Genomic DNA, 53786 nt, shown 5'->3' on the forward strand with positions numbered 1-53786 from the left:
TTCACCGCCAGGCCCACATAGACGCCCACCCAGCTCAGCGCGTACCGCAGCACGATCATCAGCAGGAACGCCTGGGCCGTGGGGATCAGGCCGCGGTGCGGCTGCCAGCCCACCAGCAGGCCCGCGCCCACCATGATGGCCAGCATCAGCAGGCCGGTCAGCAGGTCGGCGCCGGTCTGCCCGAACGGCACCGCCAAGCGCGCCATCGGCATGGAGCGGAACCGGTCCATCACACCGCGGGAGGCGTCGGAGGCCATCCGGGTCATGACCCCCAACCACGCGGAGAAGGTCACCATCGCGAACAGGCCGGGCATGAGGTACGCGCGGTAGTCGCCGCCGTCCGGCACCTGGATCGCGCTGCCGAAGACGTACCCGAACAGCACCACCATGATGACCGGGAAGACCAGCGCGGCGATGATCTGCCCAGGTTCCTGCCGTAGCCGTCCGAGTTCGCGGCCGACCAGGGTCAGCCCGTCGGCGAACGTCCAGCGCAGGCGGCCCAGTGGTGAGGCGAGGTCGGTCATCGGACGGGCTCCTTGCGGTCGGTGAGGCGCAGGAACACCTCGTCGAGGGTGGGCCGGCGCAGCCGCACGTCGGCGGCGGCGACTCCGGCGCGGTCGAGTTCGCGCACGACGCCGGCGAGCCGGAGCCCGCCGTCGGGCAGGACGACGCTGAGCCCGTCGGCGCCCGCCGGTGTGGGGTCGGTGCCGGTAAGGGTGTTCAGGACGGTCATCGCCGCAGGCAGCGCGGCAGGGTCTTCGAGGGTGACGTCGAGGCGGTCGCCGATCGTGGCCTTCAGCTCGTCGGGTGTGCCCGTGGCGATCACCTGTCCGTGGTCGACGACGGCGATGTCGTCGGCCAGTTGGTCGGCCTCGTCCAGGTACTGCGTGGTGAGCAGCACGGTGGTGCCGTCCGCCACCAGCTCGCGGACGTTGTCCCAGATCTCGCCGCGGCTGCGCGGGTCCAGGCCGGTGGTCGGCTCGTCCAGGAAGAGCACCTCGGGGCGCAGGATGAGGCTGGTGATCAGGTCGAGGCGGCGCCGCATGCCGCCGGAGTAGCCGGTGACCTGCCGGTCGGCGGCGTCCATCAGACCGAAGCGTTCGAGCAGCTCGTCGGCCCGCCGGTACGCCTCGCGCCGGGACAGGTGGGACAGGCGCCCGAACATGCGCAGGTTGCCACGGCCGGTGAGCTTCTCGTCCACGGCGGCGTACTGGCCCGCGAGCCCGATCCGCTCGCGCACCTTGCCGGCCTCGCGGACGACGTCGTGTCCGGCGATGCGGGCGTGCCCGGCGTCGGGGTCGGACAAGGTCGCCAGGATGCGCACCGCGGTCGTCTTGCCCGCGCCGTTGGGGCCCAGCAGGCCGCAGACCGTTCCTCTCGGGACACTCAGGTCCAGCCCTCGTAGTGCATGGGTGTCGCCGAAGGACTTGTGCAGCCCTTCGGCGATCACGATCGGATCAGGCATGACTCCTCCACTGGGTACGTTGTACGCGGTTGCGGGTCAGGTTAAATTACTGGGTACCATGTACGCAACTGGGAGGAGGCGACGGTGGCCGACGCCGAGTACGTCAACATCTGGATGCGGCCCGAGCGCCCCGCCCGCGGCCCGAAGCCGGTCTACAGCCGCGCGCAGATCACCGAGGCGGCGATCCGGATCGCCGACGCCGAGGGGCTGGAGGCCGCCACCATGCGGCGGATCGCCGCCGAGATCGGCGCCGGCGCGATGTCCCTCTACCGGTACGTCCCGAGCCGCGACGACCTGGTCGAGCTCATGGCCGACCGGCTGATGGGCGAGATCGACGTCACGGGCATGCCCTCGGGCGACTGGCGCGCCGACCTGAGCCGCTACGCCGACGGGCTGCGGGCCATGTGGCTGAGGCACCCGTGGATCGCCGCCGTGCAGCGGTCACTCCCCAGCTTCGGCCCCAACCAGTTGCTCCTGATCGAACGGCTGATGGGAGTGCTCGACGCCTTCGTCTCCATCGACGAGAACCTCGGCCTCACGACCCTGCTGAACAGCTACGTCGAGGGCACCGTCCGCGAGGAGATCAGCTCGGCCGAGGAGTTCCGCCGCAGCGGGCTCAGCGAGCCGGAGTGGATGGCGCGGAGCCATCCGTACATCGACCGGCTGGTGAGGAGCGGGGACTACCCGATCTTCACCAAGATCGTGATGGAGGCTCGCCAGCCGCACCTGAGCCGCCACGACCAGTTCCGGTACGGGCTCCAGCGCGTCCTCGACTGCATCGCCGCGGCCCTCCCACCGGCGGCCGAGCCGCCGATGCCGGCGCGCTGAGACGGGCGGGCCAGGGCAGGCTCGTGATCGACCATCCGAGCGGGCAGGTCACCTGGCCGCCGGGGCGGCCGGCTCTCGCGGCCTTCGCGTCTCGCTCGGCGAGGGCCGCCGGCATGTCGCGTTCGTGATCTACGTTGGGCATCCTGGGCCGATGACCGAACCGGATCGGGAGGAACGCCTGCGCCCGCGCGCCGTGGTTCTGGCGGCGTTGGCCCTGGTCGCGGTTCCGACCGTTCATGCGGCGGCGCCGATCGGGGTGTCCTGCCTGCTTTCGCCGTCGTACGCGGCCGCCGTGGTCGACAAGTGGATCGCCGAGAACGCGGTGGCGGAGCCGGAGCCCGCTCCCAAGGTCAGTCCGTCGTTTCCGCCGTGGATGGACGTCAAAGTGCTCGACGAGCCTGCGATGGGAGTGGAGAACGTCACGACCGAGGAGCTGGCCCGTCATCTGGTGACGTTGTACGGGTGCGACGGCGACACGCGCTGAGCCACCCGGCTGGCAAGCCACAGAAGCCCCGCTACCAGCATGAACCCTGGGAACGGGCCGCGGCGTTGGTCAGGAGGGTCCGGAGATCCTGCCCAGGTGCTCACCCACCCGAGGGCCGGCCGGTCGAGGTGAGTCTCTCGGCGATCTTCTTCAGCTCGGCGCTGACGGCCTGCTCGCCGGAGAACTCCTTGGCGTACACGGGGCTGAACATGATCTCGGCCCACTGCTTGTCGCCCATTTTCAGGAAGATCGTCGGGGTGCCCTTCATGCCGTCCTCGCCGACGTTCTGGACGACCAGGTAGGCGGTCCGGTCGCCGACGGCCACCTCCTCCCCGTCGTCCTCGTCGCGGTACTGCTGGATGCGGGTGTCGACCTCCTCGACGGTCGCCTCCTCGTACATGTAGATCTGTACGCGGTAGGTGCCGTCCGTGTCGCTCTCGTAGTTGTACGAGGTCGAGTATTTGTCGCCGAAGTCCACCGACCAACGAGACCACTTCAGCCGCTCGGGCAGGTAACCCACCCTGACATGCCCGAACGCCATTCCGTCGCCCAGGTCTCCGAGGTCCGGCGGGTCGGACGGCACGGGCGGGGTGTCGTCGATGGCGGGCGGCTCCAGCGTCGTGGAGATCGTGGGCTGCTCCTGCTGCTGCGCGGTCGTGGTCATGGAGCCGACGGTCAGGTATCCGAGGGGCGCGGCGGCGACCACGGCCGCCGACGTGGCCAGCGCCGCGACCTTGGTCCTTCTCCGCTTCGCCCGCGAGGAGCGGATGACCCGCTCCACCAGGTCGGGCGCGGCGTGGAGCCGTGCGGTCTCGTCCGTCATGAGCCGGCGGATCTCGTCCTCAAGCGCGGGCATTCCTGACCACTCCTTCCACTGTTTCCCGGCCGAGCGCCGAACGGAGCTTGGCCATGGCCTTCGACGTCTGACTCTTGACCGTGCCGACCGTGCATCCGAGCACCTCAGCGGTCTGCGTCTCGCTGAAGTCCTCCCAGTACCGCAGGACGACCACCGCGCGCTGCCGGGGCGGCAGGGCGCGCAGCGCTTCCATGAGCACATGGCGCAGGTCGAGATCGGTCGCCCGCGCCGACGTCTCCGGCGGGCTGTACATCGGGATGATCTTGAGGATGGCCCGGCGGCGGGCGCGGCTGATGGCCGCGTTGATGATGACGCGACGCACATAGGGCTCGGGGCTGCTGTGGCGCACCCGGTCCCAGTTCTTGTACGTCCGCTCCAACGCCGTCTGCAGCAGGTCCTCGGCCTCCGTCTCGTCGCCACAGGCGAGATAGGCCACCCGCAGCAGACTCGTGGCACGTGCGGCCACGAAGGCGCCGAAGTCGTGCTCCACGCCGCTCACGGCTGTCTGTCCGATTTCACGCCTCCTAATACGCCTCAGCCCCTCCCGGCCGTTGCCCGCCTGGAAAAAACATCTTGAGGCAACGGTTCGCCGGGGCCCAGACGTATTGGAGGTCGTCAGTTCGTATCCGTGGAGGAGACCTATGAAGTTCGCGACCGCGCCGATTCGGCCGCTGACCGCCATCGGCGTCGGCCTGGCCGTGGGTGCCACCACTCTTCTGGGTGTGCCGGCGCCCGCCGCGGCGGATCAGCCACAGGGCGCCTATTGGCACACCAGAGTGGTGTACACGAAGCCTCACCCCTGGCGGTTCGGCAGCCGCTCACACCCCTACGCGCTGCTCGAGCAGCAGGTCATGGAGCGGTGGACCAGGCCCGACGGCAAGTCGTGGGTCGGGTTCAGGGATCTCGGGACACTGCCGAAGAGCGCGGCGGACAGGAAGGCGTGGCAGCGTGACGGCTCCCCCGCCAAGTGGAGTGAGTCGATCGACGGCAAGACCGTGAAGCTGTCCGCCGAACCCTCCAAGGGCAGCGTCGCCCCCGTACCGAACGTGAGCTCGTTCCGGCTCGCCGGGCAGTCGCTGACGTACGACGAGGTCCAGAGGCTGCCCGCCGACCCGAAGGTCCTGAAGGACTGGCTCACGAGGGCGGCCCGGGTGGGCAGGGTCCCGGAATCGTCCATCGGCAGGTGGGTCACGGGCACCCTGCCGCAGATCCTCCACGACCTTCCCGCCCCCAAGGCGGCCCGCGCCGCGGCGTACCAGGCGTTGCTGACGACTCCGGGCGTCCGGTCCGAGGGCGTCGTGAAGGACCCGCTCGGCAGATCCGGCACCGCGCTCCTGCTCGAGGAGCCGATGAACCAGAAGAAGAGCGTGGCCTCGGTCAAGACCAGGCTGATCATCGACACCGGCGCGATGGTGCTGCTGTCGCAGCACCGGACGCTCTCGACCGACGGCAGGCCGACCGCGGGCAAGGACTCCCACGAGACGATGATCGAGGTCGGCTGGACCGACTCCCCGCCGGTCGTACCGGCTCTGCCCTGACCCGGCGGCGTCGGGCTCGAGATCCCGCGAGCTCTCACGACGTGCCTCCGCCCCTTCGCGGATACGAGCAGAGGGGCGGAGACGGCTCCCTTACGCCACCAGGCTCTGCTCGGCCAGCTCCGTCAGCGTCACCGTGCACAGGCCACCGCGCTCGGCCCGCACGTCGGTCACCTTGAGCTGCGTGCCGGGGGTGAGGATGAACTCCTCCTCGCCGGTGAACGCCGAGAAGCTGCGAATCCCGACCGCCCGAGCGGGATGCACCTCGAAGAGCGTCCGCTTGCCGCGGCGGCCGAGGAAGGCCTGGGCGACGCTCAGCTTCGACGTACACGACGACACGCCCCACCACGTCACCGTCCGGCCGAGCGGATACTGGGCGCGCAGGTCCAGCGACACCCCGCGCCACAGCGGCTCCTTGCGGGCCGGCAGGTGGGAGACGGCCGAGAACAGCAGGCGCAGGTACGGCAGGTACGGGACGATCCGGCTGCGGTCGGGGTTGCGCAGGGTGGCGTTGATCTGCCGGTAGAACGCCGACTCGCAGGTGTAGAGGTAAAGGGCCGCGATCTCGTCGGCGGACAGGGCGGCGCCGTCGCCCGACTGCTTCTCACCGAACCGGTACGACTGCTCCATGTGCCAGTCGAGACCCGACAGCAGCCTGGCCACCGGGCCGACGGCCTCGCGGAAGTCCATGAGCGGGGTCGTGAACACCCCGGTGATCGCCGGAAGCTCGAGCCCCTCGTCCTTGACGCTGGCGAGCCGTTCCAGGTAGAGCTTGTGCAGCTCCATCGTGGAGGCGATGAACGCCCCCATGCGGTCGGCGGTGTCCGCGTCGGGGCCGCCGGTCTGCGCGGCGAGCCGGTTCCATCCCTTGCTGGGCAGCCAGTCGATCTCGTCGGCCCCGAGCGCGTCGAGTGCCGCGTTGACGTCGGCGAAGTGGGTCCCGTCGCAGAAGATGTCGCCCTGCGCCGCGGGGTTGGGGTGGTCGATGTGGCGTACCTCCACCCCGGGGTACTTCTTCTGCAGCCTGAGCACGACCTCCTTCAGGCTGCGCGCGTGCACCCCCCACCAGGCGAACACCACGCCCCGATCCTGCTCGTCCTCGGCGTCCTGCTTGGCCCGCAGGATCTCTTCGACCAGCTTCTCCACGACCGGCCGCCAGAACGTGGTGTGCTGGTCGGTGGCCATCGCGCCGTCGGCGCTGGCGGTGAGGGAGGCGTTCAGGAGCAGCACGCCCTGCGTGAGCATCGCCTGGAACCACTCCGGCGGCTGTACGGTGTCGTGCTCCTTCAGCAGCGCGCGGATATCGGCGATCGGCGTCTTCTTGGGGATCCCGTGCTTCCACATCGCCGCCGCCTTGATGATGCAGCGGATGCTGATGACCTTGCCGAACTGGCTGTCGGCCCAGTCGTGGAAGGTGTTGTCGAACATCGCGATGCCGGTGGCGCTCTCGGCCCGCGGGTACGGGTTCTGCCCGAAGACGACGACCTTCCACTTGTGCGGCGGGTTCGGCTTGAGCGCCTGGAAGGTCAGCTCCCGTACGGGCACCACCTGCGGGCCGCGCCCCGGGCCGATGAACGTGGCCCCGGCCGGCTGCGCCTCGATGACCGGCTTCAGCAGCGGCAGCCACGGCTCACCACCGCCCGTGAAGAGCTCGGCCAGGGCCAGCGGGTCGTTCGGGTCGGGCGGAGTGGAGGCGTCGCTCATCGTGGGCTCCTGGGTCGGCGAGGGATGAAGGTGGGGGAATTGTGCCGTGTGAAGATCCCGAGTGCGATGTCAACGCGGAAACCATGATCTGTTTTGTCGGTGTGGCGCGATACCTTCTTCTCCACCGGCACCGTCCCCCCTTCGCATGGAGTGAGCCATGACCGTCAAACCCGTGAAACCCCAGCTCAAGGTGGTCCTGGTCGACACCAACGCGAAGGTGGTGCACGAATGGCTGGCGGCGTTCGCCGACACCCCCGAGGTCGAGATCCACAAGGGGTCGATCCTCGACCAGCAGGTCGACGCCTGGGTCAGCCCGACCAACTCCCGCGGCCGGATGGACGGCGGCGTCGACGGGGTCATCAAACGGCACCTCGGGGCGGGCATCCAGCTCCGCGTCCAGCGGGCGATCCGCGACCGGTTCGAGGGGTCGCTGCCGGTGGGCAGCGCGGTGTGCGTGCCGTCCGGGGCGACCAACCCGAAGTTCCTGATCTCGACGCCGACGATGGTCCACTCGGTGCAGAACGTGAGCGAGACCCTCAACGTGGCCCTGGCCTGCGCGGCGGCGTTCCAGGCGATCCACATGCAGAACGCTCTGGAGCCGGGCGGCATCCGGTCGGTGGCGCTGGTCGGCATGGGCGCGGCCACGGGCAAGGTGCCGGCGCAGGTGTGCGCCAACCTGATGTGGACGGGCTACACCCTGTTCAACGACTACTCCTTCGAAGACTACGACGACCTGCGGACGACGATCGTCGACCAGCTCGACGACCTCGACAGCCGCCCTGAGCAGGAGCGCGTGCGCATCCAGCCGCCCACCGGCCGGTCCCGCGGCTGAGGGGTCACCGCCTCGGCCGGAAATAGTGCGTCACCACGTGCCGGGTGACCTGCTTGCCGATCTTCGCGCCCTGCACGTCGGCCGTGCGCGTGTGGATGCCGCCCCAGACCCGCGCGTTGACCACCTCGGCCAGCGCCTGCGAGAAGCCGTGGAAATACCTCCTCGTCCCCGAGGCAGGGCTGAACCCGCTGAACGACAGGTCGTCCCGGCCGAAGAAGTACGCCAGCGCCGACATGCTCGCCCCGGTGAAGCAGGTGTGGCCGGAGGTGTAGTCGGGGTGCGGCGGGGTGACGAGGAGCGGCATCCAGGCGGGGTCGGCCGTCGTCTTCGGGTTGCCGTCGGTGTCGGCCTGCTGGATCGCGGTGACCGGCCGCCAGAAGTGCCACGCCGCCTTCTCGTTGAAGCAGGCGGTGGTGGCGTCGGCCTCGGCCAGGTCGACCATCGCGAACATCCGCGCCGCCTGCAGCGCGTTCAGCCGCTGGGTGGTCGCGAGTTGCCGCTTGATCTCCCATTCGGCCAGGTGCCGGTCATGCCACCAGATCGCGGCCTGCGTCTGGTCGGCCGTCCTGGTCGTGCTGGCCGCCGAGCCGATCTCCTTGATCTCGTTGATGTCCCTGGCGTAACGGTCGCTGGTGAGCGAGGGCGGCCCGGACGTGCGGAACATGGAGGCGCTCGGGATGAGGAACGGTTTGAGGTGACCGACCCAGGCTCCGTCGGAGGCGAACGTCGGAGGGGTCGGGCGCCATTGACCGGGCCCGCTGCCGATGGTCCAGGTCTGATCGCCGAAGGCGCCGTCGTCGCGCCGGGCGGTGATCATCGCGGCGGCGGTCCTCGCGCCGACGGCGATTCCGCGCCGCTTGGCCTCACCGTCGGGGATCTCGGCCAGCGAGTCGTCGTACTGGGCCGTCAGCCTCGCCTGCTGATCGGGGAACAGCGAGCTCAGCACGCGGAAGGCCGCGGTCGCGACGGCCGCGCCGGTCGACTCGGTGCCTCTGGCGGCGGGTGCGATCAGGTACGGCTGGTACGGCGTGCCGGCGATCGCGTTCACCGCGTCGTAGACGGCCCCGTGCACCATCGCGAAGCTACGCGCTTGGACCTGCGGTTGCTGGCCGGCGACGTCCCAGATCGCCGTCTGCGCGTTCCTGTCCCAGACGACGACGGGATTGGCCGACGTGGACGAATCCGATGCGTACGCGACCGACGTGCCAGGTGTCCCGGCAATGCACAACCCCACGACGGCCGACCGTAGGAGGGCGGTTGCCCAGCCCGCGTTCCGAGGTCTCGGCATGCGAGCAACGTACTATGGCGGCCGCATGCCACCAAGAGAGGCGCCGGCAGCCCGAGCACCGCCTCGTGGGCCGCGCATCGCGCCACTGGCGTGAGGTCGTGGGCTCGCGCCTATGACATCGATGCCACCCGCTGCTGATCCTCCAGCAGGTCGACGACCGTGGCGATGTCGTTCGCGCTCACCGTTTGGTGAAGCCCCTTGTGGATCTCGGCGTCCTTGAGCCGGACGCCGCGCCTGGTCGCGTAGAGCACGCCTTCGTCACTGAAGAAGAACGACCAGTCCGGGTAGGCCGTACGGAGCGTGTCGACGTCGTAGCTCACAGTAGTCATGTCGTCACTCTAACGAGCTGGTCCCAGACCGGTCCAGGCCGCGACGCCATCCTGTCCGGAGACACCCGACTCCGCATGGGAACGATGCCACAACACTCCGGACGAGGCGATCAAGATCTTTCCCTGAATTCCCGTCCGAGAATCGCGATCTCCTCTCAAAAGCTCACTATATGCATTAATCTTGCGACCGTGAGTAACGGAGACGTTGCCGCTGCGGCCTTCCTCCGCCGCGCCATCACCCGCGTCCTGCACCGCATCGGCCGCCGGGGCGCGTCCCTGGCCTTCGTCGGCCTGCTGTGCCTCGTCATCGCCGCGTCCCTGGAGTTCGCGCCCGCCACCCAGCGGGCCGCCCCGGGATACACCACTCTCGCCGCCGTCGCCCCCTTAACCGTCTGGGCGGTGGTCTGGTGCGTCACGGGCGTCCTGTGCCTGGTGCAGATGTTCATGCGCTCAGACCGGATGGCCTTCGCCGCGGCCACGGCCCTGCTCCTGCTGTACGGCCTGGTCTACCTCGTGTCCACCTTCACCGGCGAGAATCCGCGCGGCTGGGTCGGCGGCGCGGTGTGGCTGGCGTTCGGCGGCTGGATCGCCCTGATCGCCACCTGGCCGGAGGCCGTCACCGTCGACCCCCTGCCGAGCGCCCAGCCCATGGGAACGACGGCCGTCGTGGTGGCCGACGCCGCCGGGATCATCCAGTCGTGGAACCCCCAGGCCGCCGCCCTGTTCGGCTGGAGCACCGAGGAGGCGGTCGGCCGCCCGCTGACCATGCTGATGCCCCAGCGCTTCCGCGACCAGCACTCCGCCGGGCTGGGCCGGGTACGCACCTCCAGCCGCTCCAAGCTGGCCGGCCGGATCATTCCGCTGGTCGGCCTGCGCCGCGACGGCAGCGAGTTCCCCATCGCACTGACGATCAACGCCTGGCACAGCGACGAAGGCATCGCCTACACCGGCGTGATCCGGCTCGTGGGAGGCAGTGATGTCGACCCTTACTGAGGTTCTCATCCAGATCGGCACCGGGGCCGTCCCACTCGCCGTGGCCTACCTCGCCTTCCGCTCCGCGACCGACGCGAACAAGAAGACGCAGCAGACCGCGCTGGTCCAGGCTGAGCGACAAGCCGAGATGGAACGTTCCAAAGTGGACGCCGAAGCCTTCCTCCGGGCCAAGACGATCTACGAGGACGCGCTGAGCCAGATGGAGAAGCAACTCAACCGGATGCAGGGCCAGGCGGCGCAGGTGGACGCCGATCTGGCCACCGAGCAGACCGCCTCCACGGCGATGCGCGACCAGATCAACCGGCTCCAGGCCCAGATCAGGGCCCTGGAACGGACGGTGGTCACGCTGCGGACCCAGCTCACCGCGGCGGGGCTGTCCCCCGCCCCCGCCTCGGAGACCACGGGCCCGTACCAGCTCCGGCACCCACCGCTGGAGTAGTGGACACCGGCGGCGCCCATCTGTCACTATTTCCGACATGATCGTGAGAAAGGACGACGCCACCCTCATCTGGTGAGCGTTCTCGTGCAGCGGGAAGCTGCCGACATCCGCGAACAGTGGCTGGGCCGGGCGTTGTCGACGCTGCCCACCGACCGTCCGGCCGCAGAGGCCGCCATCTCCGGGATCTACGGCCTGATCGGGCTGTCCCCACCCCGTTTCCACTGGGTCTCGTCTCCGCTCACGGCCCTGGCGACCGTACCGCCGGGGTCACGGGCCGCTCCGGAACGCGTGGCCGAGTGGCCGCTGCCGGCCCGCTTCGCCTCGCTCAAGACCGAGCTGTGCCGTCACCTGGACAGCCAGGTCAGGTGGGCGCAGCAGCCGCTCTACCAGCTCATCCACCAGATGGTGCTCTTCCCGCTCCAGCGGTCGGTCGGCAGTGCCCTGCTCCCGCCGCTGCGGCAGGCGCACTCCTCCGCCGACCGAAGTCTCCCCACCTGGTACAACGTCCAGTTCGTCTCCTGGATCGCCCGCTACGACGCCCTGCGCCGCGCCGCCGGCGTGGTCTTCGCGGCCGAGCAGCGGCGTCAGCTCGACCTGTGGGCGGCCGTGGCCGCGTCGTGCCACTGGTGGTGGCCCAGCGAGCACGTGTGCGTCGTCTCCGAGCGGCCCGTCGCCCTGCGCACCGAGGTGTGCGACGACAACGGCGAGGTACGGCTGCACCACCACGACGGCCCGGCGATCCGGTACGCCGACGGCTGGGACCTGCACGCCTGGCACGGCACCCAGGTGCCCTCCTGGGTGATCACCGACCCGTCCGTCGACCGCATCGCGAACGAGCCCAACGTCGAGGTCAGGCGCTGCGCGATCGAACGCCTCGGCTGGGCGGCCTACATCGAGCAGGCCGGGCTGCGGCTGGTCTCCTCCGCGCCGGACCCCGGCAATCCGGGCTTCGAGCTGCGGCTCTACGACATGCGCAGGAACACGAGAGTGCTCCTCGCGGTCAACGGCTCGGTCGAACGCGACGGACACCGCCGCCAGTACGGCCTCACCGTCCCGGGCCACCTCGACGACCCGATCGACGCCGCCGGCTGGACCTACGGGCTGTCCGCCGCGCAGTACTCCCTACTCCAACGCAGAACCTGAGGTGATTCCCATGACCGTTACCCTCGCTTCTCTCGCCAGACAGACCGGGCTCGCCGTGCTCGACCACCTCGAGCAGTCGATGCGGATCCCCGTCATCGACGGCCCGCAGGCCCAGGGCGACCTCATCGTCGTCCCGCTCTCCTTCGTCTCCGCCTCCGTCCAGGTCCGGGACCACGCCTCGTGGGAGCGCGTACCGCCCGAGGGGGTGGAGCTGCTGCGCGGCGCGGCCGGAGGCAACCCGCACGCGCTCGTCGCCGAACCGGGCACCTGCCGCTGGACCAGGCAAGTGTGGGACTCCGACGGCCTGGCCATCGGCGTCTTCGACGCCTCGTCCGTCGTCTACCTGCTGCACCCCGAACACGGGGGCTCGGGCTGCGCACCCGGCACGTACGTGGTCCGGCGCCAGCGCGAGCACGAGGGTCACCGCTCTCGCCTCGTGGCGGACTAGAAAGAGCGGCGGGTGATGCCGGGGTCGCGGCATCACCCGCTCCGGCCGTCAGAGGCCGTGCGCCTCGGCCAGCAGTTCGGCCGAGCGCAGCCACGCCTTCCTGTCGGTCGCGGAGAACGCCACGATCAGCTCGTCGGCCTGGGCGTGCCCGGCGAACCTGTCCACATACGCCTTCACCTCGCCCGGGTCCCCGACGGCCGAGTACCTGGCCATCTGCACGATCTGCTGCCCCGCCGGGGACTCGAGGATCATGTCGGCCTCCTCCTGCGTGAACGTGCGCCCCCGCCCGAGGAACCTGCTCACCCGCAGCCGCTTCGAGGCCAGGAACTGCTCCTCGGCCTCCTCCGTCGTCTCGGCCGCGATCACGTTGAGCGCGGCGATGACGTAGGGCTCGCCGAGCTGCGCCGACGGCTTGAACTCGCGCCGGTAGACCGCCACGGCCTCCTCCAGCGCGGTGGGCGCGAAGTGGGAGGCGAACGCGTACGGGAGCCCGAGCATGGCGGCGAGCTGCGCGCCGAACAGGGAGGACCCGAGGATGTACAGCGGCACGTTCGTGCCCTTGCCCGGCGTGGCGTCCACACCCGGGATGCGCGACTCGCCGGCCAGGTATCCCTGCAGCTCCAGCACGTCCTGCGGGAACGCGTCCGCGGACGCCGGGTTGCGGCGCAGGGCCCGCATCGTCTGCTGGTCACTGCCGGGCGCGCGGCCGAGGCCGAGGTCGATGCGCCCCGGGTGGAGGGTCTCCAGCGTGCCGAACTGCTCGGCGATGGTCAGCGGGGCGTGGTTGGGCAGCATGACCCCGCCCGCCCCGAGCCGGATCGTCCGGGTGTGGGCGGCCACGTGGGCGATCAGGACGCTGGTCGCCGAGGAGGCGATGCTCGGCATGTTGTGGTGCTCGGCGTACCAGACCCGCCGGTATCCCAGCTCCTCGGCGCGCTGCGCCAGGGCGACGCTGGCGGCGAAGCTGTCGGCCGCCGTCTCGCCCTCGCCGATGTGCGCCAGATCAAGGATGGACAGCGGCAGAGCCATGAGTACGCGCCTTTCGCGAAGGGTGTGACCTGGCTCTGTGCAACAGTCGCGAATGCGCCGTTATTTCCTGGCAGAGCCCCCGCCGAGGCTCTGCCAGGGGCTCAGGAGGCGGTACAGGTGAGCGCGGACGGGGCGCCGTTCTGGCCGCTGTGGTTGACGAGGAAGCCGAACGCGGCCGTCGCGCCCGCGGCGACGTTGCCGTTCCAGCCGACGTTCGTGACGGAGACGGCGCCGCTGTTGCCGGTCAGGGTGCCGTTCCAGAGCTGCGCGATCGTCTGCCCGCCCGGCAACGTCCAGCCGACCCTCCAGCCGCCGATCGAGGACGAGCCGGTGTTCCTCACCGTGATCTCACCCTGGAACCCGCCCTGCCACTCACTGGTGACCTTGTACGCGGCGGTGCATCCGGAGGGGCCGGCGGTGGGGGTGACAGTGGGGGTGACCGTAGGGGTCACCGTGGGCGTGACGGTCGGCTGGGGCGCCGCGACGGCCAGGTCGTACGCCCGCTGCGGCACGAACTGGCCCGCTCCCGCGATGCAGCCGTCCGCCTCGCCCGGCGGCTTGACCCAGAGGAAGGCGTCGATGGCCGAGTCACCCGTGTTCGTGGTGCTCCAGGTGCCTGTGGCGCGGCCCGCGGGGTCGCACCACTCGCTCCCGGCCGGCCCGTTGCCGTTGCGGCTGGTGTCGATGACCGCCTTCAGCCTGGACACGCCGGTCGCGGCGATGATGCTCTTCGCGTACGACACCAGCCCCGGCGTCGAGCGGTAGTTGGAGGTGTTGACCGCGATGCCGTCGGCGCTGTTGGCCACGTCCGAGCCGGTCAGCCGCGAGGCCGCCTCCGAAGCGGACAGCCAGGCGTCGTGCCCGATGTCGAAATAGACCTTGACCTGCGACGAGGTCGCCCTGAACCGCTTGCCCGCGTAGGCCATGGACGCCCTGACCTCGGCCTGCTCAGCGGAGTTCATGCAGTTCGACATGATCGCCAGCGCGTCGGGCTCCAGGACGATCGAGGCCGGCCGCCCGCCGAGACCGGCGGCGATCTGGTCGATCCAGGCGCGGTAGGCCGTGTGGTCGGGCGCCCCTCCGGCGCTCGCGCCGCCGCAGTCGCGGTTGGGCATGGCGTACACGGCCATGATCGGGATCTTGCCGGCCGTGGCGGCGGCGCCGACGTACGCGTCGACCTGACTCCGTACGGTCGAGGGGTTGTACGTCGCGAACCACCGCCCCTGCGGCACGGCGGCGACCCGGTCCCTGATGACCGCGGTACGGCTGTCGTTCGGGTTGGCGGCCACCCACTTGGCGGCGTTGGTCTGCGGATCCACGTAGAAAGCGGAGTCGGCGGCCTGGGCGGTGGACGAGGACAGGACGACCGCCCCTGCCGCGGCCGTGGCGGCCGCCGCGAGGAGCACCGCCAACAGGGGCCTTCTGCGATCCATGTGATTAGCTCCATCCGTCATGTGGGAGCGCTCCCACCAGCACTCCGGATGGTAGGGAGGCATTGCCACCGCCTCAAAGACATCGGGTCGATCTCCAAGGCGTCACCGCAGGCCAGGACCGCCATCGGCGGTGAAAGTTTCACTCGGCCAGGCAGGCCTCGAAGACGGCGGTCAGCCGGTCGATGTCGGCGGGAGTGGGCGTCTCGGGGCCGATCCGGCGGCGCATGGCGCCGATGCCGAGGAAGACCGAGGTGGCCATGCGGGCCCGCGCGTGCGCGTCGGGACCGGCCAGCTCGGCCTCCAGCGGTTGCAGCACCGCCGTGAGCAGGCGCTCGCGGGCCACCGCCTGCACCTCGGGATGGCGGGCGGAGCGCTCCAGCGTGCGCAGGATCGGGCTCTCCGGCGGATGCTCCATGCGCTCGGCCGCGTATTCGGCCAGCCGGCGCGGCAGGGTCGCGGGGTCGCCCTCGAACAGGGCGCTGAAGGTCGGCTCGCCTTGCAGGACCGCGCCGAACAGACCGGCCTTGGAGCCGAAATAGCGGCCGACCAGGGCGATGTTGGCCTCCGCCGCGGCGGCGATCATGCGCACGGTCACCTGCTCGTAGCCCTGTTCGCCGAACAGCTCGCGGGCGGCGCGCAGGATCCGCTCCCGGGTGGCCTCTCGGTCGCGCGGCCTGGCCTCAGTCACCTGGGGACTCATGCCCGCACTCTACTGAAAGAACCCCCGCTTGCCGCGCGGCTAGTAAACATGCGTATACTCAATTCGGATAAAACTGCAAGAAGGGGATGTGGTGTCTTGGTAGCCCAGGCTCAGGCCGAATCCCCCGCGAAGCAGCACTACTCCCACCGCGAAATCCTCGAGGTCATGTCCGGGCTCATGCTCGCGATGCTCACGTCGATGATCTCGACCTCCGTGGTGGGCACCGCGCTGCCGACGATCGTGGGAGAACTCGGCGGTCAGGATCAGTACTCATGGGTCGCGAGCGCGACCATGCTGACGATGACGGTGTCCACACCGTTGTGGGGCAAGCTGTCCGACCTGTTCGGACGCAAGCTGCTCTTCCAGACCGCTCTGGGGCTGTTCGTCGCGGCGTCGCTGGTGGCGGGGCTCTCCCAGGACATCGGACAGCTCATCGCGGCGCGTGCCGTACAGGGCCTGGGTGTGGGTGGTCTGTCGGCGCTCGCGCAGGTGATCCTGGGGGACATCGTCTCGCCGCGTGAGCGTGGCCGTTACTCGGGTTACATGGGGGCCGTATTCGGGATCTCCACGGTGGCGGGGCCGCTGCTGGGCGGGTTCATCGTGGACGCCGACTGGCTGGGCTGGCGCTGGTGCTTCTACGTGGTCGTGCCGTTCGCGCTGGTGTCCTTCATCGTGATCCAGAAGGTGCTGAAACTGCCGAGGATCCGGCGGAGCACCTCGATCGACATCTGGGGCGCCACCACGATCACGGCCAGCGCGAGCTCGCTCATGCTGCTGCTGACGCTCGGGGGCAACGAGTTCGAGTGGAACTCCGTCTGGACGTACCTGCTGGGCGCGCTCAGCCTGCTCATGCTGGCCCTGGCGGTGCTGTCGGAGCGGACCGCGCGCAACCCGATCCTGCCGCCGCGCCTGTTCCGCAACCGTACGTTCGTGCTCACCAGCATCGCCTCACTGTTCGTCGGCATGGCGATGTTCGGCGCGATGATCTACCTGCCGCAGTACCTGCAGATCGTCAAGGGGCTCAGCCCGACCAACTCGGGGCTGATGACGCTGCCCATGGTGGTGGCGCTGTTCCTGGCCGGTGTGATCTCCGGCAAGATCGTCACCAACACCGGCAAGTGGAAGATCTTCCCGGTCGCGGGCCTGCTGATCGTGGCGATCGGGCTGCTCCTGCTGTCACGGTTGCACGTGGACTCCAGCGAGTGGCTCATCGGGTTCGACGTGGCGGTGCTGGGCGTCGGGCTCGGCCTGTCGATGCAGATGCTCATCCTGGCCGCGCAGAACGGCTCCGAGCCGCACGACATGGCGTCCACGACGTCGGGCGTGTCCTTCTTCCGCTCTCTGGGCGGCGCCGTCGGCGTGGCCGCGTTCGGCGCGATCCTGACGAACCGGCTCATGAGCGAGCTGATCGAGCAGGCCACGGCCGCGGGCATCAAGCTGCCCGGCGGCGGCGACTTCAAGCTCGGCAGCCCCGGCGCCATCCAGCAGCTTCCCGAGCCGATCAAGAACATCGTGCTGGAGTCGTTCACGCGGGGCCTGGAGACGGTGTTCATGGTGGGCGTGCCCATCGCGCTCCTGGGCTTCTTGGCCACGCTCTTCCTCAAGGAGTTGCCGCTGCGCGGCTCGACCGGGCCCGCCACCCCCGAGCCCAAACCCCTCAGCAAGGACGACCTGGTCCTGGCCGGGCTGCTGCTGGAGCTCATCGCCCAGCGCGTCGAACGGGTCAACGGCCGGCCCTCCGCCCTGCTCACCGCGGTGGCCAAGATGGCGCCGCCGGACGGCCGCTCCGAGCGCGAGCGGGCCAGGGCGGTCGCGCAGGACATCCTGCGGCCCACCTCACGCGCCCTGATCGCACAGGCGGCGCCGCCCCAGAAAGACCTCGTCACAGGAGGAATCTCACAATGATTCGCAAGTTCGTGGGCGCCGTCGCGGCAGCCCTGGCGGTCCTCGCCGGGTTGTGGCTGATGATCGCCCCCTTCGCCCTCGGCACCCAGCCGGAGAGCGCCGACTGGACGAACGCCACCCAGTCCGAGTTCTTCACCGGCCTCGGCGTGGCCGTGGTGGGGCTCGCGGGTGCGATCTCCTTCGCACTGGCCATCCACGAGGAGCTGGTCGTACGCGGCCTGGTGGTCCCGAAGCCGCGCCGGGCCGAGCCGGAGCCCGAGCCCGTGCCGGCCCCCGCCGCTCCGCAGGCGTCCTCCGCCGAGCTGGCCACCCTGCTGGCCCCGCTCGTCGAGGCGCTGCGCGAGGACCTGAACACCGGGGAGCACCGCCGCAACGGCAAGCCCACCCTGGTCGGACTGGAGGAGACCCGATGAGGGCCAAGCTGGGCGTCTCCGCCCTGGTTCTGCTGTTCCTCGGCGGCCTTTGGCTGGTCGCGGCGCCGTTCGCCGTCGGCTACCAGCCCCGCGGCGCGGCCTACGTGGATGCGACGGTCAACGACCTGTGGCTCGGTGGCTCGATCGCCGGGGTCTCGTTCGTGGCCCTCGTGGTCTACGCGGCCGACGCCCTGCGCGACCTGGCCCGCCGCGGCAAGCACGCCGACGCCTGACACGCGGGACATGCCGTGTTCGGCAGTGGCACAGACCCACACTGGGAGCCGCTGGCAGGCAGGCTCCCCGCCGGGCGGTTCGAGATCGGCAAGGACGGCGCCGGCCTGCTCGTGGTGGGCTTCGACGGGACGGACCCGAGTCGCAACGCGCTCGCGTACGCGGCCGGGCTCGCCCGCCGGGACAACGCCGCGCTGCTCATCGCCTTCGTGGAGTCGCTCAACACCACCCCCCTGTGGTTCTTCGCCGGATCGCCGATCATCCCTGACTCGGCGGACGACCTGACGGAGGACCTGCGGGACGAGTTGCGGGGCGCCGGGGTTCCGTGGCAGTTCGTCAGCGTGCGCGGTGACACGGCACGGGAGCTCGAGACGCTGGCCAGCGCGTACATGGCGGATGCCATCGTGGTGGGCCGCTCGCGTTCCTCGTGGCGGCGCTCGGTGGCGGCGGGGCTGGCCAAACGGGCTCGCCGTACGGTGTTGATAGTCCCGTGACCTGGCTGGACGTCGCATATGGTGGCCAGATGAGACGTGCTGCCGCCATGGTCTTCGTGGGGCTCGCGTGCGTTTCGTGCGGCGCGGGAGAGCCGGTCGCCTCGCCTCAGCCCGCGCCCGCGACGTCCGCGCCCACGCACAAGACGCCGGAATCACCCACATCTGTCCCCGCCACGGCGGAGCCGAGCACGACGCCGCCGCCGGCGTTCGCCGCCAAGGTCACGAAGGTGTCCCGCGACCGGCTCCCCTACTCGTGGCGCCCCGGCTGCCCCGTCCACTACCAGGACCTGAGGCTGATCACGCTGACGTTCTGGGGGTTCGACGGCAAACCGCACACGGACGGCCAACTGGTCGTGCGCAAGACGGTCACCGACGACATCGTGACGGTCATGGAGAAGCTGTACGAATGGCGCTGGCCCATCAAGCAGATGAAGCTGGTGGACGCGTACAAGGGTGACGACTTCGACTCGATCGACGTCGACAACACCTCGGCCTTCAACTGCCGCCCAGCGACCGGGTCAAGCAATTGGTCAAACCATGCGTATGGGCAAGCAATAGACATCAACCCCCGCGAGAACCCATATGTCACCGCAAGTGGCAGCACCGCGCACCAAAACGCCAAAAAGTTCACCAAACGCCCGCTAAAGGGTAAGGGCGTCATCAATCCCGGCGACAGGGTCGTCAAGGCCTTCGCGCAGGTCGGCTGGGAGTGGGGCGGTTACTGGTCCGGCACCAAGGACTTCCAGCATTTCTCTAAAGGCGGCGGGTGAGAGCTGCGGAAACACTCAGTCGATCAGCCCCTGGGCCGCCTGTGGGCCGCCAGCCGCAGAATCGGGCCGCCGCAGCGCGGCATCGATCGCCTTCCGCATCCGCTGCTCCGACTTCGGCATCAGGTGCGCGTACGTCCGCAGCAGCAGCGCCCCGCCGTCGGCGTGCCCGAGCCACTCGGACACCGCCTTCGGGCTCTCCCCGTCCGTCAGCAGCACGCTGGCGAAGTAGTGGCGGAGCATGTGCACGCCATGCTCCCGGTAGCGGTTACCGCGCTTCTCGCCGGCCGCGAGCTTCGGCACGATGCCGACCCTGGTGAGGCGAGCGTTCCACACCTCCCGGAAGCTGACCGGGTGGACGGGCGCGCCCAGGTTGTTGGTGAGGAAGAGCCGCACCGTGACCGGGTCGCCGTCAACATCGCCCCACGGCAGCGTCACCTCGACCGGAGGGAACAGCCGCATGTGCTCGGAGAGACCGACCTTGACCCCTTCGGGCAGCGGCACCTCGCGCGTCTTCTCACGCTTGGGCAGAGCAAAGATGAGCGTCCCGTTCAAGAGCTTGAGCTGCCGGTTGACCGCGACGGCGCCGCGCAGCCAGTCGACGTCATCTGGGCTGAACCCGAAGATCTCACCCTGCCGCAGCCCGAGCCCGGCACCGGCATCCACGACCGCCTGATACCGGTCCGGTAGGTCGTCCGCCATGTCCAACACCTGATCGGCCGTCCAGACGACCAGCTTCTTCCGCACGACCTTGGGCAGCGTCACCACGGGAGATCTGAGCGGGTTCTTGACGATCAGCTCGTCTTCGAGCGCGGTCGAGAACACCAGGCCAACGTGGGCCATGATGACCTCGATGTACGAGGGGGCGAGCTTGGCGGCCTCCAGGCGTTTCACGAGCTGCTGGATCGCGCTCGGCCGCCGCGATAGCCAGCCGATCTCTTTGCCGCCGATGACGGGGTACACGTGCTTGGCCAGCCGCTCGCGCATCTTCCGCCGCGACCCCGGGTCGAGCGTGCGGTTCTCGATGACGTCCTCAGCCTGTTGACGGAAGGTGACCTCGCCGGCCTTGGGGTCGATGTACGTGCCGCGCAGCAGGTCGGCTTCGACCTCCTTCTTGCGGTTGTCGGCGTCGACCTTCTTGCCGAAGCTCTCGTTCTTCTCGCGGCCGTCCGGGCCGTCGTAGCGGAGCCGCCAGCGCGAGCCCTTGCCGTACCGGACGGGGTCGCGCTCGAGCACCGGCTTGCCCTTGCTGTCGAACAGCACGTTGCCGTTCTCGTCGCGTGCCTTGCGCATCCACCGGTCTTCGACGTGCGCCATCAGGCCCTCCTCGGGCTGTGTCCTGAAGGGATGGCGGCCGGAGAGACACACGGCCGCAGGAGCCTTGTGGGCTCTTGGCGCTATGGAGAGGGGCGGGAGTCAGCTCGACGCGCTATCGGCGAGCTGACGCAAGCCTCATCCTCGGGCTATCGGTCGGCGCGGCCTTGCCGGTAGCCGATCCTGTATTCGATGCCACGCCGATGCAGGAGCCACGCGGTAGTGACGGCGAGGGCCGCCCCGAGCGCGAAGAGCTGTACGGCGATCATGTGGCTGAGTTGGAGCATTCCATGCCACTGGGGATAACCCGCCACGTAGCCGAGGTTGGCGATCCACAGTAGTGCTGTGGCGATGGGGAGAATGCGCATAGAGCCCCCCTTGAGCAGTGGTTTTCCGACGGTACGAATTTAAACGACCGCTGGTAGACGCCCATAAAAGCACTCAAGTTCGCTACAACCAAGCAGGATCATGGCAAAGAAACTGACTGCACATATTCGATTACTCAGAGTAATTATGGAGGTGTATCTTTATATATCGAATCCCATTGATCAGGAATTATCGGACTCTTCTATTTCAATCCGGACAAGCTCGGCGAAACGCCTCTCTGCTTCCGCCCCCTCCGCCGCCACCTGCTCCTGCAGCCGCCGGAAGCGCTCACGCTCCGCATTCCTCATCTGCTCCAAAATCGCCCGCCGGCGCGGCGACAACTTCGCAAGCAGCGCCTCAGTCTCCTCGTCCACCCCAAGGCCGGACTCGACAACCGGCTCCGGCGCCACTTCCCTGGTGATCACACCGGCCAGTTCGAGAGCTTCGTCCTGGTCGATGTTGAGCACCTCGGCGAGGGCGAGCACGGTGTCCGCCTGAGGCTTCGCCGTTTTCATCCGATAGAGGGTCGTGCGGTCGATGCCCGACTCCCCCTGGAGCTGGCTCTGCGTCAAGCCGAGTCGCTTCCGTTCGCGCTCGACGCGCTCCCAGAACGCGTAGGCGGGGCCCTTGTGCTCCGGCCGGGCCGACTTGCGAGGACTCATGATGCAAGTTGTAGCACGGTCTCCGGCTCTCGGCCCTACCTGCAGCCTGGCACTCCTTTTTGTACGCGACCCGAATGTTGCACGTTGCAGAATCGATGTTGCATGTTGTAGCGTCAACGCATCGGTTGCAACAACGCGCTACATAGGGAAGGTGACATGCATCACACCCCCACGGCCCGACCGGAACGGGTGCCGGACGGCTACACCACCATCCGCGGCGCCTGCCGCCTCCTGCGCCGCAGCAGGTGGACCATCTACCGGCTCATCACCGACGGCTCGCTCGCCAGCAAGAAGGAAGGCGACGCCCCCAACGGCCGCGTCTACATCCTGATCAGCTCCATCGACGCCTACCTCGAAACCAACCGCGTCCAGCCGGCCGAGCCGGCCGGAGCCGACGCGTGACCCGCCCCACCCGCCGCATCCCGAACGACCGCCGCGCCCTCAACGACCGGCGCGACGACCAGCTCCTCCTCCTCGAGGAGGTCTGCGAACTGACCCGCCGCGAACCGGCGACCGAACGGTGGCTGCGCCACCAGAAGAGGGCGCCCTACCTGTGGCGGTCCGGCCGGCGACTCGTCGCCTGGCGATCCGACGTGATCGCCCACCTGGCAGCGGAGCAGGAAGCCGACCAGCAGAAGAGCGCTTAGCCCGAACACAGCGCGAGGCCCAGCCGTGTCCCCGGCCAGGCCCCGCTCCGATCGCAACCTCACTCACGAAAGGCATTGATCGTGTCAACGATTCTCGCAAACCAGCAGGCAACCAGCGACCTGCGCGACCGCCTCAACCGGCTCACCTCCGCCACTGCGGCCCTCACCCCTGGCGCCCACCGACTGCTCATCAACTCGCTCAACACGCTCGGCGACATCGCGGACCAGGTCGACGGCATCGACATCGGCGACTGGACCCACGTCCACATGCGCGCCATGTGCGCCTTGGAGAACATGGAGGCCAACCGGCTCGCCGGACTGCCATACGAGGCGTGGGGCAACCAGCTCAAGCACGAGCTCGCCATCCTCGCTGGACTCATCCGCAGGGCGCTCAGCTACGACGAAGCTCGACCGACCAACGTGAGCCAGACCCCCGAGCCGTGCGCCGCCGACCAGGTCATCGAGACACTCGCCGTCTACGCCGACCAGCACGGCTGCGACACCGGCGGCGGCCACCAGAACACCATGCTCCTCGCCGCCATCCTCCGCCGCCTCTTCGACCTCACCCCGCACCACGCCATCCATCTCGCCCAGCACGCCCCCTACGACGAGCGCGTCAGGGCCGCCAGCCAGGCGAAGACCGAACTTCTCGACCGCATCCGCCGCGACCGCCTCACCGCGCAGAGCTCCGCGTGGACGCCGCAGCCCGGCGACGCCGTCACCTGGGACGGCCGGAACGGCGTGTGGACCGTTGTCGAGTGGGAGGACGACGACACGGTGTGGCTGCGCATCGACCACGGCAGCGCGCCCGACGGCACGTTCCTGGACCACCTCGCCAGCGAGCACGTCAGCGGATGCCTCGTCTCGGTCGCCGAGCTGCGCCCCGCCACCACTGCGGCGGAGGTGACGGTCTGATGTCCACCGCCACCCTCACCGCGCCCACCGTCCACACTGAGCCCGCCGTCCCGGCCGGAGTCGTGGACGGGATCCTCCTCAAGATGGCCCGCCTCGTCCGCGGCCCGTACAACGCGAGCCTGGCGGAGGCGCTGCACCTCGCCACCCGCAACCAGGCCACCGCCCGGCAGGCGATGCGGCAGCTCGCCGACACGCTCCGCCTGCAGCCGCGCGACCTGCCCTTGTGGGGCGCCGCCCGGACGCGCGACGAGATCGTGGCCATGCTCCTCCTCGCCGCGGGGGTGACCCGATGAGCCGCCTCGATGTCGACATCGCCATCTACGGCCCCCGCACACAGGACCTGTTCCTGCACCTTCACGAGCAGTCGGGCCTCATAGCCCTTCGGCTGTCGGATGGCGCCGGCATCCGCTTCGTACTCGGCACCCAGATGTCCGACCGGGAGGCGGAGGCGCAGGCGATGGACCGGCTCGCCGAGCTCGCCACCCAGGCCGCCGGCCTGCTCCGCAACGGCGGTGCCTGATGGCCCAAGAAATGATCTCGGCCGAAGTGTTCAAGGCGCTGACGGACCTCTACCTCTCGCATCCCACGAACTGCCCGTGCTCGTCCTGCACGTCGATGGACGCGCTACTCGACGAGATGTGCAACGACAGCGGTTGCCGCAAGCGGCGCCTGCCCGGCCACTTTGGCTGCGACGCCCACACCACCTCCGCGCCGAAGGAGCGATGATGCCGCTGATCTGCTACGTCCCCAAGACGTTCCGGCGCTCCAGCCTCGACATCATCGAGCGCGCCAACACCATCTGCGCCGACTACACAGCGCAGGGCTTCGACCTCACCCTGAGGCAGCTCTACTACCAGTTCGTCTCGCGCGACTGGATCGCCAACAAGCAGACCGAATACGACCGGCTCGGCTCCATCATCAACGACGCCCGACTCGCCGGCCTGCTCGACTGGAACTACATCGTCGACCGCACCCGCAACCTACGCTCGCTCGCCCACTGGGACAGCCCCGAGTCGATCGTCGACGCCGTCGCCAACCAGTACCGCACCGAACGGTGGGCCCATCAGCCCACCCGCGTCGAGGTGTGGATCGAGAAGGACGCCCTCGTCGGCGTGATCGCCGGAGTGTGTGAACGGTACGACGTCGACTACTTCTCCTGCCGCGGCTACACCTCGCAGTCCGAGATGTGGGGAGCCGCCCGGCGGCTGAGCAGGTACGAGGCTCGCGGCCAGGACACGGTCATCATCCACCTCGGCGACCACGACCCCTCCGGCGTGGACATGTCGCGCGACATCGCCGACCGGCTCGCCTTGTTCGACGCGAGCACCAACGTCGTGCGCATCGCGCTGAACATGAACCAGGTCGAGCAGTACAGCCCGCCGCCCAACCCGGCCAAGCTGACCGACTCCCGAGCGTCCGGCTATATCGCCGAGCACGGCACGTCGAGCTGGGAGCTCGACGCCCTCGACCCGACCACGCTGGCCCGGCTCATCGAAGAGGAGATCTGGGCCTGGCGTGACGCGGACCAGTGGGAGCGTGACACGGCGGTCATGGAGCGCGAGCGTGCGCTGCTGACTGCGGTTTCTGAGCGCTGGGTCGAGGTCTCGGAGTTCGTGGATGGTGGCCGATGACCGGCACCGTGCCTGCTCTCGACCTGCCGCAGATCGCCGTGGCGTGCCCCACCTGCCAGGCCCAGCCTGGCGATCCGTGCACCAGCCACGGGGGTACCCGCACCCGGCGTCACGACACCCACCAGACGCGCACCGCAGCCTGGGCCGAAGTCGCCCAGGCGGTGACCGAAAGCCTCGATGAGCTCTTCCGGGGCGCTGACACTCAGCCCGCACGAAAGGCCAGCTCATGACGCCCGACATCGTCCTCTCCGTGGCCGGCCTCCTCGTCGCGTTCATCGCCGGGGCCGCCTTCGACCGGGCCACCACCACCGGCCGACAGCGGGCAGCCCTGCGGCAGCTCGCCGACGCAGCCGCCACCCCCGGCAACCGTGATCTGGCGGAGGCGCTCGCCCGCGCGGAGGACGTGCTCGGGAGGCGGCGGTGAGGGCCGACCACATCGTCACCGGCGCCGTCGTCCTGGCCGCCGCCGTAGTTCTGGTGGTTTACGGCGTCCAACACCGGCGCCAGCAGCGCATGCTGCGGGCGCCTGAGCTGGGATGGCTGGCCTGCCCGACGCGGATGCCTGCCGGGCATCCCGAGCGCTCCTACCCGAACGCGGGAGTGCCCGACGCAGCCATGGCGGCGCTCGCCGACAGGCTATGGCCCGGCGGATGGCATGCCTCGCTGCTCTGCCCGCACCCGGAGCTGACCGGCCACCTGACGCGCCAGGAGGCCGCTCTGGCCGCCGACGGCTCCCGGCGGGCCACCATCGCCCGCTGCATCTGTGGAACGTTCCACGTCCGCTACAGAGCCCCGCGAGGAGCCCGCCGATGAGCGAGCACGATGCGCCCACAGCCGAAGCGCTCGCCGAGTTCATCCGCCAGGCGTTCGGCGACTTCGACGACGCCTTCAACTGGCAGACCAGCGCCGAGATCACCGGCCCGACCCTCCTCGTGACGGTGACACCGCACGACGAGGACTACCGCCCGGCCGGTCCACCGCGCCGCTTCCACGTGACCGTCGCCGCAGCCCCGCCCACGCCGAGCGTGGGCGGCGGCCCCGACATCGGCCCCGACATCGGCCCCGACATCGGCCCCGACGCCGACCGCGCCTACTACCTCGACGAAAGGAACGACACGTGAACCAGCCACGCCGCAACGCGTGGACCACCTTCGGCCAGCCGATCGCCCTCCTGGCTGCCATGGTCGCCGCGGCGCTCCTCGTCACGGTCCTCATCACCCTGTCCCACCCGACCGGGCCGGCCGTCCTGCCGACGCCTCGCCCGAACACGGCCCCGGCCGCACCGCAGGAGGCGCGATGACCACCACCCCGACCACCGTCGCCGACGAACTCCGCACCGCCGCCGCAAAGCTGCGGGAGACGGCCAGGGGCGCGTCGCGCGGACCCTGGCTCGTCGGAGACTGCGAGCTGTACCCGCGCTGGATGCTCAGCGAGGGCGAGCGGGACGAGCGTGGCTACAACGCCGACGTCGCCCGCATCTGCGAAGACGAGGCCGATACCTTCACGGTCACGGACGCCAACTGGCAGTGGATGGGCTTCGCCCACCCCGGCCTGGCGGAGCCCCTCGCCGCATGGCTGGAGGAGATCGCCCGCCAGTACGACGCCCCGCCCTGCGACGACCCGACCGGCGTCTGCAGCGGCTGCGAGCGTCGCGAGGACTTCAACGATGCGCTGACTGTGGCCCAGGTCATCAACCGGACCAGCACATGACCGCCCTGACCACCGCCGCCCCCATCACGGGGGCGGCGGGCCCGCTCCGCGTCATCGGCCTCGACCTGTCGCTCACCAGCACAGGCGTCGCCTTCAGCGACGGCTCGACGTGCTGCATCAAGACCAAGACCGCCGACGGCGACCACCGGCTCACCGTCATCCGGAGCACGGTGGCTCTCGCGGTCGGCGGCCCAGAGCTGATGGGCAGCCCGACCGCGCCGCCGCCCACGCTGGTTCTCATCGAGGACCTGCCGACGCATGCGAAGTCGGCCGGCATCACCGGCATGGTTCACGGCGTCGTCCGCCAACTGCTCAACGAAGCGGGCATCCCGTACGCCCGAGTGGTCCCGTCGACGTTGAAGAAGTACGCCACGGGGTCGGGCGGCGCCGACAAGACCGCCATGGCCCTCGCAGCCTTCAAGCGCGCCGGCCGCGAGTTCGCCGACGACAAGGGTGGCGACCAGTGCGACGCCTGGTGGCTACGCGCCATGGGCCTCGACATGCTTGGTCACCCGGTCGTCAGACTGCCTGCGGCGCAACGTGAGTCACTCACCAAGGTGGCCTGGCCTGCGGTGGCGGCCGGATGAGCCAGAAGCGCCGCCGCATCACCTGCATCTGCTGCCAACAGCCGGGCATCCACCGCGGCCGTCAACTGATCGAACCCTGCTACGACCGGGCCTGGGCGCACCGCACGCTCGACCGGTTCCCGCTCCAGCCGCACGCTACGCCGTGGCTGCCGACCGGCCCGCATGGCCGCAAGATGCTGGCCCGCTACACGGAGCTCGTCGCCGAGCGCGCCAGCCGGAAGCGGATCCTCTGGGAGCTCGGTCTTGAGACAGAGCGGTCGATTCAGCGGTACGAGGCCGCCCGCCGCCACCTCGCTTCGCAGGAGGCCAGCGCATGACCACCAGCATCGCCGGCTGGGTCCGGCCCTGGTATCCGGCTGGTCTCGAAGCCCACCTTTTCGCCGACTGCGACGAGCTGCTGCACAAGGTGCCGGAGCCGGTCGAAGGGTCGGGCTGGCTCGACCCGCGCGCCGACGTTCATCCCTTCTACACGTGCGCGGACTGTCTGCACCGCCACGACCCGACCCTCGCCATCCGACTCGACGGCTGACGCCAAGGAGCGCTCGATGCAGATCACCATCAACGCCAAAGCTCTCGCCGACGCCGTCGGCTGGACCGCAGCCGCTCTCGCCAACCGGTACGTCGCGCCCGTACTCGGCGGCATCCTCATCGAGACCAGCGCGGACATGGCCACCCTGTCCGCGTTCGACTACGACACCTCCCGCCGGATCACCATCCCCGCCGACGTCACCGCCCCCGACCGGGCGCTCCTCCCCGGCCGAGTCCTCGCCGAGATCGCTAAAGCCCTCCCGAAGGACGAAGACCTCGACATCACGATCGACAGCAAGGAAGCCGTCATCCGATGCGGCCGCTCGGAGTTCGCGCTCCCCCTCATGCCCGTCGAGGACTTCCCGACCCTCCCAGCCGCACCGGACCCGGTCGGCAGTGTGGACGCCACCGAACTCGCGGCGGCGGTCGCTCACACCGCAACAGCCGTCGGCCGCGACCCCAAGCTCCCGATGCTGACCGGCATCTGCGTCGACATCGGGGACGGCTGCATCGACATGGGCGCCACCGACCGCTACCGCATGACCTGGCGCTCCCTCGCGTGGGAACCCACCCTCGACGGGACTGTCCCGGCCAGGACACTCATCCCGGCCGACATCCTGACCAGTGCTCTCCGCGGTCTCCCGGCCGGCCCCGTCATCGTCGGCCTGTCCAGCCGGCTCGCCTCGCTCACCAGCGCGGGCCGCACCGTCACCATCGGCCTGCTCGACCCGGAGTTCATCGACTACAAGGCCCGGATCGGAGAAACCAAGTCGGACCGGACCGCGGAGGTCGACGCCGCCGAGCTGGCCCAGGTGGTGAAGCGCGTCGCGCTGCTGGCCGAGCGCATGACGCCGGTCCGGCTGTCGTGGACCGACAAGGGCGTCCTCGTCGAGGCCGGCAGCGCTGACGTGGGCCGCGCGGCCGAGCTGGTCGACTGCAAGCTCAACGGCGACGGCCTGAGCACCGCGTTCAACCCGGCGTTCCTCATCGACGGCCTGAACGCGGTCGGCGGCACCGCCACCTTCCACATGCTGGCCTCTGCCAAGCCGGTCCTGCTCACCGGCACCGGAGACCCGGAGCTTCGCTACCTGGTCGTCCCGATCCGGCTCTCCGCATGACGACCGCCCCGCACCGCCATCTCAAGGGAGGACACATGGCCCTGCTCGCCTGGTTCCGCAGCAAGCAGACCCTCATCAACACGCTCGAAGACACGCTCAACGCCAACCGGCAACTCCAGGACGGGCTCGCCGAGACGGACGCCGAGAACACGGACCTGTACAAGAAGCTCCTCGAGGCGGAGGCCGCCGGCGAGACCGCGCTGAACCGCCTTCAGATCCGCGTCACCGGGCTCGAGCTGCAGCTGATGGAGGCCGCCGACCGGGCTGCCGATCTGGCGCGGCAGCGTGACGAAGCCCAGGAGAAGGTCGAGACGCTGGAACGGCTGTCTGGGGAGCCGCGGGACGCGGTCGGAAGCCTCGTGGGGACGCGGAGTTACCGCGCCCTGTTCCTGGCTGAGAGGGCGCGCGCCGACCAGCTCGCCGCTCTCGTGGCGCTGCTGCAAGAGGCGAACCTCGCGCACGACCGGCTTGCCTGACCTGGCTTTTCACCCCTCCCCGACCTTGTAGCAAATCCTCGTTGTTGCGCCTTGCCGCAGTTTGTTGCATGTTGTAGCGTGATCGCATCAACATGCCCGCAAGGCGCAACATTCATTTGGAGCACTGACAGCCCGCACTTCACCGGAATCACACGACTTCCCGGTGATGCGCAGGCCGCCAGACCACGAACCTCAGCACGCCAGGAGCACGATGACCACCAACGACGAACCGGAGACCGGCCAACCCACGCACGCCGCCTGCCCCCACCCCACCTGCGACCGGACCGAAGTCCAGATCAACAAGGACGGCACGCTCAGGAAGCACAAGCACGGTGCCGTCTGGTGCCCCGGCGGCGGACAGCCCGTCGGCGAATACCGCATCCCGCGCCGCTCCAAGGCGGGTTTCTACAAGTGCCACGTCACCAACCGGTACCTCCGCAGCGTGACGACCATCCTCAACCAGGGATCGCCCAAGGAGGCGCTGATCCACTGGGCCGGGAATCTGGTCGCCGAAACCGCGATGGAGCACCTGCCCCGGCTGGTGCGCGCCTCGCGCGACCCCGACCAGGCCAAGGAGGCGTACGACTGGCTACGCCGCGCCCACACCCGCAAGAAGGACGAGCGGGCCGACCTGGGCACCGCCGTGCACAACCTCATCGAGTCCAAGGTGCTCGGCACGCCAGTACCCGACACGCTCGCCAACGACCTCGAGATGCAGCCGTACATCGCCGCCTTCGACGAATTCGTACGGGACTGGCAGATCACCTTCACCGCCTCCGAGATGGTCGTCGCCGACTACGACCACGAGTTCGCAGGCACCCTCGACTACCTGCTCCGCTCCCCTCTGCTCGCCGCCGAGCTGGGCTGCCCGCTCGACATGGACATCCCCGGCGACACCAAGACCGGCGGCGAGCTCGACGCCCGCACCTACGACGGCAACGTCCACGGCGTCTATCCCGAGTCCGGCGTCCAGATGAGCGCCTACCGAAAGGCGAAGTACGGCTGGCTGCGCGACGGCACCCGCGTCGAAATGCCGCCCCGCCACTCCATCGGCGTCGTCCTGCACCTCCGCCCTCAGGGCTACCGGCTGTACCCGGTGGCCTGCGGCGACGACGTGTTCGCCGCCTTCTGCCACATCCGCCACGTGGCGGAATTCCAGACCGGCCCGGCCAAGAACATCGTCGGCCCGGTCCTCACCGTCCCCGCCAACAGGAAGGCAGTCGCCTGATGGGATCCCGCATCATCACTCTCCAGCGCCAAGCCCGCGAGCTCGGACGGCTCCGCACCGGCTACAGCGTGCCGAACGACGACCCGAACAAGCGGCCCCGCGCCGTCCGCTCCGAAACCTGGATCGTCTCGTCTCACGCCGAGCATTACGTGCAGGCCGCCGCCGAGATCTGGGGCGGCACGGTCGAGAAGTGGCAGCCGCAGGGCAACGGCGCCGCCCAGTGGCGTGTCATGACCGAAGCGCCCAGTCTCGACGCGATCCTGCCGCCCGGCGACCCGCTCTCACAGAGCTACGAGCTGTGGTCGAAAGGCGGGGCGCAGCGCCGCTGCGACGGCATGACCGAGTCCCTCACCGACTCCCCGTGCCTGTGCCGCGCGCAGTGGGGCGACGCTTTCCACGAGACCGCGCCCCGGGACAAGGCGTGCAAGATGACGAGCCGACTCAACGTCATCCTCCCCGACATGCCTGACATCGGCGCTTGGCGAGTCGAGACGCATAGCTACCACTCCGCCAACGAGATCGCAGCCGCAGTGGATGTGCTCAAGGGGTCTATCGGCTCCGAGGCGCTGATCCCTGTCCGGCTGCGTATCGAGCAGCGGACCCGGGTCAGCCAGGGCCAGACCAAGCAGTTCCCGGTGGTCGCGGTCGAGCTGCGCGGTGCGACGGCTGGCCAGGTGTTGACGGGCGTCATGCCGATGGCTCGCGCGCTCGGTGAGGCGCTGAGTGAAGGCCATACCGCGATCGAGGCTCCGCGCACCGACTATGCCTCCCTCATCGCCGCCGCCGACTCCCGCGACGCCGTGGTGCAGATCTGGCAGCAGGCCAAGCAAGACCCGAACGCCAACGGCAAGGAGGTCGAGGCCGCCGCTAAGACCCGCGTCGCCGAGCTCGCCGCCCCGGTCGCCGACGCACAGCCGCCCGCAGCAGAAACTCCCGCCCCTCCGCCCGCCGAGTCTCTCGCGGTGGCAGCCAAGCAGCAGGACGCCGAAGACGTAGAGCTGCTCTGGCAGCAGATCGTCGCCGCCTGGCCGCGCGGCATGACCGAGCTGGCCAAGACCTTTCACGGCGCTATGGGGATTCAGCACAAGGGCGCCACGCCGAACGAACTGCAGGTGTTCCTCCGGCTCGTCCGCGATGGCCGCTACAGCGAGCCCGCCACTGCTGCCGACCAGCCCACCGGCGCAGAAGAGGCGGTGCCGTTCTGATGAGCTATCCAGGAACCTCCACCGGCGTCATGGACGAGTGCCTCGCCTGGTTCAAGTACCTGTCCCAGGAAGCCACCTGGGTCCCGAACGGCAGGCCACCGCTCCGCGTCAGCGAGATGGATGCCGCCTGGCGGCACAACGCCGCCAACTGGCTCCTCCGCCAAGCAGGCACCCTCGCCATGCGCTTCGGCATAGGCGAGATCGCGTTCATCTACAGCACGACCGCGCCCACAGTGATCAGCGACGCGAACGGCGAGCCGGTCCCTGGGCCGGACATGCCCGTCTTCGCGCCGATGGGCGAGATGGCTCAGGACGCCCTTGAGCGAGAGCTGGACGGCAGCCAGCAGGCGCGCGACGCCGACCCGGAGGGGTGGCTGAAGACCACACCCCTCTACCAGGCGCTCGTCAAGGACTTGCCCGACAACATCGCCGCGCTCGCCCGCCACTGGTCGGACTGCGACCTGCGCACCGGAAAGGGCACGGCCTGCACCTGCTGGAAGCGGCACTTGAGTGAGTGCCCAGTCAGCGGGCTTCGCGACATCACCGCGCACTGCCACTGCAACGACAACTCGCCGGAGTGGACCCTGTGACCTGGCACCGCGGCATGCTCTGCGCCCACGACCTCGAGACCACCGGCATCGACGTCGAGAACGACCGCATCGTCACCGGCTGCGTCTCCACGATCAACGGCACCACCGGCGAGGCCAACACCATCACCAAGCTCGCCAACCCCGGCATCGACATCCCGCAGGCCGCCACCAACGTCCACGGCATCACCACCGAGTACGCCCGCCAGCACGGCGAAGACCCCGCCGCCGTCGCCAGCGACCTGGCCGACCTCCTCATCGCCCACGCTAACGAAGGCTGGCCCATCGTCGGCTTCAACCTCGCCTACGACTTCACCCTCCTCGACAGGGAGACCCGACGCTACGGCCTGGAGCCGTTCGGCGACCGACTCCACGCTGCCCGCGCCGTCATCATCGACGCCTTCGTGCTCGACAAGCACGTGGACAAGTGGCGGAAAGGCTCCCGCAAGCTCACCGCCGTCTGCGCCCACTACGAGGTCCGCATCGATGGCGCCCACGACGCCTCACATGACGCCATCGCCGCCGCCCGGCTCGCCTACCGCATCGCCCAACGCCACCCCAACATCGCCGCCATGCCACTCCACGAGCTGCACGCCATGCAGATCAAGGCCAAGGCCGAACAGGCGCGCAGCTTCCGCGACTACCTGAAGCGGCAAAACAAGCCGTTCGATGACGTGCGCGACGAATGGCCCCTCGTCCCCTACCGGGCGCGTGAGCACGCCCCGTGACCCGCTCCTGCACGCGCTGGGACGCCGCCGCAGGCACGTACTGCGGCCGCATCCCAGCGCGTCTCTACGCTCAAGGGCCACGGTGCGCCACCTGCACACCCGCAGCCCTCGCCGGCCAGCCCGAACCCGGTCTGACCGCCTACTGCGCGCCGCTCCGCCACTACTGCCCGCCCGACAACCGATGCGCGACGTGGGCCCAGCACCAGCCGCTGTGGCGCATCCTCGCCACCGGCGGACGCGACCGCACTGACAAGGACACCATCTGGGCCACCTTCACCGAGATCCACACGGCGCACCCGCGCCTGGTGGTCGTCCATGGCGCCGCCTACCCGAAGCCGATCCGCGGCGTCCGCCCCGACCGGTCCGCCGACTGGCTCATCCACCTCTGGTGCGTCGAACACGGCGTCTACGAGGAGACGCACCCGGCCAACTGGAACACCTGCTCCACCCCCACGTGCACACCGGAACACCGCCAGGAGCGGCCCGACGGCTCCACCTACTGCCCGCTCGCCGGCCCCCACCGAAACGGCGAAATGGCCGCCCTCGGCGCCCACGAATGCGTCGCCTTCCCCGGAGCCGGACCCAGCACCGGCACCCGCGACTGCATGCGCCAGGCCGCCGCCGCAGGAATCACGGTCCGCTCCATCAAGTCGCACATTTCGGCGGAGGTGGCCCAATGACAGCGACCACCATGCCCCCGCTGCAGGCCCCGCGGCGCGAGCACCGACTTGACGTAATGCGATCAAAATGCATCACATCGCTCCACCTGTGCGAATGGACAGGCCTACAGCAAATATCCGACGCACTCGATGATGCGCTCGGCAAGAACTCGCAGGTCCCGGCCATCCTATGGAATTTGATCGCAATACATCACATCTCAACCAGCGCTACGAGCTGCGGAGATGTCCATGGAGTGGTCCAGCCGATGCCAAGTCTGCCCCCGGCTAGCCGCACCCACCATCACCGACGGTGCCTAGCCAAACGCCACCGCCGACGGCAACCAGCGCAACCCCACACCTGACCTCTATCCGAGCACCACCAGCACCAAGGGGGCCCCGGTTGACCGTCTCCGAGCAGCACCAGCACCACCCCGGCGCAAACCTCGACCAGGCCCGCGCCTGGCTCGCAACCCTCCACGCGGGCGCCCCCGGCCTGCTCAACGTGTGCGCCACCGGCGCATGGGTCGGCGAATACTTCGCCACCGACGAACCCGGCATCAACGCCGCCGTCGCCTACATCAACCGGCTCGACCAGCAGGGCAAGCAGGGCATCTACATGCGGGTCACCACCCTGCGCAACGTGCCCGCGCCCGGCAGCCGCGGCCACGCCAGCGACAGCCTGTCCTGGCCCGGCTTCTGGGCGGACATCGACCTCGCCGGCCCCGGCCACAAGACCAAGCACCAGCTCCCGCCCGACATCGACACCGCCCGCCAGATCGTCACAGCCGCCGGGCTCCCCGAGCCGACCATGTGGATCCACTCCGGCGGCGGCCTCTACCCGTGGTGGCTCCTCGACCAGCCCCACACCATCACAGCTGACGACCTCGACGACATCGCCACCCTCACCGCCCGATGGCAGCACGCCGTCAAGGCCGGCAGCGAGCAGCTCGGCTACCACTACGGATCCGGCGTCGGCGACCTCGCCCGCGTCCTGAGGATCCCCGGAACGATCAACCGCAAGGAGGGCCTCGCCCGGCCGTGCGTCGTCCTGGAAGCATCCGGCGTCACCTACCAGCTCGACGAGCTCGCCGCTCTCCTCTATACGATCGACCTGCCCGACCCGACCCCGGCCGCCCGCCAGCAGCCGCCCACCCGGCCACTGCCGACCACGCACACGCCGAGCCAAGTCGGACCCTTCGACGCGCTCGCCGAAGCCTGCGCATGGGCCGACCTGTTCGAGCCGCAAGGCCTCTCCTACGTCGGCTCCGAACGCGACGGTGCCGAGCTGTGGAGGCGCGACGGTGCGAGCAGCCTCTACTCCGTTCGCGCCTGGCCCCACGTGTGCGTCAACCACTCCGAAAACCTCGACCTGCCCGTCGGCGCAGGCAACAAGCTCACCCACGGCAAGGTGTTCGCCTGGTGGCACCACCGCGGCGACCACCAGGCCGCCGCACGCGACCTCCGCGCCGCCGCCGCAGGCAACCCCGACGCCACCCCGGCCGCCCGCAACCTGCCCCCGGCCGTCCTCGACCACATCCGGCAGCGCTGCGGAGTCCGCCCCTGGCAGCCCCCGCCCACGCCACCGTCCGCCGATGACGCCCCGTGGCCCACCACACCCACCGACGAACCCACCACCACCGCAATTCCGGCAAGCCCGAACACGGCCGACGACGACATCCGCCGCGCCCTGGCGAACGCCGACGAGCCCGACATCCTGCGCGGCCTCTACCCCGACCGCAACCACATCGACGGCCACACCTGGACCGTTCCCGGCGACCACGAAGGAGACCAGCAGCACACCGTGCTGCCGCCGTTCCCCGTCCACACCCTGCCCGGCGACACCGGCAAGTTCGCCGAAGCCGTCGCCATCTACATGCAGGTCCCCGTCGACCTGCCCGCCTTCGCCATCCTCGGTGCCCTCGCCACCCTCGCAGGCGGCCACGCCACCATCCGCGGCAAGTGGCGCGAAAACGCCCTCAACCTGTTCCTCGCCGCGATCGCCGACTCAGGCGAAGGCAAGAGCCCCGCCGTTGGCGCCGTCACCGAACCCATCCGCCAGCTCGAACGCGTCCTACGCGCCGAATGGAAGAACCGGTACGGCGAAATGGCCGACCACCACGAGATCGCCGTCAAAACCCGCGACAAGCTCATCGCCAAAATCGCCGACACCGCCGGACCGAAGCGCAACAACCTGCTCGCCGACCTCGACTCCATCAAGCAGGAGATCGCCGACACCACCCCACCCCCGCGCCCCCAACTGCTCGCCGGAGACGTCACACCCGAAGTCCTCGGCAAGATCATGAACCGGACCGGCGGGCACATCGCCATCATCAGCGCCGAAGGCGGCTTCCTTGGCAACCTCACCGGCCGCTACAGCAAAGGCCAACCGAACCTGGAGCTCGTCCTCACCGCCTTCGACAGCTCCGAGCCGTACCGCCTCGAACGCATCACACGGGAGCCGTTCGAGGTAGACCGGCCCTCCCTCACCCTCAGCCTCGCCGTCCAACCCGTCGTCATCGACGACGCCGTCAACAGCGCCGCCGTCGCCGACCGCGGCCTGCTCAACCGATTCCTGATCGCCCGCCCCGACAGCTTGGCCGGCCGCCGCGACAAGAACCCGCCCGACGTCCCCCGCCACCTCGAAGAAGCCTGGCACTCCACCGTCCACCGCGTCTTCCGCGCGGTGCTACCAGACGGCCGCCCCTTCGACGACGACGGCAACCAGCTCGACCCCATCCCCATGCAGATCTCGGAGACAGCCGAAGATCTGCACCTCGCGTGGCGGCAGCAGATGGAAACCCGCGTCGACCCCGACTCCGGCGACCTCGCCCCCATCAAGGGCTGGGCGAAGAAGCTGGAGGGGCTCGTCTACCGGCTCGCCGCACTGCTGCATCTCGCAGCCGGGCGCGCGGCTGAAGAGCCGGTGGGCGACCTGGTGATGCTGGACGCGCTCACCATCGCTGACTGGGCCATCCCGCACGCCCTGGCCGTCCTCGGCTCCCGTGGCGGCGACGGCGCGCGCCGCGGCCCGGCCGATGAGGCGGCGGAGCACGTCCTGCAGTGGATCCGCCGCAAGGGCGTGCCCGAGTTCACCGTCGATGAGGCGCGTGCCGGGCTACGTGGCCGGTCGTGGGTGAAGCAGCACGGCGCAACCGGGGTCAGGGCGGCCCTGGTGGGGCTCGCCCGGCAGGGGTGGGTCGCCTCGGTTGAGCGTCGCGGCGCCGACGGCCGCCGCCTCAGTGAGGGCTCGTTTGTTCCGCATCCGCAACTGCTCGGGAGGGTCTTGTGACCTGTCACGCTCCGTACCGGGTGTCCGGTACTTCACCGTCCAAGATCATCACTATCCGGTATGTCGAAACACTATCCGGTATCTCTTCGGTATGTGGATACCGGGAAGGAAAGCGGGCTCCGAGCTGGGCGAACGCTGCTCTTCGGTATTTCCGGTATCTCCGGTACCAGGCGCACATGGATATCCAGGGTTCCGGGTCGGACTCCACACACCGCGATGTCACCCAGAGTGACGTACCGGAAAGTACCGGAGAGATACCGGAAAGGGCTCTGACATACCGGATAGGGCTGGTCAGGAGCCTGTCAGGTCTCTCTCTAATTAATAAGGAATATCAAGATCAAACTACTGTATGTATAGATCTCTACCTGCAAGGGTCCACCCAGAGTCACATCCGGCTCTATCCGGTACTCCCCAGATACCGGAAATACCGAAGAGACCGAAGAGCAACGCAGCGTAACCGCGCAGCCGTCGGCGGTGGCGCATGACCACCACCCTCCAAGGCACCCTCTTCGGCGACCTCGAACCCACCACCTCAACCACTGGCGCCCGCGTCACCAAACTCCAGACCAGCCACACCCGGCCGCCCCGCCGCGACAAGGAATGGAACGAGCTCACCCCGTGCGCTCCCACCTGCCTCGCCTGCGGCCAGCCCGAACCCGCCGACGACGCCCCCGCCTGGCCCCTCTGCCCCGCCACCCGCAGCCGCTGCGCCACCATCTGCACCCACACCAGCGACGCCTACCGGGCCGACATCTGCCTCACCACCACCCACGTCCACGCCCAACTCGCCACGCTCCCCGAAACCGGCCTCACCGTCGCCGCCGTCACCTGCCCCTACTGCGACGCCACCCACGCCCACGACGCCACCCCCGGCCGCCACCACCGGATCAGCCGCTGCCACACCGGCCGCCAGCCCTACATCGTCCACGTCCCCGAACCCGCGAGCGGCGTACGAAGCGCTGAGAGCGCCTCTGAGCCCATCCGGGTATCAGGACATCAAGACAACCTTGCAAAGCCCTCCACAGCCCCGTAGCGGCCCGCACACACCCCGTTACGCGACCAGGCAGAACACCCCCACACTTGACTCAGGAGGTCTTGACGATGGCCAGACGCCTCACCGAGGAAGACCAGCAGCGACGCACCAAGGTGATGCGGCTGCGCCGGCAAGGCCAGTCGTTCGAGGCCATCGGCGACCAGCTCGGCATCAGCAAGCAGCGCGCCCACCAGCTCTACTGGGACACGCTCAAGAAGATCCCCGCTCAGGAGGTCGCCGAGTACCGGGTTGAGCAGGCGGAGCGGTTGGACGAGATGCTGCGCCGCGCCTACGAGGTGCTGGGGCGGAAGCACATCACGGTGTCGAACGGCAGGGTGATCTACCACGAGGACGTGCCGTTGGAGGATGACGCGCCCAGGCTGATGGCCATCAAGACCGTGCTCGCCATCGAGGAGCGTCGGGCGAAGCTGTTGGGGCTGGACACGCCGGTCAAGCAGCAGATCGGCGGCGAAGTGCAGGTGACCTACAACTTCGAGGGCGTGGACGTGGAGGGGCTGCGCTGAGCCCCGGCCTCAGCCAGCCGCTCAGCGATCCCCCCGGGAGCGGTCCACCGCTTGCTGGGCGCGTTCACCTGCTGCCCGTGCTCGTTGTCGTGCACTTTGCGCGTGAACTCGGACTTGGAGGTCGGAACGGCAGAGCGACACACGATCTAGCATCCGAACGAAACCAGCAAGCACGACTAACCTAGACAGCCATGGACATAGTGGCAGCCCTAACGGACGACGCGTACTTATCCGGCATCAACAAGTGGGTCGGTGTCATAATTGCCATGGTCGGCGCCATGATTGCGGCCCCGGACGGCACCAAGATGGTTATTCGGGCCCCGGCTGCTCGGGCCCGCGGGCTGATCAACCGCTGGCGCGCCCCCGCAACCCAGTCGCGCTCGGTCAGCGTCAGTGCAACCGCCACGCTCGGCGCCCTGACGGCCACGGCTACCGCACGATCCTGGAAGCCCGGCGATCCTGTTGACGACCGCATCGAAGCGCTCCGTGCCCATATCAGTGTTTTGGAAGGGCACCTCAACCAAACCGCGCGCGCCGTCGACGAGGAAAAAAGCGCCAGGGAAGCAGCCATCAGCGAACTCGGCAACGAGCTCCGCGTCGGGCTGGACGAGCTCCACAAGCTGCTTGAGCAGAAGGATCGTCAACTGGCCAGAGTTGATGCTCGTGCACTTCCTCTCATCGGCTTCGGCATCGTACTTAGTGGCGTTCCGGAGGAACTCGCCGGTTTCCTTGGCTCCCTTGGACTGCTTCTACCTGTGGCGGGCTTTGCGTGGATGGTTTGGATCTTGGTGAAGGTCGAGCGCAGTCGTCGGGCACGAAATCGCGTGCTCGCCAGCGCGGAATGATCGATAGAGGTCCATACTTGGGCAATGGCAGGGGAATGGGTCGCGCCCGTAGTGGCCGGCGCGAGCGGCATTACCGGAGCAGGCATCGGGGCTTACTTCACGTGGCGCACTGCCCGTCATGGGCGGGACCACGTCGAACGGATGGCGAACAAGACCGCCGAGAGTCAGCTTGCGCTGGCTAGGGAAGCCCACAAAGTTGAGGCGTATGCGCAGCTCTCGTCATTGATCATCGCCGTCAGTGCGTTATACGCAAGTGACCCGCTGAGAGGCCATCCGCCTGGCATGCCGATTCCGACCTTCGAAAGCCTGCACGAGCAGACGCTCAACGTCACCGTCAATCTCGGTCTGCACGGTTCAAAGGACGTACGAAATCTGTACCGGGAGTGGGGCGAGAATCAGCGCACTCTCTTTGAACACGATGCCCGGCTGCAGATGAGTGTCCAGAACAGGGCCGATCTTGTTCCTATCAGCGAGGCTGAGTACAAGGACGCACTTGAAGCACTAGCCGAGGCGAACAAGCGCCTTCGCGAGCAGATGAACAAGGAACTCACGTCGTAGCCTCGTAATATGAGCACTACCCTTCGTCACCACTACCGCCCCCGCGGCGCCGCGGCGGAGGTGTTCGCCTCCCGTGCCCCCGAAGTCCTCCTCTCCGGCCCGGCCGGCACCGGCAAGTCCCGGGCCGCACTGGAGAAGCTGCACGCGATGATGCTCGCCACGCCGGGCGCCCGCGGCTTGATCGTCCGCAAGACGCTCGTGTCGCTCGGCAGCACCGGGCTAGTCACCTGGCGGGAGAAGGTCGCCGCCGAGAGTATCGCCGCCGGCCACGTGGTTTGGTACGGCGGCAGCCAGCAGGAGGCCGCCGCCTACCGCTACAGCAACGGCTCCACGGTGGTGGTGGGCGGGCTCGACAAGCCGCAGAAGGTCATGTCGTCGGAGTACGACTTCATCTTCGTCCAGGAGGCCATCGAGCTCACCATCGACGACTGGGAAGCCCTCACCACCCGCCTGCGCAACGGGCGCATCTCCTTCCAGCAGTTGATCGCGGACTGCAACCCGTGGACGCCGTCCCACTGGCTGAAGCAGCGCGCTGACCGCGGCGACACGCTGATGCTCCACTCGCGGCACGAGGACAACCCGACCCTGTTTCGCGAGGACGGCACGCTGACGGAGGGCGGTGAGGCGTACATCGGCAAGCTGGAGAAGCTCACCGGCGTCCGTTACCACCGACTTCGGCATGGGCGCTGGGTCGCGGCGGAGGGCCTGATCTACGAGGAGTTCGACCCGGCCGTCCACGTGGTCGAGCGGTTCGACATTCCGGAGTCGTGGACGCGCTGGTGGACGGTGGACTTCGGCTTCACCAACCCGTTCGTACTGCAGTGCTGGGCCGAAGACCCGGACGGCCGGCTGTACCTGTACCGGGAGATCTACAAGACGCGGACCCTGGTCGAGGACCACGCCAAGCACATCCTGCGCCTGGTCCGCGAGTGCGAGGAGTGCTGCAAGTCGCGCGCCACGGATCACGACTGCCACGAGTGCAAGGCGTGCCGTCTGGTGTGGGCGGAGCCACGGCCGCGGGCGATCATCTGCGACCACGATGCCGAAGACCGGGCCACCCTGGAGCGGCATCTTGGCATGTCGACGATCGCAGCGCGCAAGGGCGTGTCCGACGGTATCCAGGCGACGCAGGCCCGGTTCCGGCCAGCCGGGGATGGCCGGCCGCGAATCTTCTTCCTGCGTGATGCGCTGGTCGAGCGTGACCCGGAGTTGGAGGACGCGAAGAAGCCGTGCTCGACGGCAGAGGAGATCACCGGGTACGTGTGGGACACGTCGCCGGGCAAGCCGCCGAAGGAGACCCCGGTCAAGCAGGACGATCACGGGATGGACGCGGCGCGCTACATGGTGGCGCAGAAGGATCTTGGGGCGCGGCCGCGCATCCGCACACTGGGACGATGACCGAGGCGAGCCAGGTGAAGACCGCGATGGAAGCAGGCCGTCAGCCCTGCTCGAATCTCGGGTGCACTGGAGATGTGCGGTGCCTTACCGTCGCGTCATGGTCAACCAGCACTTCAACGATGTCGAGATCGACAACGAGGTCTTCACCTGGGCACTCGCCACGCGCCTGCAGATGGACCGCTGGGAGGCCCTCTTGGCTCCAGAGGTGTGGACGCAGATGTACCAGCCGGAGACGAAGAGTCCCGCTCGCAGCATGAGGATCAGGCAGGCCAGGATTGAGCACCACTTTTGCCTAACCGCGGCAGGTCACCTGCTTAAGGCGCTCAAGATGCGCCAGTCGCAGATCACGATTGACCCGGTGGTGGCTGCCGAACTCAAGGAAGGCCGTGATCTTCACGAACATTGGGACGAGAACGTGCCGATCTTCAACACCACTCCGCGGCCAAGCCAGCCGAAGTTCCCATCAGGCAAGTCCTACGCAGCGCGCAACCCGGATGAATCGCCGTACTTCTGGCTGCGGTGGGATTCAGAGGTAGGCCCGAAGGTGATGCCGCATGTCCCGGGCGCCGCGGTCCACGACCTCGTGGACCGCACCCTCACAGCCATCGTGGCCAAGCACCCCGAGATGGCAGATAAGGTCCTGCCCCGCCCCGAGTCTCCGTGGCGGGATGATCCTGAGAATGTCGAACGGTGGTGGCCGCGATCCCCCGCCGGCGCCGAGGGGTAACGGCGTGCGCGCGCCTTGGTCGATGGCGCGCTGTGACTGCATAGTCATGCATGATGGCCTCGCCGAATCGGACATATGGGGGTGAGTTGACGCGGTCGTGGGAGTGTTTCATGCACTCGCCGCGACCGTTTCGCGTTACCGCAGGTCAACGCCATGATCGCGAAAAGTCAGACCCTACAGAATGCACACTCTGTACGGTTACCAACAAGTAGCTATTAGGCCGATTACTAAGAGTTCTCGAGGCGGCGTAACTCAGATCGTTAAAATACGCTCCAGCCAGAGATGAAACGTTGCATGCCCGCCACGTGGCCGTGATTACCAGCATGCTTGCGACCCCCAAACCGCTCCGACAGAGGACGCTAAGCCCCAATGAGGGCTAGTGTGGCCCTCGCTCGGCGCTCGCCAGGCAGGGCAAGAGGAGTGTGCAGGATGGTCTTGAACTTCGACGTCCGTATGGCCCCCCGCAATCATGCAGAACTCAAGAAACTAGTGGAGGCAGTACGCAGCGCGAGTATGGCCGACGAGACGTTCTGGCTGGAGTGGAAGTCCGACTTGGACCTGAACCCGGAAGAGAAGTCCGACAAGAGCGGCCGTGCGCACATCGCCAGGGCGATCATTGGCTTCGCCAACCGGATACCCGACCGAGTCAGTGGTTTCGTCGAGGGTTACGGGTTCCTCTTGGCCGGCGTCAGTCCCGAGGACATGAACGGTGTTGAGCAGCACGACATCACTGAGCTTGTCCGCTGGATCCAGCCCTACGTCGGCGATGTCATCCGCTGGCAGCCGACCTATGTCGAAGCTGAGGGTGAGAACGGCATCGTCTCCATCCTGGTCATCACTGTCGACCCACCGCGCTGGGGTGACCCAATCCACTGCATGCGCAAGCAAGCCCCCTCCCCGCAGCCAGGCAAGAGCATCCCGGAAGCAGCCATCTTCGTTCGCCGGACTAACGGCACCACCGACCGCGCGACCGCAGCAGACATCGACGCTTTGGGTGAACGATTGACACGTCGCACCCCTAGCCTGAACCTCAACCTGAAGATCTTGAGCGGCGCCGCAACACCGGTTACCTGCCCTGAAGATGAGGTCAGCTCTTGGCTTGGCATTCTCGAAAAGGAGGCGCTGGAGTCCCTGCGCGAGCACCAGCAGCGGACAAAGAGATCTCTTATGTTTAAGGCTTCGGCTATCTACGTAGACCCCTTCGAGATCCCTGAAGAACGATCTCCAGAACAATACAAAGAGGACGTGAAGGACTACCTTGCGGAGTGTCGGGCGAAGCTGCCTGAGGCGATCAACGAGACTGCAGCCGCGATCTTGGAGCCGGTCGTCTTGCGATTGACGAACCTAACCGATACTCCGCTCCTAAGCGTCCAGGTCGTTCTCCACATTCCAGGAGACGTTCGAGCCCTAGAGCCCGAAGAAGCCTTGCATGTCGAAAATGAGGCATTCCTGCAAGCGCTACCTTCGCAACCACGATACGGGCCGACTCGGTCCCCCCTCCTCGGTGCTCTGTCGCAGGGTTACGCAGGCATTCGTCATGTTCAGGCCGGGCCTTCGATTGAGATAGACAACTCCGGATCGGCCTTGATCCACCTCTCCCCCGTCGATCTTCGCCCCGGCCGCTACGTCGACCTCGATCCCTTCGTGCTGGTCACGGGAGCAGACTCGGGTGAGAGCATCACGGCAGAGTGGACTGCCACCTCCATCAACATGGACGGCAGCGTTACCGGTCAGATGCCGATCCCCTGCCGCGATCGACAGTCGTTTCTGCGTCTCTTCGCTGCCATCCCTAGCAGCGACTAGATCGCCATAACTATCATTGCCGTAGCGGAGATTGGAGGGAAAAAATATTGCTACAACACAAATAGGCAGGAAATCTTGCTGCTACAAGTAGCGTTGACCGTATGGGGATGCGCACACACCGGTCCAGCCCATGACAGCGTTCATGGACGCGTTCACCGCAGAACGCCAAGCTGCCGCTCGCTCCCCTCGCGCGCCCCGCGTCCCGTACACCGTCCGCGCCGCCCGCTGGCTGGCTCGCCGACTCCCGGCCTGGCCCGCCCTGCGCACGCTGCTGCTGTCCCTCGCCGGGTTCGGCATGCTCACCGCCGCCGCCTGGACCCTGCACCTCGCGGCCGGCCTCGCCGTCGGCGGCATCAGCATCCTCATCCTGGAGTCGCTGTCCGGCGGTGAACGCCGGTGAGAAGCCCGCTCGGCGCCCTCGCCCGCGCGGTCCAGAACAAGACGCCCGTCCCATACGTGAGCAGGGGCATCCGGCATGCGCTCCCCTTCGGCGGACGCAACGACGCCGTCTCCCAGATGCAGGCCATGGGCAGCGTCGGCACCCTCTTCTCCATCGTCCACAGGACGAGCAACGCCACCAGCCAGGTCAACTGGAAGCTGTGGCGCAAGGCCGCGTCCGGCCGCAAGGAGGACCGAACCGAGGTCACCCGGCACCTCGCCCTCGACATCTGGAACAAGCCGAACGACTTCTACACGCGGCAGGAGTTCGTTGAGGCCGAGCAGCAGCACGTCGACCTGACCGGCGAGGGCTGGTGGGTGGTGGCCCGCAACCCGACCATGCGCAGCATCCCGCTGGAGCTGTGGCCCGTCAGACCCGACCGGATGATCCCCGTCCCGCACCCGACAGAGTTCCTGGCCGGCTACATCTACGTCAGCCCGGACGGCGAGCAGGTGCCGCTCCGCCTCGACGAGGTCATCCAACTCCGGATGCCGAACCCGGTGGATCCGTACCGGGGGATGGGGCCGGTGCAGTCGATCCTCTCCGAGCTCGACGCCACCAAGTACAGCGCGGAGTGGAACCGCAACTTCTTCGTCAACAGCGCGCTGCCCAGCGGCATCATCGAGGCCCCGACGAACTTGAGCGACACCGAGTTCGACGACCTTCGCGACCGGTGGGAGGAGCAGCACCGCGGCGTGGCCGCCGCGCACCGGGTGGCCATCCTCGAAGGCGGCCTGACGTGGAAGGACCGGCGCTTCACGCAGCGCGACATGCAGTTCGTCGAGATGCGCCAGGTCAGCCGCGACGTGATCCGTGAGGCGTTCGGCATCCCGGCGTTCGCGCTCGGCGAGGTGTCCGACGTCAACCGGGCCACCGCGGAAGCCAGCAAGGCGATGTTCGCCGAGCAGCTCACCATCCCCCGCCTGGAACGCTTCAAGGGCGCGCTCAACGCAGACTTCCTGCCGATGTTCGGCGACACCGCGCGTGACCTGGAGTTCGACTACGAGGACCCGGTCCCGCAGGACGCCGAAGCGCGAGACCGCGAGCGCACCAGCAAGGCGACCGCCGCCGCCACCTACATCACCGCTGGGTTCACCGGCGAATCCGTGGTCGAGGCGCTGGAACTGCCCGACACGCTCGTCTGGCGCGAGCCCGCCCCCCAGCCCGCGCCCACCCCGGCCGCACCGGTCGAGCCGTCCCCCGCCGCGCTGCTGGCCCGGCTCCGCATACAGGCCGCCGCCGAGCCGCGCGAGGACTGGCAGGACCGCCTCGACGACCTCCTCGCCGAGTGGGAGCAGGTCACCGAAGACCAACGGCAGGAGTTGCTCGAGCAAATCCGGCGCATCGTGGACGAGGGCACCGCGGCCGACCTGATGAGCCTGACCGTCTCCAGCAGCGTGGCTGCGGCGCTGCTGGAGACGGCCATGGCCGCACAGGCTGAGGCCGCCGGGCAGCGCATGGTGGAAACGGCCACCGAGCAAGGCGTCACCATCGAGGCCGTCCCCGTCGCTGGAGCTCTGGCTGCTGCCCTCGCCGCGGCGGCCGCCGTGACCGCCGGACTCCTCGCCGCCGCCCTCGCGGTCGCCGCCGGCCGGGCCGCGCTCAGATTGTGGGCGCCCGACATGACAGGCGAACAGGTGTCCGGCCGGGTGCGCGAACACCTGGAGAGCCTCTCCGACGCGGCGCTGCGGACCGAGCTGGGCGGCGCGATCTGGTCGGCGGAGACGGCCGGCCGGTTCACCACCCTGGAGCTCGCCGAGTCCGAGGGCAAGGGCGCCACCTACTACGAAGCCGTCGAGGAGACCGACGCCAACGCGTGCGTGCAGTGCAAGGACGTCAACGGCGAACGGTTCGACACCTTGCGCGACGCCCGCGAGTCCTACCCGCACGGCGGCTACTTCGCGTGCCTTGGAACGATCCGGTGCCGCGGCACCGTGGAACCCCGGTGGAGTGAATCATGAGGCTGAAGCCGGACCGCGCCATCCTCGCCCGCGTCCACGATCTGCTGGCGGTGCGCAACTCCCAGCCGCTCCCGACCGGGCACGTCCGCCCCGAGCTGGCGGTGACCGCGCTGGCCGAAGGCGAAGGCTCGGAGCTGCTGCTCTACGACGAGATCGGGTTCTGGGGCATCTGGGCGGTCGACGTGGCCGCCGCCCTCTCCACCGTGAGCGGGCCGCTTCACGTGCGCATCAACAGCCCCGGAGGCGACGTCTTCGACGGGGTGGCGATCTACAACCTGATCGCCGACTACCCCGACCAGGTGACCGTCACCGTGGACGGCCTCGCCGCCAGCGCAGCCTCGTTCATCGCGATGGCGGGCGACACGATCCGCATGAACCGCGCCTCGCAGATGATGATCCACGACGCCAGCGGGGGATGCCGGGGCAACGCCGCCGACATGAAGGCCATGGCCGCCCTGCTCGACATGATCTCCAGCACGATCGCGAGCATCTACGCCGGCCGGGCCGGAGGCGAGGTCGAGGAGTGGCGCGAGCGGATGCTCGTCGACGGCGGGTTCGGCACCTGGTACACGGCCGAAGAGGCCGTCGCCACTGGCCTCGCGGACGAGCTGGTGCCACTGCCCTCCGAACCAGATGAGCCGACCGACGGCGGCCAGGCCGCGGCGCGGGCCGTGGCCGCTCTGTTCCCGTACGCCATGCCGGGCGAGGACCGGTGGCGGCTCGCCGCCCGCATCCCCTCTGAGGGGTCAACAGACCGATCCGAGGGGTCAACAGACCGATCCGAGGGGTCAACAGACCAGGCGCCGGCCCAGAGCCAGCCGCATCCCCCCGCGGAGCACGAGCCGGCGCCTGCACCACCCACCCCCGAGCCGGCCGTCGAGCCCGCTCCCGAAGAGCCGCAGCCTGACGCGTGGGCGTCAGCCGTCGCGCACCTGACCACGCCCCCGTCCACGGAGGACGTGTGGGACCGCCTGAGGGAGGCACTGCTGTGACCACACCCGTCCTGCCGAAGGACATCCCCGTCCCCAAGAACGCTGATGAGCTCGCCGAGATGCTGGGCGACCCCGGCCGTCTCAAGCCCGTGCTCGCGGACACCGCGACTCTGGGGGCGTTCATCGAGGCTTACGCCAAAGACCAGCACGTCCGGGACGAGTCCATCGCCCAGCAGGTGCGCACCGAGACTCAGCGGGCGTTCGCCGAAGCGCTGCGCGGTGACCAGATCGAGGGCATCAACCGTCTCAACCTCGCGCCTGACGCCCGCCCGGTAGCGCGGACGAAGCATTACAACGCGAAGGCACCGGGCGCGAGGCTGGACAAGGAGTTCTCCGACTGGGGGCACTACCTCACCGCCACCTGGGACGGGGCGAAGGGCGCGGCGGCAATGACCGCGCAGGACATGATCAGCCGCATCCAGAACAGCTTCGGCTCCTCGGTGCCATCTGATGGCGGGTTCCTGATCCCCGAGCATCTGCGGGCGGAACTGCTGCGGGTGGCGCTGGAGTTCGCCGTCGTCCGCTCGCGTGCGCGTGTCGTGCCGATGGAGTCGCTGACCGTCCCGTATCCGACGATCGACTCCACCAGCAACGCGACCTCCGTCTATGGCGGCATCGTCGGCTATTGGACTGAGGAGTCGGGGACGCTCACCGACAGCTCGCCGACGTTCGGCCGGATCGAGCTCGTCGCCAAGAAGCTCACGCTCTACAGCGAGATCCCGAACGAGCTGTTCCAAGACAGCATCATCAGCCTGATCCAGTTCATGGACGAGTCCTACCCCGAGGCGCTCGCCTGGTTCGAGGACGTCGCCTTTACCAGCGGCAACGGTGTCGGCCAGCCGCTGGGCTATCTCAACGCCCCGGCCGCCGTCAGCGTGGCCAAGGAGGCGGGCCAGAACGCCGACACGATCGTGTGGGAGAACCTGGTCAAGGCGTACTCCCGCATGCTGCCAAGCTCCATGAGCCGAGCGGTGTGGGTGGCGAACAACGACACCTTCCCTGAACTCGCCACCATGGCCCTGTCGGTCGGTACCGGCGGCTCGGCGGTGTGGATCGGCGACGGCGGTGGCGAGGCCGCGCCGCCGATGCGGATCCTCGGCCGGCCGGTCATCTTCACCGAGAAGGTGCCGACCGTCGGCGACGCGGGCGACATCAACCTGGTCGACTTCGGCTACTACCTGATCGGTGACCGCCAGACGATGCAGTCGGAGACGTCGGCGCACTTCAAGTTCGGCAACGACAAGACCGCGATGCGCGTAATCGAGCGCGTGGACGGCACGCCGTGGATCAAGTCAGCGATCACCCCGAAGAGCGGCTCCAACACTCTGTCCCCGTTCGTGAAGATCGCGAACCGGGCCTGATCCGCCAACCCCGGCCAGCAGTAACGCCCTGGCCGGGGCCATATCCGCAGAGGCAATCAACCCCCTCCAGGAGGGCACATGCGAGGACTCGGAAGGGTCTACAACGTCATCCCGGCAGCGTCCGGGGTGCACATCCCGCTCACCAACGCGACCGCGATCAGCTTCGTTACGTTCGAGGACGACGGCACGACCATCGCGACCATCAAGGAATCGATCGACGGAGCCTCGGAGCAGGCGCTCGACTGCGACGTCTACCCCCACAAGGCGCCCGGCGTCGGCGGCACCTGGACGGCGATGGCCGAGCAGGACGACACGCTCGCCCTGGGCGGCGACACCACCAACGACGCGATGTGCTTCACGGTCAACGCCGAGCAGCTGTCCGACGGCTTCAACTGCGTCGAGGTGACCGTCGACGGCGGCATTCTCATCGCGATCGTCCACGACCTGACGCAGCAGCGTAAGCCCGCCAACCTGCCGCGCAACGTGGTCTGAGGAGGATCCTGAATGTCCACTCACATCCAGGGCGACCAGCTTCGCGCGCTGCTGCGCGGTGTCCGCGTCACCCGGGCAACGGCCGCGCTCCCACAGACCGCGGCCGGCGCACTGTTCACCATTACCGGCGGCAAGGTGCTGATCACCGGCATCGTCGGTGAGGTCACCACGGTCATCCAGACGCAGGCCGACAACACCAAGCTCACCTTCGACCCGGTCGACGCGGGGGCGACGCAGGACCTGTGTGCGGTGCTCGACATCACCGGCGATGCGGTCGGCGCGATGTATTCGATCACCGGGACGCCGGGCACCGCGATGCAGGACGCGCTGAACTTCCTGCCCAGCAACAAGGTGCTGGCGCAGCCGCTGGTCCTCAAGCCCGGCAGCATCCTGCTCGACTGCGCCGCCTCCAACACCGGCAGCGTGAAGTGGGAGCTCACCTACATCCCGCTGGACGGCGGCGCGTCGGTAGCGGCGGCGTAGCCATGGCGTTGTGGCGATGCCCGGCGTGCACCACCGCTTACGCGGTGGGCCTGCCGGCATGCCCCCATTGCCGGTCGACGGACTACGAGGAGGACGGCGTCATGCCGAAGATCACCCGACACGGCGGGCCGAGCATCGCGGGCGCTCAGATCGTCGGCGGCGCCTGGTCCGATAGCACCGACACCGACGGATGGCCCGACCTCGACGAGCTTGAGGGAGGCGAGGAGTCATCTCCTGGGAGCAGCTCCGAGACATCGCCCGAGAAGCAGCCGACCTCGCCCGAGACGAGCGAGCCCGTCCCCCCGAAGCCTGCCCGAACGACGGCGAGCCGCTCGAAGCGGGCCCAGACGGGGAACTCCACTGCCCGTTCGACGGCTGGGTCTGGCGAGGCTGACGCCGATGCCTAAGTTCGTCACCGACGACCAGCTCGACGAGTGGTTCTGCTACCACCCGCCGTCCGACCAAGCGATCGCGAACGCGCACGAGATGGTGCGCGCGGCCTGCCGCGAGCTGGCCGGCTTCCTGTCCGACCTGCTGCCGGAGTGCCCGGACAAGACCGTGACGCTGCGCGCGGTCCGGCACGTGATGTACGAGGCCAACGCCACGATCGCCTGCCAGCAGCGGCTCTACGAGCCGGACCCGGACTAGAACCTCCCCGGGCGCCTGACCACGACGGGCGCCCGGGGAGCACCACAGCAGCCGTGGAGTCGCAGAGAGACGCGAGGGGAGGTGGAGGCCAGTGGGCATCTGGTACACGACGAGGGAGACCGTCAAGGCCGCGCTCGACAGCAAGGAGACCGCCAGGTCGAACGGCCAGATAGACCGGGCCATCGAGTCGGCGTCCCGCCTGATCGAGGGTGCCCTGCACCGCCGCTTCTACCCCGAGGTGCGCACCCTGACGTGGGACTGGCCCAACGCCCAGCGTGCCAGGTCCTGGCGGCTGTGGTTGGACGCCAACGAACTCGTCTCCGTGACGACGCTCGTGGCCGGCGGCGTGACAATCGCACCCGGCGACTACCTCCTGTACCCGACCGACGGTCCGCCGTACAACCGGATCGAGATCGACCTCAGCAGCTCGGCCGCGTTCGCGTCCGGTGACACGCACCAGCAGGCCATCAGCATCACCGGCCCCTACGCCGGCTGCCGTCTGGACGAGGCCCCAGCCGGCGCACTCGCGGAGGCGCTCGACGCCTCCGAGACCGCGGTCGACGTGACCGACGCTGCGGCAGTCGGGGTGGGCGACATCCTGCGCGTCGACTCGGAGCGGATGATCGTCACCGGCCGAACGATGCTCGACACCGGCCAGAACCTGGGCGGCAACCTCGCGGCCTCCGCCGCAGGCGTCACGGTCGCGGTATCCACAGGCAGTGCATTCGCTGTGGACGAAGTCATCCTCATCGACAGCGAGCGAATGCTCGTGGTGGACATCGCGGGCAACAACCTCACGGTCAAGCGAGCGTGGGACGGGTCGGTGTTGGCCGCCCACACCGCCGGCGCCGACATCTACGCGCCGCGCACCCTCACCGTCGAGCGGGGCGCGCTCGGCACCACCGCGGCCACGCACCTCACCGCCGCGCCGATCGCCCGTCACGTGCCGCCCGGCCCCGTCGTCGCGCTGTGCGTCGGCCTCGCCCTCGCCCAGGTGCTCGGCGAGCAGTCCGGTTACGCGCGGGCCAGCCTGGCGTCCGGGGAGCGGTCGGACACCACCTCGGGCAGGCCGCGCACGCAGAAGATCGGCGCCGGGCTGGACGCGCTGTGGGCGACCGCGTACGCCGCCTGCGGGCGCAAGGCCCGGATCAGGGGGGTGTGACGTGCTCGAAGTGCACGCGACGATCAAGATGAAGGGCCCCGTCATCGACGGGCGTGCGCCCGGCATCCTCGACGACTTCACGCAGGACGCCGTCGATCAGGTGGCCGAGCAGGGCTACAAGGACATCGGGTTCACCCTGCACCGCGTGCTGAAGCACCCGACCGGCTTCTACGAGTCGCAGATCCGCAACCGGCCGGTCGGCGCGTTCGCGCGGGTGCTGTACGACAACCGGGTCATCTACGGGCACTGGCTGGAGGGCACCGGCTCCCGGAACGCGCCGGTCACCCGGTTCGAGGGCTACTTCACGTTCCGGCGGGTGACGCAGGCGCTGAAGCGCAAGGCCGGGCCTCTCGCCCAGGCGGCGGTCCGCCGCAACCTGGGGAGGCTCCGATGAGCCTCGACGCCGCTGCCATCCTCGACGCCATCGTCTCCCACGCCCAGGCGCTCGGCGTGTTCGAGACCGTCAACGCGCACGAGTCGGTGAACGCGCCGGGCCACGGCCTGCACGCGGAGGTGTGGGCGGCGTCGATTACGCCCGTCCCGGCCGGGTCAGGTCTCGCCATGACGAGCGCCCAGGTGGTGTGGAAGGTCCGCGTGCGCGGCAGCGCCGACACGCAGCCACGCGACATGATCGACCCGCACATGATGGCCGCCGTGGACGCCCTCATGAACGCGTACAGCGGCGATTTCGAGCTCGGCGGCAACGTGCGGAACGTGGACCTGCTCGGGCAGGCCGGGACGGCGCTCAGCGCGCGGGCGGGCTACCTCCAACAGGACGGCCACGTGCACCGCGTCTACGACATCACCCTTCCCGTCCTGATCAACGACGTATGGGAGCAGGTGCCATGAGCAGCGAGGACGAGCCGGTCGTCACGGTGACGGCGACCATCATGGACGGCACGGTCGTCCGCTGGCATCGCAGCCTGTCCGCGGCGGAGTGCCACGCGCCGACGGTGACCGCCTCCCGGAACGGCGTGATGGTCCCCAACGGCTACGTGACCGACGTCCCGCCCGAGTGGATGCGGGCGGCCACGCAGGCGTACGAGAAGCTGCGCCGGAATCCCAGGGCCGACGTGAAGCACCTGGCTACCCACCGCCACAACATCGTCGCCAACGGCCCGCTCGTCCCCGTCGAGGGCAAGGAGGCGTCCAGCGATGGCTAAGCAATCAGGGCTCGGCGACCGGCTCTACGTCGCCGGCTACGACCTGAGCGGCGACATCGGCTCGCTGGGCCGGATCGGCGGCGGCCTGGCCGGCACCCAGGACGTCACCGGCATCGACAAGGCGGCGATGGAACGGATCGGCCTAGCCCGCGATGGATCGCTGGAGTACTCGGCGTTCTGGAACGTGGCCACCGACCGCGCCCACGCCCGGCTGTCCCTCCTGCCCACCACCGATCAGGTGCTCACGTACGGCCGCGGCGCCACGCTCGGCTCGCCGGCCGCGTCCATGGTCGGCAAGCAGATCAACTACGACCCCAGCAGGGGCGCGGACGGAAGCCTCACCATCTCCGTGCAGGCCCTGGCCAACGGCTACGGGCTGGAGTGGGGGCAGCAGCTCACCGCGGGCGTCCGGACCGACACGGGGGCCGCCAACGGTGCGAGCGTCGACTTCGGGGTCGGCTCTACCACGTTTGGGCTGCAGGCGTACCTGCATGTGACCGCGTTCACCGGCACCGACGCAACGATCAAACTTCAGCAGTCGTCCGACGACGGCGGCGCCGACGCATGGGCGGACGTCACCGGCGGAGGCTTCACCCAGGTCACCGCCGGGCCGACCAGCCAGCGGATCGAAACCGCCCGGGGCCAGACCGTAGAGCGATATCTGCGGGTGGTCACCACCACGAGCGGCGGGTTCTCCTCGCTGTCCTTCGTGGTCATGGTCGTCCGCAACGACACGTCGGTGGTGTTCTGACATGGCCTTCACCGCGTGCACGACCGGCACCGTCGCCCTCTACACCGTCGAAGGTGACGACGAGCATCTGCTCGCCATCCCCGTCGAAGCGTGGAACGAGGCCGGGGCCGCCTGCGTGGCCGGGCTCAAGGGCCTCATCGTCGCCGACACCCGACCGGGCTTCCTGCGCCTGGAGCAGGCGTCGCAACCGCTCCCCCGCCCCGGCAGAGCGGCGAGGGAACCTATCCGCTTCGGGCCGCCCGCCCCGGGCAAGCCTCGCCCGCGCGATCCCGAGCTACCGAGAGGGGGCGTCCGATGAGGCGCGTCAACAGGATCATGCCGGCCATGCCTGCGCAGGCGTACAAGACGTACCAGATCGTGCAACCGTTGGCGACGCACTTCCGGGCCGCCACCTGCGAAGAGGTCGCCTGCGGGGCGCACGAGCGCGGCTGGCGGACCCTGGTGGACGAGACCGTCGAGCTTGGTCAGCGGCAGGCGCAC

The 53786-nt window shown here is 68.7% G+C and carries 70 protein-coding genes (2 of these 70 cut by a window edge); 57 read left to right on the top strand and 13 right to left on the bottom strand.

Annotation, left to right across the window (positions count from 1 at the left end):
* On the bottom strand, positions 1-524 hold the 5' portion of the coding sequence (locus tag AB0I15_RS22575; protein ID WP_358098611.1) for an ABC transporter permease. It extends 295 nt beyond the left edge of the window; only the first 524 of its 819 coding nucleotides appear in the window; it begins with the start codon at positions 522-524; its stop codon lies beyond the left edge, outside the window.
* The gene (locus AB0I15_RS22580; protein ID WP_358098614.1) at positions 521-1465 is read right to left on the bottom strand and encodes an ATP-binding cassette domain-containing protein; all 945 of its coding nucleotides are present in this window, start codon (positions 1463-1465) and stop codon (positions 521-523) included. The genes AB0I15_RS22575 and AB0I15_RS22580 overlap by 4 nt, the downstream gene beginning before the upstream one ends.
* A gap of 84 nt (positions 1466-1549) precedes the next feature.
* Here AB0I15_RS22580 and AB0I15_RS22585 point away from each other — a divergent pair, with 84 nt between their 5' ends.
* On the top strand, positions 1550-2293 hold the full coding sequence (locus AB0I15_RS22585; protein WP_358098617.1) for a TetR/AcrR family transcriptional regulator: 744 nt from the start codon (positions 1550-1552) through the stop codon (positions 2291-2293).
* Between the two features lie 151 nt (positions 2294-2444).
* Entirely contained in the window at positions 2445-2777 is a 333-nt protein-coding gene (locus AB0I15_RS22590) for a hypothetical protein (RefSeq protein WP_358098620.1), read from the top strand.
* A 100-nt stretch (positions 2778-2877) separates the two neighbouring features.
* Here AB0I15_RS22590 and AB0I15_RS22595 read toward each other — a convergent pair whose 3' ends face one another.
* A complete protein-coding gene (locus AB0I15_RS22595) occupies positions 2878-3633 on the bottom strand; it encodes a hypothetical protein (protein WP_358098623.1) in 756 nt (251 codons plus the stop codon).
* A complete protein-coding gene (locus tag AB0I15_RS22600; RefSeq protein ID WP_358098626.1) occupies positions 3620-4132 on the bottom strand; it encodes a SigE family RNA polymerase sigma factor in 513 nt (170 codons plus the stop codon). The genes AB0I15_RS22595 and AB0I15_RS22600 overlap by 14 nt, the downstream gene beginning before the upstream one ends.
* 142 nt (positions 4133-4274) lie before the next feature.
* Between AB0I15_RS22600 and AB0I15_RS22605 the strand changes: the two genes are divergently transcribed.
* The gene (locus AB0I15_RS22605) at positions 4275-5171 is read left to right on the top strand and encodes a hypothetical protein (protein ID WP_358098629.1); all 897 of its coding nucleotides are present in this window, start codon (positions 4275-4277) and stop codon (positions 5169-5171) included.
* A gap of 90 nt (positions 5172-5261) precedes the next feature.
* Here AB0I15_RS22605 and AB0I15_RS22610 read toward each other — a convergent pair whose 3' ends face one another.
* Entirely contained in the window at positions 5262-6872 is a 1611-nt protein-coding gene (locus AB0I15_RS22610) for an ADP-ribosyltransferase domain-containing protein (protein ID WP_358098632.1), read from the bottom strand.
* Between the two features lie 157 nt (positions 6873-7029).
* On the opposite strand from AB0I15_RS22610, the gene AB0I15_RS22615 reads away from it, so the two are divergent.
* Positions 7030-7704 carry a macro domain-containing protein gene (locus tag AB0I15_RS22615; protein WP_358098635.1) on the top strand — a complete coding sequence of 225 codons (675 nt, stop codon included), beginning with the start codon at positions 7030-7032 and terminating at the stop codon, positions 7702-7704.
* Between the two features lie 4 nt (positions 7705-7708).
* Here AB0I15_RS22615 and AB0I15_RS22620 read toward each other — a convergent pair whose 3' ends face one another.
* Positions 7709-8938 carry a hypothetical protein gene (locus AB0I15_RS22620; protein WP_358098638.1) on the bottom strand — a complete coding sequence of 410 codons (1230 nt, stop codon included), beginning with the start codon at positions 8936-8938 and terminating at the stop codon, positions 7709-7711.
* A 164-nt stretch (positions 8939-9102) separates the two neighbouring features.
* The gene (locus AB0I15_RS22625) at positions 9103-9321 is read right to left on the bottom strand and encodes a hypothetical protein (protein WP_358098641.1); all 219 of its coding nucleotides are present in this window, start codon (positions 9319-9321) and stop codon (positions 9103-9105) included.
* Between the two features lie 189 nt (positions 9322-9510).
* On the opposite strand from AB0I15_RS22625, the gene AB0I15_RS22630 reads away from it, so the two are divergent.
* From AB0I15_RS22630 to AB0I15_RS22645, 4 genes are all read left to right on the top strand, one after another.
* Positions 9511-10314 carry a PAS domain S-box protein gene (locus AB0I15_RS22630; RefSeq protein ID WP_358098643.1) on the top strand — a complete coding sequence of 268 codons (804 nt, stop codon included), beginning with the start codon at positions 9511-9513 and terminating at the stop codon, positions 10312-10314.
* Complete coding sequence (locus AB0I15_RS22635; protein ID WP_358098645.1) at positions 10298-10753, top strand: hypothetical protein; 456 nt, start codon at positions 10298-10300, stop codon at positions 10751-10753. The genes AB0I15_RS22630 and AB0I15_RS22635 overlap by 17 nt, the downstream gene beginning before the upstream one ends.
* 72 nt (positions 10754-10825) lie before the next feature.
* Positions 10826-11896: a DUF6745 domain-containing protein gene (locus AB0I15_RS22640; protein WP_358098648.1), complete on the top strand. Its 1071-nt coding sequence runs from the start codon at positions 10826-10828 to the stop codon at positions 11894-11896.
* Between the two features lie 10 nt (positions 11897-11906).
* Positions 11907-12344, top strand: a complete 438-nt coding sequence (locus tag AB0I15_RS22645) for a hypothetical protein (protein WP_358098650.1) — start codon at positions 11907-11909, stop codon at positions 12342-12344.
* A 48-nt stretch (positions 12345-12392) separates the two neighbouring features.
* Here the strand turns inward: AB0I15_RS22645 and AB0I15_RS22650 are convergent, their stop codons facing one another.
* The 3 genes from AB0I15_RS22650 to AB0I15_RS22660 form a co-directional block, all read right to left on the bottom strand.
* Positions 12393-13373, bottom strand: a complete 981-nt coding sequence (locus tag AB0I15_RS22650; RefSeq protein ID WP_358098653.1) for an LLM class flavin-dependent oxidoreductase — start codon at positions 13371-13373, stop codon at positions 12393-12395.
* 101 nt (positions 13374-13474) lie between these two features.
* Complete coding sequence (locus AB0I15_RS22655; protein ID WP_358098656.1) at positions 13475-14806, bottom strand: glycoside hydrolase family 6 protein; 1332 nt, start codon at positions 14804-14806, stop codon at positions 13475-13477.
* 139 nt (positions 14807-14945) lie between these two features.
* A complete protein-coding gene (locus AB0I15_RS22660; RefSeq protein WP_358098659.1) occupies positions 14946-15506 on the bottom strand; it encodes a TetR family transcriptional regulator in 561 nt (186 codons plus the stop codon).
* Positions 15507-15602: 96 nt separating this feature from the next.
* Here AB0I15_RS22660 and AB0I15_RS22665 point away from each other — a divergent pair, with 96 nt between their 5' ends.
* From AB0I15_RS22665 to AB0I15_RS22685, 5 genes are read left to right on the top strand one after another with little or no spacing between them, the layout of a single operon-like run.
* On the top strand, positions 15603-17411 hold the full coding sequence (locus AB0I15_RS22665; RefSeq protein WP_358098662.1) for an MDR family MFS transporter: 1809 nt from the start codon (positions 15603-15605) through the stop codon (positions 17409-17411).
* The gene (locus AB0I15_RS22670; RefSeq protein ID WP_358098665.1) at positions 17408-17824 is read left to right on the top strand and encodes a hypothetical protein; all 417 of its coding nucleotides are present in this window, start codon (positions 17408-17410) and stop codon (positions 17822-17824) included. The genes AB0I15_RS22665 and AB0I15_RS22670 overlap by 4 nt, the downstream gene beginning before the upstream one ends.
* Entirely contained in the window at positions 17821-18057 is a 237-nt protein-coding gene (locus AB0I15_RS22675) for a hypothetical protein (protein ID WP_358098668.1), read from the top strand. The genes AB0I15_RS22670 and AB0I15_RS22675 overlap by 4 nt, the downstream gene beginning before the upstream one ends.
* A gap of 15 nt (positions 18058-18072) precedes the next feature.
* Positions 18073-18549, top strand: coding sequence for a universal stress protein (locus AB0I15_RS22680; protein WP_358098670.1), 477 nt, complete (start codon positions 18073-18075; stop codon positions 18547-18549).
* Positions 18546-19319, top strand: coding sequence for a M15 family metallopeptidase (locus AB0I15_RS22685; RefSeq protein WP_358098673.1), 774 nt, complete (start codon positions 18546-18548; stop codon positions 19317-19319). Before AB0I15_RS22680 ends, AB0I15_RS22685 begins: the two co-directional genes overlap by 4 nt.
* Before the next feature lie 15 nt (positions 19320-19334).
* Here the strand turns inward: AB0I15_RS22685 and AB0I15_RS22690 are convergent, their stop codons facing one another.
* The 3 genes from AB0I15_RS22690 to AB0I15_RS22700 all read right to left on the bottom strand — a co-directional run bounded on the left by AB0I15_RS22690 (position 19335) and on the right by AB0I15_RS22700 (position 21658).
* Positions 19335-20633, bottom strand: coding sequence for a site-specific integrase (locus tag AB0I15_RS22690; RefSeq protein WP_358098676.1), 1299 nt, complete (start codon positions 20631-20633; stop codon positions 19335-19337).
* Between the two features lie 146 nt (positions 20634-20779).
* Positions 20780-20998, bottom strand: coding sequence for a hypothetical protein (locus AB0I15_RS22695; protein WP_358098679.1), 219 nt, complete (start codon positions 20996-20998; stop codon positions 20780-20782).
* A gap of 180 nt (positions 20999-21178) precedes the next feature.
* Entirely contained in the window at positions 21179-21658 is a 480-nt protein-coding gene (locus tag AB0I15_RS22700) for a helix-turn-helix transcriptional regulator (RefSeq protein ID WP_358098682.1), read from the bottom strand.
* Between the two features lie 156 nt (positions 21659-21814).
* On the opposite strand from AB0I15_RS22700, the gene AB0I15_RS22705 reads away from it, so the two are divergent.
* The 44 genes from AB0I15_RS22705 to AB0I15_RS22920 all read left to right on the top strand — a co-directional run.
* The gene (locus AB0I15_RS22705; RefSeq protein WP_358098685.1) at positions 21815-22060 is read left to right on the top strand and encodes a helix-turn-helix domain-containing protein; all 246 of its coding nucleotides are present in this window, start codon (positions 21815-21817) and stop codon (positions 22058-22060) included.
* Complete coding sequence (locus tag AB0I15_RS22710) at positions 22057-22305, top strand: hypothetical protein (protein ID WP_358098688.1); 249 nt, start codon at positions 22057-22059, stop codon at positions 22303-22305. Before AB0I15_RS22705 ends, AB0I15_RS22710 begins: the two co-directional genes overlap by 4 nt.
* 81 nt (positions 22306-22386) lie before the next feature.
* Positions 22387-23220, top strand: a complete 834-nt coding sequence (locus AB0I15_RS22715) for a hypothetical protein (RefSeq protein ID WP_358098691.1) — start codon at positions 22387-22389, stop codon at positions 23218-23220.
* A complete protein-coding gene (locus tag AB0I15_RS22720) occupies positions 23220-23513 on the top strand; it encodes a hypothetical protein (RefSeq protein ID WP_358098694.1) in 294 nt (97 codons plus the stop codon). Before AB0I15_RS22715 ends, AB0I15_RS22720 begins: the two co-directional genes overlap by 1 nt.
* The gene (locus tag AB0I15_RS22725) at positions 23510-23740 is read left to right on the top strand and encodes a hypothetical protein (RefSeq protein WP_358098696.1); all 231 of its coding nucleotides are present in this window, start codon (positions 23510-23512) and stop codon (positions 23738-23740) included. Before AB0I15_RS22720 ends, AB0I15_RS22725 begins: the two co-directional genes overlap by 4 nt.
* A gap of 11 nt (positions 23741-23751) precedes the next feature.
* On the top strand, positions 23752-23946 hold the full coding sequence (locus AB0I15_RS22730) for a hypothetical protein (RefSeq protein WP_358098699.1): 195 nt from the start codon (positions 23752-23754) through the stop codon (positions 23944-23946).
* Positions 23943-24851 (top strand): hypothetical protein, encoded by a 909-nt coding sequence (locus AB0I15_RS22735; protein ID WP_358098701.1) that lies wholly within the window; start codon positions 23943-23945, stop codon positions 24849-24851. The genes AB0I15_RS22730 and AB0I15_RS22735 overlap by 4 nt, the downstream gene beginning before the upstream one ends.
* Positions 24852-25077: 226 nt before the next feature.
* The gene (locus AB0I15_RS22740; RefSeq protein WP_358098704.1) at positions 25078-25275 is read left to right on the top strand and encodes a hypothetical protein; all 198 of its coding nucleotides are present in this window, start codon (positions 25078-25080) and stop codon (positions 25273-25275) included.
* The gene (locus AB0I15_RS22745) at positions 25272-25664 is read left to right on the top strand and encodes a hypothetical protein (protein ID WP_358098707.1); all 393 of its coding nucleotides are present in this window, start codon (positions 25272-25274) and stop codon (positions 25662-25664) included. The genes AB0I15_RS22740 and AB0I15_RS22745 overlap by 4 nt, the downstream gene beginning before the upstream one ends.
* A complete protein-coding gene (locus AB0I15_RS22750; RefSeq protein WP_358098710.1) occupies positions 25661-25972 on the top strand; it encodes a hypothetical protein in 312 nt (103 codons plus the stop codon). The genes AB0I15_RS22745 and AB0I15_RS22750 overlap by 4 nt, the downstream gene beginning before the upstream one ends.
* A complete protein-coding gene (locus tag AB0I15_RS22755; protein ID WP_358098712.1) occupies positions 25969-26151 on the top strand; it encodes a hypothetical protein in 183 nt (60 codons plus the stop codon). Before AB0I15_RS22750 ends, AB0I15_RS22755 begins: the two co-directional genes overlap by 4 nt.
* Positions 26148-26561: a hypothetical protein gene (locus AB0I15_RS22760; protein ID WP_358098715.1), complete on the top strand. Its 414-nt coding sequence runs from the start codon at positions 26148-26150 to the stop codon at positions 26559-26561. Before AB0I15_RS22755 ends, AB0I15_RS22760 begins: the two co-directional genes overlap by 4 nt.
* Positions 26558-27148, top strand: a complete 591-nt coding sequence (locus tag AB0I15_RS22765; protein ID WP_358098718.1) for a hypothetical protein — start codon at positions 26558-26560, stop codon at positions 27146-27148. The genes AB0I15_RS22760 and AB0I15_RS22765 overlap by 4 nt, the downstream gene beginning before the upstream one ends.
* Positions 27145-27465, top strand: a complete 321-nt coding sequence (locus AB0I15_RS22770; RefSeq protein ID WP_358098720.1) for a hypothetical protein — start codon at positions 27145-27147, stop codon at positions 27463-27465. Before AB0I15_RS22765 ends, AB0I15_RS22770 begins: the two co-directional genes overlap by 4 nt.
* The gene (locus AB0I15_RS22775; RefSeq protein WP_358098723.1) at positions 27462-27677 is read left to right on the top strand and encodes a hypothetical protein; all 216 of its coding nucleotides are present in this window, start codon (positions 27462-27464) and stop codon (positions 27675-27677) included. Before AB0I15_RS22770 ends, AB0I15_RS22775 begins: the two co-directional genes overlap by 4 nt.
* A 16-nt stretch (positions 27678-27693) precedes the next feature.
* Positions 27694-28794, top strand: coding sequence for a DNA polymerase III subunit beta (dnaN, locus tag AB0I15_RS22780; protein ID WP_358098726.1), 1101 nt, complete (start codon positions 27694-27696; stop codon positions 28792-28794).
* Positions 28795-28829: 35 nt separating this feature from the next.
* Positions 28830-29270, top strand: a complete 441-nt coding sequence (locus tag AB0I15_RS22785; protein WP_358098729.1) for a hypothetical protein — start codon at positions 28830-28832, stop codon at positions 29268-29270.
* Positions 29271-29481: 211 nt separating this feature from the next.
* Complete coding sequence (locus tag AB0I15_RS22790) at positions 29482-30498, top strand: hypothetical protein (RefSeq protein WP_358098731.1); 1017 nt, start codon at positions 29482-29484, stop codon at positions 30496-30498.
* On the top strand, positions 30498-31703 hold the full coding sequence (locus AB0I15_RS22795) for a hypothetical protein (protein ID WP_358098733.1): 1206 nt from the start codon (positions 30498-30500) through the stop codon (positions 31701-31703). Before AB0I15_RS22790 ends, AB0I15_RS22795 begins: the two co-directional genes overlap by 1 nt.
* Positions 31703-32293 carry a hypothetical protein gene (locus tag AB0I15_RS22800; protein ID WP_358098735.1) on the top strand — a complete coding sequence of 197 codons (591 nt, stop codon included), beginning with the start codon at positions 31703-31705 and terminating at the stop codon, positions 32291-32293. Before AB0I15_RS22795 ends, AB0I15_RS22800 begins: the two co-directional genes overlap by 1 nt.
* Positions 32290-33018 carry a 3'-5' exonuclease gene (locus AB0I15_RS22805; RefSeq protein WP_358098738.1) on the top strand — a complete coding sequence of 243 codons (729 nt, stop codon included), beginning with the start codon at positions 32290-32292 and terminating at the stop codon, positions 33016-33018. The genes AB0I15_RS22800 and AB0I15_RS22805 overlap by 4 nt, the downstream gene beginning before the upstream one ends.
* Complete coding sequence (locus tag AB0I15_RS22810; protein ID WP_358098741.1) at positions 33015-33698, top strand: SLOG family protein; 684 nt, start codon at positions 33015-33017, stop codon at positions 33696-33698. The genes AB0I15_RS22805 and AB0I15_RS22810 overlap by 4 nt, the downstream gene beginning before the upstream one ends.
* Positions 33699-34077: 379 nt before the next feature.
* Positions 34078-36966: a YfjI family protein gene (locus AB0I15_RS22815; RefSeq protein WP_358098744.1), complete on the top strand. Its 2889-nt coding sequence runs from the start codon at positions 34078-34080 to the stop codon at positions 36964-36966.
* 481 nt (positions 36967-37447) lie between these two features.
* Positions 37448-37999, top strand: a complete 552-nt coding sequence (locus tag AB0I15_RS22820; RefSeq protein ID WP_358098747.1) for a hypothetical protein — start codon at positions 37448-37450, stop codon at positions 37997-37999.
* Positions 38000-38067: 68 nt separating this feature from the next.
* On the top strand, positions 38068-38523 hold the full coding sequence (locus tag AB0I15_RS22825) for a hypothetical protein (protein ID WP_358098750.1): 456 nt from the start codon (positions 38068-38070) through the stop codon (positions 38521-38523).
* A gap of 191 nt (positions 38524-38714) precedes the next feature.
* A complete protein-coding gene (locus tag AB0I15_RS22830; protein WP_358098753.1) occupies positions 38715-39368 on the top strand; it encodes a hypothetical protein in 654 nt (217 codons plus the stop codon).
* A gap of 24 nt (positions 39369-39392) precedes the next feature.
* Positions 39393-39926, top strand: coding sequence for a hypothetical protein (locus AB0I15_RS22835; RefSeq protein ID WP_358098756.1), 534 nt, complete (start codon positions 39393-39395; stop codon positions 39924-39926).
* Between the two features lie 9 nt (positions 39927-39935).
* Positions 39936-41324 carry a phage terminase large subunit gene (locus AB0I15_RS22840; protein ID WP_358098759.1) on the top strand — a complete coding sequence of 463 codons (1389 nt, stop codon included), beginning with the start codon at positions 39936-39938 and terminating at the stop codon, positions 41322-41324.
* Between the two features lie 97 nt (positions 41325-41421).
* Complete coding sequence (locus AB0I15_RS22845; RefSeq protein WP_358098762.1) at positions 41422-42051, top strand: hypothetical protein; 630 nt, start codon at positions 41422-41424, stop codon at positions 42049-42051.
* A 435-nt stretch (positions 42052-42486) separates the two neighbouring features.
* A complete protein-coding gene (locus AB0I15_RS22850; RefSeq protein WP_358098765.1) occupies positions 42487-43854 on the top strand; it encodes a hypothetical protein in 1368 nt (455 codons plus the stop codon).
* Between the two features lie 130 nt (positions 43855-43984).
* Positions 43985-44254: a hypothetical protein gene (locus AB0I15_RS22855; RefSeq protein ID WP_358098768.1), complete on the top strand. Its 270-nt coding sequence runs from the start codon at positions 43985-43987 to the stop codon at positions 44252-44254.
* Positions 44251-46254: a phage portal protein gene (locus tag AB0I15_RS22860; RefSeq protein ID WP_358098771.1), complete on the top strand. Its 2004-nt coding sequence runs from the start codon at positions 44251-44253 to the stop codon at positions 46252-46254. Before AB0I15_RS22855 ends, AB0I15_RS22860 begins: the two co-directional genes overlap by 4 nt.
* A complete protein-coding gene (locus tag AB0I15_RS22865; RefSeq protein ID WP_358098773.1) occupies positions 46251-47246 on the top strand; it encodes a head maturation protease, ClpP-related in 996 nt (331 codons plus the stop codon). The genes AB0I15_RS22860 and AB0I15_RS22865 overlap by 4 nt, the downstream gene beginning before the upstream one ends.
* A complete protein-coding gene (locus tag AB0I15_RS22870; RefSeq protein WP_358098776.1) occupies positions 47243-48607 on the top strand; it encodes a phage major capsid protein in 1365 nt (454 codons plus the stop codon). Before AB0I15_RS22865 ends, AB0I15_RS22870 begins: the two co-directional genes overlap by 4 nt.
* 78 nt (positions 48608-48685) lie before the next feature.
* The gene (locus AB0I15_RS22875) at positions 48686-49099 is read left to right on the top strand and encodes a hypothetical protein (RefSeq protein ID WP_358098779.1); all 414 of its coding nucleotides are present in this window, start codon (positions 48686-48688) and stop codon (positions 49097-49099) included.
* Between the two features lie 12 nt (positions 49100-49111).
* The gene (locus tag AB0I15_RS22880; protein ID WP_358098782.1) at positions 49112-49582 is read left to right on the top strand and encodes a hypothetical protein; all 471 of its coding nucleotides are present in this window, start codon (positions 49112-49114) and stop codon (positions 49580-49582) included.
* Between the two features lie 399 nt (positions 49583-49981).
* Positions 49982-50230, top strand: coding sequence for a hypothetical protein (locus tag AB0I15_RS22885; protein WP_358098784.1), 249 nt, complete (start codon positions 49982-49984; stop codon positions 50228-50230).
* A gap of 91 nt (positions 50231-50321) precedes the next feature.
* The gene (locus AB0I15_RS22890) at positions 50322-51392 is read left to right on the top strand and encodes a hypothetical protein (protein ID WP_358098787.1); all 1071 of its coding nucleotides are present in this window, start codon (positions 50322-50324) and stop codon (positions 51390-51392) included.
* 1 nt (position 51393) lies between these two features.
* Complete coding sequence (locus AB0I15_RS22895; protein ID WP_358098789.1) at positions 51394-51786, top strand: hypothetical protein; 393 nt, start codon at positions 51394-51396, stop codon at positions 51784-51786.
* The gene (locus AB0I15_RS22900) at positions 51783-52241 is read left to right on the top strand and encodes a hypothetical protein (protein ID WP_358098792.1); all 459 of its coding nucleotides are present in this window, start codon (positions 51783-51785) and stop codon (positions 52239-52241) included. Before AB0I15_RS22895 ends, AB0I15_RS22900 begins: the two co-directional genes overlap by 4 nt.
* Complete coding sequence (locus AB0I15_RS22905; RefSeq protein ID WP_358098795.1) at positions 52238-52555, top strand: hypothetical protein; 318 nt, start codon at positions 52238-52240, stop codon at positions 52553-52555. Before AB0I15_RS22900 ends, AB0I15_RS22905 begins: the two co-directional genes overlap by 4 nt.
* On the top strand, positions 52548-53306 hold the full coding sequence (locus AB0I15_RS22910) for a hypothetical protein (protein WP_358098797.1): 759 nt from the start codon (positions 52548-52550) through the stop codon (positions 53304-53306). Before AB0I15_RS22905 ends, AB0I15_RS22910 begins: the two co-directional genes overlap by 8 nt.
* Position 53307: 1 nt before the next feature.
* On the top strand, positions 53308-53604 hold the full coding sequence (locus AB0I15_RS22915) for a hypothetical protein (protein WP_358098800.1): 297 nt from the start codon (positions 53308-53310) through the stop codon (positions 53602-53604).
* A protein-coding gene (locus AB0I15_RS22920; RefSeq protein ID WP_358098802.1) for a hypothetical protein crosses the window boundary here: on the top strand, positions 53601-53786 show its beginning. 264 nt of this gene lie beyond the right edge of the window; only the first 186 of its 450 coding nucleotides appear in the window; it begins with the start codon at positions 53601-53603; its stop codon lies beyond the right edge, outside the window. Before AB0I15_RS22915 ends, AB0I15_RS22920 begins: the two co-directional genes overlap by 4 nt.

The organism is Nonomuraea sp. NPDC050643 (genome assembly GCF_040654715.1).
Taxonomy (GTDB): Bacteria; Actinomycetota; Actinomycetes; order Streptosporangiales; family Streptosporangiaceae; genus Nonomuraea.

Bases quoted from the DNA above. Each gene is read 5' to 3' on its own strand.
- AB0I15_RS22730 (WP_358098699.1), top strand. From the start codon at position 23,752: ATGATCTCGGCCGAAGTGTTCAAGGCGCTGACGGACCTCTACCTCTCG.
- AB0I15_RS22900 (WP_358098792.1), top strand. From the start codon at position 51,783: ATGAGCCTCGACGCCGCTGCCATCCTCGACGCCATCGTCTCCCACGCC.
- AB0I15_RS22765 (WP_358098718.1), top strand. From the start codon at position 26,558: ATGACCGCCCTGACCACCGCCGCCCCCATCACGGGGGCGGCGGGCCCG.
- AB0I15_RS22735 (WP_358098701.1), top strand. From the start codon at position 23,943: ATGATGCCGCTGATCTGCTACGTCCCCAAGACGTTCCGGCGCTCCAGC.
- AB0I15_RS22650 (WP_358098653.1), bottom strand. From the start codon at position 13,373: ATGGCTCTGCCGCTGTCCATCCTTGATCTGGCGCACATCGGCGAGGGC.
- AB0I15_RS22915 (WP_358098800.1), top strand. From the start codon at position 53,308: ATGGCCTTCACCGCGTGCACGACCGGCACCGTCGCCCTCTACACCGTC.
- AB0I15_RS22725 (WP_358098696.1), top strand. From the start codon at position 23,510: ATGAGCCGCCTCGATGTCGACATCGCCATCTACGGCCCCCGCACACAG.
- AB0I15_RS22770 (WP_358098720.1), top strand. From the start codon at position 27,145: ATGAGCCAGAAGCGCCGCCGCATCACCTGCATCTGCTGCCAACAGCCG.
- AB0I15_RS22840 (WP_358098759.1), top strand. From the start codon at position 39,936: ATGAGCACTACCCTTCGTCACCACTACCGCCCCCGCGGCGCCGCGGCG.
- AB0I15_RS22785 (WP_358098729.1), top strand. From the start codon at position 28,830: ATGGCCCTGCTCGCCTGGTTCCGCAGCAAGCAGACCCTCATCAACACG.
- AB0I15_RS22695 (WP_358098679.1), bottom strand. From the start codon at position 20,998: ATGCGCATTCTCCCCATCGCCACAGCACTACTGTGGATCGCCAACCTC.
- AB0I15_RS22740 (WP_358098704.1), top strand. From the start codon at position 25,078: ATGACGCCCGACATCGTCCTCTCCGTGGCCGGCCTCCTCGTCGCGTTC.
- AB0I15_RS22580 (WP_358098614.1), bottom strand. From the start codon at position 1,465: ATGCCTGATCCGATCGTGATCGCCGAAGGGCTGCACAAGTCCTTCGGC.
- AB0I15_RS22590 (WP_358098620.1), top strand. From the start codon at position 2,445: ATGACCGAACCGGATCGGGAGGAACGCCTGCGCCCGCGCGCCGTGGTT.
- AB0I15_RS22795 (WP_358098733.1), top strand. From the start codon at position 30,498: ATGGGATCCCGCATCATCACTCTCCAGCGCCAAGCCCGCGAGCTCGGA.
- AB0I15_RS22875 (WP_358098779.1), top strand. From the start codon at position 48,686: ATGCGAGGACTCGGAAGGGTCTACAACGTCATCCCGGCAGCGTCCGGG.
- AB0I15_RS22705 (WP_358098685.1), top strand. From the start codon at position 21,815: ATGCATCACACCCCCACGGCCCGACCGGAACGGGTGCCGGACGGCTAC.
- AB0I15_RS22835 (WP_358098756.1), top strand. From the start codon at position 39,393: ATGGCAGGGGAATGGGTCGCGCCCGTAGTGGCCGGCGCGAGCGGCATT.
- AB0I15_RS22675 (WP_358098668.1), top strand. From the start codon at position 17,821: ATGAGGGCCAAGCTGGGCGTCTCCGCCCTGGTTCTGCTGTTCCTCGGC.
- AB0I15_RS22865 (WP_358098773.1), top strand. From the start codon at position 46,251: ATGAGGCTGAAGCCGGACCGCGCCATCCTCGCCCGCGTCCACGATCTG.
- AB0I15_RS22905 (WP_358098795.1), top strand. From the start codon at position 52,238: ATGAGCAGCGAGGACGAGCCGGTCGTCACGGTGACGGCGACCATCATG.
- AB0I15_RS22910 (WP_358098797.1), top strand. From the start codon at position 52,548: ATGGCTAAGCAATCAGGGCTCGGCGACCGGCTCTACGTCGCCGGCTAC.
- AB0I15_RS22820 (WP_358098747.1), top strand. From the start codon at position 37,448: ATGACCACCACCCTCCAAGGCACCCTCTTCGGCGACCTCGAACCCACC.
- AB0I15_RS22790 (WP_358098731.1), top strand. From the start codon at position 29,482: ATGACCACCAACGACGAACCGGAGACCGGCCAACCCACGCACGCCGCC.
- AB0I15_RS22700 (WP_358098682.1), bottom strand. From the start codon at position 21,658: ATGAGTCCTCGCAAGTCGGCCCGGCCGGAGCACAAGGGCCCCGCCTAC.
- AB0I15_RS22855 (WP_358098768.1), top strand. From the start codon at position 43,985: ATGACAGCGTTCATGGACGCGTTCACCGCAGAACGCCAAGCTGCCGCT.
- AB0I15_RS22635 (WP_358098645.1), top strand. From the start codon at position 10,298: ATGTCGACCCTTACTGAGGTTCTCATCCAGATCGGCACCGGGGCCGTC.
- AB0I15_RS22605 (WP_358098629.1), top strand. From the start codon at position 4,275: ATGAAGTTCGCGACCGCGCCGATTCGGCCGCTGACCGCCATCGGCGTC.
- AB0I15_RS22625 (WP_358098641.1), bottom strand. From the start codon at position 9,321: ATGACTACTGTGAGCTACGACGTCGACACGCTCCGTACGGCCTACCCG.
- AB0I15_RS22655 (WP_358098656.1), bottom strand. From the start codon at position 14,806: ATGGATCGCAGAAGGCCCCTGTTGGCGGTGCTCCTCGCGGCGGCCGCC.
- AB0I15_RS22615 (WP_358098635.1), top strand. From the start codon at position 7,030: ATGACCGTCAAACCCGTGAAACCCCAGCTCAAGGTGGTCCTGGTCGAC.
- AB0I15_RS22775 (WP_358098723.1), top strand. From the start codon at position 27,462: ATGACCACCAGCATCGCCGGCTGGGTCCGGCCCTGGTATCCGGCTGGT.
- AB0I15_RS22595 (WP_358098623.1), bottom strand. From the start codon at position 3,633: ATGCCCGCGCTTGAGGACGAGATCCGCCGGCTCATGACGGACGAGACC.
- AB0I15_RS22845 (WP_358098762.1), top strand. From the start codon at position 41,422: ATGGTCAACCAGCACTTCAACGATGTCGAGATCGACAACGAGGTCTTC.
- AB0I15_RS22825 (WP_358098750.1), top strand. From the start codon at position 38,068: ATGGCCAGACGCCTCACCGAGGAAGACCAGCAGCGACGCACCAAGGTG.
- AB0I15_RS22750 (WP_358098710.1), top strand. From the start codon at position 25,661: ATGAGCGAGCACGATGCGCCCACAGCCGAAGCGCTCGCCGAGTTCATC.
- AB0I15_RS22880 (WP_358098782.1), top strand. From the start codon at position 49,112: ATGTCCACTCACATCCAGGGCGACCAGCTTCGCGCGCTGCTGCGCGGT.
- AB0I15_RS22670 (WP_358098665.1), top strand. From the start codon at position 17,408: ATGATTCGCAAGTTCGTGGGCGCCGTCGCGGCAGCCCTGGCGGTCCTC.
- AB0I15_RS22800 (WP_358098735.1), top strand. From the start codon at position 31,703: ATGAGCTATCCAGGAACCTCCACCGGCGTCATGGACGAGTGCCTCGCC.
- AB0I15_RS22830 (WP_358098753.1), top strand. From the start codon at position 38,715: ATGGACATAGTGGCAGCCCTAACGGACGACGCGTACTTATCCGGCATC.
- AB0I15_RS22720 (WP_358098694.1), top strand. From the start codon at position 23,220: ATGTCCACCGCCACCCTCACCGCGCCCACCGTCCACACTGAGCCCGCC.
- AB0I15_RS22760 (WP_358098715.1), top strand. From the start codon at position 26,148: ATGACCACCACCCCGACCACCGTCGCCGACGAACTCCGCACCGCCGCC.
- AB0I15_RS22645 (WP_358098650.1), top strand. From the start codon at position 11,907: ATGACCGTTACCCTCGCTTCTCTCGCCAGACAGACCGGGCTCGCCGTG.
- AB0I15_RS22660 (WP_358098659.1), bottom strand. From the start codon at position 15,506: ATGAGTCCCCAGGTGACTGAGGCCAGGCCGCGCGACCGAGAGGCCACC.
- AB0I15_RS22610 (WP_358098632.1), bottom strand. From the start codon at position 6,872: ATGAGCGACGCCTCCACTCCGCCCGACCCGAACGACCCGCTGGCCCTG.
- dnaN (WP_358098726.1), top strand. From the start codon at position 27,694: ATGCAGATCACCATCAACGCCAAAGCTCTCGCCGACGCCGTCGGCTGG.
- AB0I15_RS22885 (WP_358098784.1), top strand. From the start codon at position 49,982: ATGCCTAAGTTCGTCACCGACGACCAGCTCGACGAGTGGTTCTGCTAC.
- AB0I15_RS22690 (WP_358098676.1), bottom strand. From the start codon at position 20,633: ATGGCGCACGTCGAAGACCGGTGGATGCGCAAGGCACGCGACGAGAAC.